We start from the raw sequence: 57,671 nt of genomic DNA on the forward strand, positions 1-57,671 counted from the left end.
GTGCCAGCGTAAGGCGTCTTGAAGTTTTCAACGGCCTTGTCGCTTTCAACTTCCAAAATATCATCGCCGGCAGCGAGAACGTCGTCGGTCATGATGGGGAGGTCAGCGAAACTGATGTCGCCAATTTGTTCGAGGGCATCGCTGGAAAGACCCATACGATAATGACCTTGATCGCGCATTTGTAACCAGACCCCATCCTTTACAGTGATTGCTGGTGTCGCGGGCTTACTGTCGTGATGAAACCAGCCTAACAGGCGTTGCCAAAATGATTGTGGGTGTTCGGTCATGATAAATTCCTCCCTAGTGTCGTTGGCGGCTGGTTGATTTGAATACCAGCCATCGTGTTTACCCTTTAGTATACCCTTTGCTTGCAACCGCTGACAATAAGACGCTTGTCACTTGCTTCACGAATCATAGTTGGTTGTTGCTGGTCGGCGTCTATGCTAAAATGTAAGCACTTAATCGGGGGAGAACGAAGGGAGAATTCAGCATGTTTTTAATTGATACAAATCGTCAAGGAAAGGTCGTTACGGATGCCGTTGTGAACCAGTCAATCGACAATTACTTGGTTAACGACCTGAAGCTTCCTGGGCATGGGTTAATGATGTATGTGAATCAACCGGCGGTCATTGTCGGCATTAACCAGACTGTGACGGCTGAGGTGGATTTTCACTACCTTGCCAAGCATGACGTTCAGCTCGTTCGGCGGACATCCGGTGGTGGTGCCGTCTATCATGACGAACGAAACCTGATTTTTGAGCACATCGTGAATGGTGATCCGCAAGATGGGTCCAAATTTGGCGACTATACCGTTTTTGCCGAACCAATTCTCCGGGCATTAGCGGCTATGGGGGTGGATTCACCCAGCATCAGTAACAAGAGTGCCTTAATCGTCGATGGGAAGAAATTTTCCGGGATGACCATGTTTAAGAATGGTGATGGTTATGCGGCCGGGGGAACAATCATGTACGATTTAAACGTTGATGCTGCTCACCAAGCCCTATTGCCTGCCAGCGACCGACCACACAGAGGGGTCGCCTCGAACCGGGTTCCCATTACCAATCTGCGTCAGTACCTCGCCCCTGAATATCAGAATTTGGACATTCAGGAGTTCAAGGAAGCCTTACTCTGCCATATCTTTGAGGTCGACCGGCTTGATCAGATTGAGACGTATCACCTGTCCGCGCATGATTGGTCGATCATTGACCAACGACTCAGTGAAAAGTACCGAACGGACGAGTGGAATTATGGTGCCAATCCTGGCTTTCGGGAGTACCGGGCGGTCTTGTTGCCAACCGGCCAGCTTCATTTAAACTTTACGGTGCATGCGGCTAAGTTCAAGGCCGTTGCGCTCTTCGGCACCGTGGCGACGCCGGATCAACTGCACACGGTCGCTGAAAAACTAACTGGTATCGATGCAACGCCGGCCGCAGTCACGGCGGTTCTCAGTCAACCAGAGGTGCTGGCCATTCTGGGTAACGCTGCGGTTAACCCAGTCGTCACGGCATTGACAGCGGAGGCACCGCATGAAGGCTAAGTATGACGTGAACCAATACATCGGCGTGCCAGTGGCAGCCAATGCTTCCGGTCAATATGAGATCAAGCGGGAGCCGGATGGTGACTTCAAGTTGCATTCCTGGCGAACTGGTCGGCACAGCAAGGGCAAGTACAAGGGCCTTGGCCAAATCTTTTTAACCGAGAACAACCTAAAAGTGGCAGTCGTCGCTGCTTATCCGGTGGCCTACAAGGATCGGCATGGGTTCACGCCGATGCAGCGGCTGACCAGTGAGTTTGTGGGGGAAGAGCTTGTACAGACTGCCGTTAAAAAATTACCATAAGCCGTTATAACTGAACGACCAAAACATACTAGGACATAACTCAAAAATCAGCTGTTTCAGAAGAATTATTCTCTTCTGAAACAGCTGATTTCACTTTTTGCCATTATCGTGTCGAAACGTGCACCATCAGGCATTTTGTTGCGCTTAACCCGAGAACAGGAATTATGCCAAGACCAGGCATAACCCCTGTTCTCACGTTAATGCTCGCAAACTAATCGCCTGATGGCCCACTCTTTTTGATGGCTATTTGACAAAGTAAGCTTCTTTAAAGTTTGACTGCGTGCCCACGGTGTTGTACTGCACCCCGTTAAGCTTGGGATTGATCAGGTAGGTGCTAGCGGGCTGTAACAGCGGCGTGACGCCCTGCTGGGTCATCAGGACACCATCGGCCTTCAAAAGCGTTTGCCAGCGGTGGACGTTAAATGAAGGGGCGTTGCTGGCTTCTGCAATCAGGCTGTCGTAAGTGGGATTTGACCAGTGACCCAGATTAGCGGTACTTGAACTGGTGTAGAGCGCCAGCATGGCCAGCGGATCGGCGTATTGTGCGCGTTGCGTGAGAATGGTCAGGTCAGTTTCCAGTGGTCCCGCTTGTTCTTCAACGGACCAGCCGCGTTGTTTCAATTTGATTGTTAGGCCGGGGAGGGTCGCTTCAAGTTGTTGCTGTAACTTCTTAGCGAGCTTTTTACTATTGATCGCATCCAGGTAGCTTACGGACAGTGTGACGTGTTTCGTGCCAATAGACTTGAGTGCTGACTGCCATTCCTTTTTGGCGAGCTTAGGCTGGTAGGCCATGGTTTTTTGGTTCGGTTGTGCTGCGGCAAAATCAGCGGTTCCCCGTTGACCGCGGCTGAGTCCGGCTGGAACGATGCCCTGTGCTGGCAGGGAGGTGCTACCATAGGAAGCCTGGGCCAGCTTTTTCCGGTTGACGGCATGGGAGATGGCCAGGCGGGCAACCCGTTGCTGGAGCAGTTGGTTGACCGTCATGTTCGCGCCATTTTGACGATAGGCGAGTGAGACCATTCTCGAATAAGGGCGTGCCGTGTAGGCAGCTTGTTTTTCATAGTATTTCATATTAGATTGCGACCAGAGGCGAACCTCATCTAGGTCACCATTTTGATAGGCGCGCCAAGCCTTTTTGGGATTACGGTAAACGTTAACGTTGATGCGACTGAGGTAGACGTGCTTGCGATCCCAGTAGTGTGGGTTGGGGACCATGTGCCAATGCGTCTGAGTATTGCCAGTCGTCGCGACCATGAATGGCCCGGCGTAGACTTGATATTGCGGCTTCGTGGCATAGCGCTTCCCGAATTTTTTGGCGATCCGCTCATTTTGGGGGCCAAATAGGGGATAGGTCAGTCGTTGCGGAAGCTCTGCCATGGGGTGGTCAAGGTGGACGATTAATGTAAACTTACTAGGCGCACTGACACCAAGCTGCGTCGCGGGCAAGCGGCCGTCGAGGATCTTTCGGGCGTTGTGAATGCCGACAAACAGATCGGCATCCGGTGCCTTGGTCTGCGGTGCGAGGGCGCGTTGCCAAGCGTACACGAAATCTTTCGCGGTGATGAGGTCGCCGTTACTCCAATAGGAATCCTTCCAGAGGTCAAAGGTGTAAGTCGTGCGCGCCTGATTGAGCGTGACCTTTTTAGCGAGGGCCAGTTCAGTTTGACCATCGCCAGTCGCCGAAAAGAGCCCCTCAATCGTATTATTGAGCCGGCCAAATTGACTCATCTTGTCGGTATCTAAGGTGGTTAAGGGCTGCGACGTGGAAAGGTTAAGCACCTGATTCTTTGTCATGACCCCTTTACTATCACTGGGCGACATCGTTTCTTGAACGACGGTGCACCCGGTCAGCCCAACACATAGTAGCAGGCCAATTAAAAAGATTCCCCAATGCTTCACTTTATTCACTCCGTTAGTTGTCATTCTTTCCTGATGATAGGGGAGTCAACCGGTCACGTCAAGACTTAGTTACGTGCTGAGGGGGCAGTAGCCATGACCGCGTTACGACTTGTGAGGAAAAGCGGTTATGATGACTGGCCGGGCACAATTTGCCCCATCACTTGTTCCAGCCGTAGAAATTAGCTAGAATAGGAACAATTAGCGATGCGAAGGGACGGAAAATGATGATGGAACACTGGTCAGCAACGACGATTAAGGCGTTTCGCAAGACCCTTTTGGCGTGGTATGATCGCGAGGGCCGCGACTTGCCATGGCGGCGAGATCAAGACCCGTATCACGTGTGGGTCAGCGAGGTTATGCTGCAACAGACACAAGTTAAGACGGTGATTCCGTATTACTTGAACTTTATGGCGATTTTTCCAACGGTTGAAGATTTAGCTGCAGCGGATCAAGAGACCTTATTGAAGGCTTGGCAGGGACTCGGCTACTACTCGCGGGCCCGTAATTTACAGCGGGCGGCGCAACAGGTGGTGCACGACTATCATGGCAAATGGCCGGAAACGGCAGCCGGGTTAGCTGATTTGACTGGCATCGGTCCTTACACGTCTTGTGCCATTGCCAGTATTGCGTTTGGCGAAGTCGTCCCGGCGGTTGATGGCAATGCTTTTCGTGTCTTTAGTCGGCTTTTGATGATTGAAGACGACATTGCCAAGCCCCAGACGCGTCAGTTATTTGAGCAAATTATTCAACCGATTGTTGACCCCGACCGACCAGGTGCATTCAACCAAGCCATCATGGATCTGGGGTCGAGCTACATGACCAGTAAAAATCCAGATACGGCACATTCACCAGTTAAGGCGTTTGATGCGTCATTTAAGGCGAACCGCGTGCTTGATTTTCCCGTGAAGACAAAAGCGCCACGTCCCAAGTTGATGCCCTACTATGCCGTCATCGTGCAATCGCCAACAGGGTATCTGCTCACGCAACGAACGACTCAAGAAATGTTGGCGGGGTACTGGACCTTCCCACTATTTCTGCAGGCCGACCTTCAAGACGAGGCTGCTACCGAACCAGCCGACCTAGCGACTGATATCGCCACCTTAGAGCAACGCTGGGCGACCGAGTACCAAGTACCAGTGAAGTTGTCTCCGGTGGGCGGCCAACCGGTTAGCCACACGTATACCCACCAACGTTGGCAGGTCAAGTTACTAATGGCCACCCTAACGACAACGCCCAAGCTGACCTTTTACCCCGGAAAATGGATTCCGGCTGAACAGATTGCGGCGTTACCGCTACCTAAGGTACAGGAAAAAATAATGGCGCGTTACGAAAAGCAAGGTTTTCCAGATGCATTTGGGAGGAATTAGTTTCCGTGGTCCCCAAATTGCAGTATCATCTAATTAATTAGGACAAACCGGTTTGATGAGGGAGTGACAAATCATGCAAACAGTTTTTGATGTGTTGAAATTTATTTCGGTCAATCACCAAGAAGTTGAGAGCCATCAGGTCGTAGTAACTGATCCAGTTGGGAAGCCCAACGGTTTATTAACGGATCTACTACATGATTTAATTAATAATGCACTGTTATTTGTAACCCTGAAAGATGTCAGTTCAGCAACTGAACTTATCGAACATTTACGGACGCACACCCCGATGCCAGCGGATGTGTTGGCAGAATACGCAAAGATTTTAACGGAAGAGTGTTACGGCTTGAACTTTGCTCCTCAAAAGGGGCAAATTGAATTGATCGTTCACCGCTAACTTGAGGAGGGCTGAGCGTGGCTGAATCAGACTTAATTGAGACGGCACCGGGAGCCAATACGGCACCCCCGTTGTTGTTGCTACAAGGTACGGGTGGCACGAATGAAGAGATGCTAACGTTTGGTCGCCGGCTAGCACCACAAAGTCCGCTGATTACGATTGCTGGTCGAATCGGTGTTGGTGCCCAGCGCCAATATTTCCAACAGACGGCTAGTCAAGCAGCGAACCCCAAACAGATTTCGCGAGAAGCGGCTTGGTTGGGGGCAACGGTCGAACAGATCTGTCAACGCCATCGTTGGTCACTTGATGATTTAGTGGTGGTCGGTTATTCGAATGGCGCTACAATGGCGGCCTATGGTGTGCAAATGGGACTGCTTCCTGGGCAAATCGCAATTTTATTTCATCCGCTACGTGTGGCCGTGCCCATGGCCATCAAGCGGCCAGGGTATCGGGTCTGGCTATCAGCCGGTCAACACGACCCATTGGTGCGGGTGGCAACGGTCCAACAAGTGGCGGCAGACTGCGAACGCGCGGGGATGACGACCACTGTAGAAGTGACGGGGGGAACCCACCAATTGACCCCGCAGGAAGTCATGGCTGCCCACAATTGGTTAGCAGAAAATTATTGACCGATATTTAAAAACTCATAGACTTTTTAGCACTTTCCATTTGCTATTATCGGAAATACCTGTTATCCTATGGTTAATGTATTTATGGTTCGGAAGTTTTAAAGGCTCGACGTTCTTTAAGAATGGCTCCTTTTTACCCCAGCTTTCAAATGCAAATATATTGCGCTATGCGCACGGAGGTTTCATTCTTATGGAACAAGGTACTGTTAAATGGTTCAACGCTGATAAAGGTTACGGCTTCATCACTTTGGAAAACGGCTCAGACGTTTTCGTTCACTTCTCTGCTATCAACAGTGAAGGCTTCAAGACTCTTGAAGAAGGCCAACACGTATCCCTTGATGTAGAACAAGGCGACCGTGGCCCACAAGCTGCTAACGTTTCGGTTGTTGACTAATTTATTAGCCTAATCGAGTCGAAAAAAGTCATCGACATTTTGTCGGTGGCTTTTTTGTTTCTAAAAAATAAAAAAGCGTTCGGTCGCATCCGAGCGCTGGGATAGAGATAGGGCTAACTTAACCGTCGATCAGAATTGTTGTGGAATTTGTCGTGATTGGCAAGGTGCTTGCTCTTTTGACGAAAAGCAGCCCGATCGTTCAGGTACAATTGACCTAGTGCGGCGATTACAATAATTAGTAAAATGGCAATAACAGCATGCATAGAAATTCCCCCCATCAACTTTAGGTTACAGTTATATTATCTTAATGTTACAGGAATATTGCAAGCCATTTGCCTAAAAAAATGATTTCTTCAGAGGATCGTAACTTCTGGAAACAATTGGTTGATGAGCTAAAGGGTGAGTACGCTTAATTATCAATTCCAGGTGGAACAAATCGTTGCTGCACTTGAGGTTAGGTAACTGAGCGTCTTTTGCGGGATAACCAGCACTGATAAGGTGGTCGCAATTGCGCGTTTACTTTGAGGTTGAGGAACTCTCTCGCTGTTTAGAAGCGTCTTTCTTCGCTGACTCTTGCTTCTCCTTGTGCTTTTTTTGCGCTTTCCGAACCTGATTGGAAATCTGGTTGGTGGGACTGACCGTTGCCTTGCCAGACAGGTTAGAGACAGGATAGGCAATGAAGAGGACAATGGCAGCGATAATTAGGTATTTAATATTTTGCTTTCGTTCACCCAGTGCCTGTGTAATTTGGAAGAAGTAGTAGATCAGCGTGATGGCTGCGAAAAAGACGACAACTTCGGCACCAATATGAATGTAGGTCATGAGGAACACCCCCGGGTAGTTTAGCCCAACTTTAGCCGAAAGCAGGGGGAGCGTCAACTAACCACTCCCTTAATATCTGGAATTGACACGGCGCATTGGCTTCTCTATAATTAAGAGGTTGTTGGTTATCAGACCACATTAGGTCGCAATAGCTCAGCTGGATAGAGCAACGGTCTTCTAAACCGTAGGTCGAGGGTTCGAATCTCTCTTGCGACATCAATTGAATGAGGTAAACGTGAAGAAGAGTGGAATATCAGACGGTTAGTTTGCGAGTTAAGCGCAACAATCTGTCTGGTGGCGCACGTTTCGACATGATCATGGCAAAAAAATCAGTTTTTTCAGAAGGAGCCTTCTGAAAAAGCTGATTTTTTGAGTTATGTCCCAGACTTTTGGATTAAAAATAGTGTTAAAAAAGACGATTCGGAAGCGATAGATGCACGGATTCCCAATCGTCAGTTAGCAAGTTACTTAACTTAATCTTCGTATTGGCCGACAACGGGCAGATTTTTTAAGACCTTCCGCCCATGAGGGGATTGACCGTCGATAACACTAGTCAGTTCCTGGCCAGCGAGATTGCCGTGGTGCTTGCCACCAGCCCAAGCATCAACGCCGGTGACATCGTAGACAACACCAGCAACCGCAACATAAGCCGGTTGACCGTCTTGACCGTTAAACTTCGCTAATTCAGTTTGATTAAATACTTTTTCACTCACAAGACTCACCACCTATTTGATTTACACCAATAGTAAACTGTCTTATCTAATAATACAAGCAATTTGGTTTTCAGGCGATAAGTGGAACTGCAAACTGGTAGGGTGGTTTTGAAAATCGTAGCTGATTAGCAGTCATAGGTGACGGATTGGGATTAGTTTACGCCGACGCAGCGTGACTTGCCCAATCGAAACGAGCCAGACTTTGCCGGCAAGCTTTCGTAGATTTTGTGATACAGTAAATGCAACAATAGGAAGCATAAAGGAGTTGAGGGGGCATGAAGACCCTAGTATTAGTTTCACATCCCCAATTGGCCGATTCGACCAGCCAGCAATTTTTAAAGGCCAGTTTACCGGTGAAAAATGTGACTTGGGAACATCTGGAGAGTCAGGGGACGTTCGATGTCGCACGGGAGCAAAGCCAGCTCCGGCAGGCTGACCGAATCATCTTGCAATTTCCGCTGTACTGGTATGCAGCGCCGGCTGGTCTAAAGCAGTGGGAGGATTCGGTGCTGACGCGAACGTTCGTGTATGGTGACCACCGTTTTCCTTTGACTGATAAGGAATTGGGTATTGTGGTGACAACGGGCATGCCAGAAAAAGCCTTCCAACGAGGCGGGGCAGAAGGCCTCACATTGGACGCGGCTTTGGCACCACTGGCTGCAGTCGCTGAACGCGCGCACATGCGGTGGTTACCGACCTTTCCCATTTATCAATTTAGCTATCTGGAGGAACCAGAAAAATTGCAATTGGTCGTGGACTATCAGCGCTACCTCACGCAGGAACAGCCGGATGGCCTAGAGCAGCGCCAAGCTTGGTTTGCCCATAGGCTACCCGCCATGATTGATCAGTTGCCGCCAGAACAACAGGCGACCGGTCGATTGATTCAGGCGGAATTTGAGCAGCAAAAAGACGATATTGAGGCATTGGCCGATACGCTGGCGATGATTAAGGAGCAGGAAGATGACTGAGCAAGCAGAATGGTTACACACGCAGATTAAGACGCTGGCCAGTCAACAGGCGCAATTCACTGACCGGGCATTTTGGGTAGCATTAGACAAGTTGATTGCGGAACAGGATCGGCGGCATGATCAATTGCAGGGAGAGGTCGATGGTCGGACTTGGCGACCGGATCGTTGGTGAGTAATCGTGCCGTTAAATTAGTCTAAATGGGCGCAGTACGGCTGTCAGGAATTCCGCCTGCTGTGGGGACGCTTCAGACTGGAAAAACACCAGTCTTCTCGCTCGCTTTGAAGCTTTCGACCCTTAGTCGGAGATGCTAAAAGAGCCATGACAACCGTCACAGCTCCTCTGATAGAAATTTTAATAGTCGCGATTTTGAGCGGCCCAGTGATTGACGGGGCCAAATTTGTGACCAACTTCAATGGGACTCCCGATGGCCGTATTAACAAACTGCTTGGCAATTTCGATGGCGCGCTTCATGGGTGTTCCCTTAGCTAGTTCAGCGGTGATACATGCTGAAAGCGAGTCGCCGGTACCGTTGACCCGGTCGGTTTGGTGGTAAGGTTCACTTAACCAGAACGCCTCACCGGACTCAAGCAAGACGAAGTCGCGGACCTCGGTTTGGTCAGTGTTGGCGTGACTGCCCTTAGCGATGATATTTTTGGCGCCCATTTGTTGCATCTTATGGGCTGCCTTGACCATATCGTCGGCGGACGTAATCGTCATTTCAGCGATCTTCTCGGACTCGTAAAAATTTGGCGTGAGAACCGTGGCTAATGGGAGGAGCGCGGTTCGTAATGTCTCGAAGGCACTTTCTTCCAATAGCTGATTGCCATGTTTGGTCATGATGACCGGATCGACGACCAGTGGGCCGAAATCGGCTTTTTGATAGTTTTTCACGACATCATTGATCAATTCTGAATCGGCGAGCATCCCAGTCTTGGCTGCCCGAATGTGGTAATCAGCGGCAAGGTCCGCAAATTCTTGGTCAATGAAGTCAGTGGGCATGGGAACACTGGCGTGAATGCCGTAAGAGTTGCCGGCTACGCAAGCGGTAATGACGGACGCCCCGTAAACTTGACGGGCGAAAAAGGTGTGTAAATCGGCCTGCATACCGGCACTGCCATCGCTATCGGACCCAGCAATGGTGAGGGCTTGTGGATAAGAATTAACAACCATGATTCATCGAACCTCCGCTTTAAATTTAGAACAGCCTCAGCATAGCATAAATGACTAGGCAAAGGCCAACGATATCGGGTATAAATTTCGTTATACTAACTTGTTCCCGCAAACCAGGTGGGCCAAGGGATTTACAACGTTGCGGAATAAGCCAATGGTTAGGTGATAGTTGCAAATATGCCAGATATTCCGGCGCCTGTAGGGACCACTCGTGACCTGAGAAACGGGTATCCAGTTGGGGTCGTTCAGCGGAAAGATTACAGGAATTGGGGGAAGTTGCCATGCGAACAGAAATTATCCGACCATTAAGCTGGTGTTTGGCCGGAATTGTTGCCAGTTGGGTTGCTATTATGGGGTCAGTGGGAACGTTGTATCGTTACTTTCCCAACGAACCACTGACTTTAACGTTCGGATTAGCACTAACTGTGATAAGCTTAATAGGGATTGTTCGTTCTGCACGCCGGGGGCCATGGTGGTGTCTGATACCAACAACGGTGGTTGCAATTGCCGCTACGATTGGAATAATCACTGATAGCACGCTGTTACTGCTGGGATTGACAATTTCTGGTTTTTATTGAAAATGTTCGTTAAATCGATCAGGAGGAAAGTACGCATGTTAATTCAACAAGGACGTATTGAAAACGCCAAGCAACCACAAGATATTCGAATCGAGGATGGCAAGTTTACAGCCATTGCCGACCATTTAACGCCCCAAGATAATGAAAAGGTGATTGATGCTCAGAACAAACTGATCATTCCACCATTCGTTGATCCACATGTTCATTTGGATAGTACCATGACGGCCGGGGATCCGGAATGGAACCAATCAGGAACGCTATTTGACGGCATTCGAATCTGGTCTGAACGGAAGAAGACGTTGAGTATCGAAGACGTCAAGACACGGGCCCGTATGGCTTTGGAACGGCAAGCAGCCAACGGAATCCAATTCGTTCGGTCCCACGTGGACGTCACTGATCCTAGCTTGACGGCCCTCAAGGCTTTGATTGAAGTTCGTGATGAAGTTAAGGACTTTATTGAACTGCAATTGGTTGCGTTCCCCCAAGAAGGGATTCTGTCCTTCCCACACGGTAAAGAATTAATGGAACAGGCTGCTAAGCTGGGAGTTGACGTTATCGGGGCCATTCCGCATTTCGAATTCACTCGTGAATACAGCGTGGAATCACTCCATTTCGCCGTTGAATTGGCACAAAAATATGGCAAGCTCGTTGACGCCCACTGTGACGAAATCGATGACCCGGCTTCTCGTGGACTGGAAACGCTAGCCACGTTGGCCTTGGAAACGGGCTTGGGCGACCAAGTAACAGCTAGCCACACCACGGCGATGGGTTCTTACAACAACGCTTACGCCTACAAGCTGATGCGCTTGTTGCAAATGTCCCACATCAACATGATTTCGAACCCCCTGATCAACACGCACTTGGGTGGCCGTTTCGATACGTATCCTAAGCGGCGGGGTTTAACGCGGGTCAAGGAATTAAATGCGGCCGGCGTTAACGTTGCGTTTGGTGAAGACGACATTAAGGATCCTTGGTACCCAATGGGTGACGGCAACATGTTGGATTCGCTTCACATGGGCATTCACGTGACCCAAATGATGGGCTACGATGACATTATGAACTCCTATCAATTTGTCACGACTCACGGGGCCAAGGCGATGCATGTGACCGACCACTATGGTATCGAAGTTGGTAAGCCAGCTAACTTGGTCGTTATGAACAATGACAACTTCTATGACGCATTGAATCAACGCTCAGAAGTGCTCTACTCCATTCACCACGGTAAAATTATCGTGCAAACTGACCCTAAGCAAGTTCACATGAACCTCTAATTAGGAACGTAACAGCTATTGTATTTTCAAATTTAAAGCAAATGAAAAGCGCCGCGGTAAACTTCTACCGCGGCGCTTATTTATGAAATTATCTTTTAGCATGTGCTTTCTTGACGGCGGCCACGGTTAACGGCTTAGACACAACGGGCTGTTTCTTGACCTTGTGTTGTGTGCGTAGCTGTTCCTTTAAGACCTCAATCTCGTCTGCATGTTCGCCCTTCCAATCTTGATAAGACTTGGCAGAGTCGGTGTCACCGGGCTTTAAGCCGGTATTTAACCAGAAGCACGCTTCGGACAAGCTGGGAAAATTGTGAATCCACAGCGTTTGACCGTTATCGGAGTCAAAGGCCACGTAAGAGCGAAAGTGACGTTTTAAAAAGGTATGTTTCCGAATTTTAAAAGCTTCACGCTTACGGGTTAGCCGGTAGTCTGGTAAGATGTATTGACCGGAGATGGCGAGTTGTGGAAAACGTTCGTCGCGTTGTTCGTGCTGGTCTTTCAACATAGCACGGGCTTGCTCGACGGAAATAATGGTTGCACGAATCGGATTCTTCATAAAAAACCCCCTCAAAAAATTGAAAAAATAAGTGAAAATGACAGTCTCCGGCCAGTATTCACACTTACTAGGTTAGCATAATCTAAAAGTTATGGAAACAATTTACCCTTTAAATTTTAGGCAAATTTGCGGTTCTGACGGTCAACTACCGAAAAAAATTTGTCTAGAGGGGATTAGGATGGTAACGGGTACACAAATGTGGTAATGGTGGATATGACCAGTGCCAGGATAAAGTATGGTAAACTAGCATACATCAGTTCGAAAGCGGGGATACATTTGGCACAGAAATACTACGCAGTTCGGCGGGGCCGGCAACCAGGGATTTATCGGACTTGGCCGGAAACACAAAAACAAGTTAGTGGCTTTTCAGGTGCACAGTACAAAAGTTTTACGACGGAAGTGGCTGCCAAGTCATTTATGACAGCCAAGGCGACTCCCCCGTCAACACCGACGGCAAAGAGGGCTGCGGGAACAACCACGCAGAGGGCAACGGGGACACCAACCATCACCGTTTATACGGATGGCGGCTCACGGAATACGGGTAACGTTGCCGGTGGTCACGTGCGGTCGGTCGATAAGGCTGCCTGGGCATACCGAATCGAATTACCCGATCGGGCCGTGACGGGGTCTGCTGGCGAGTTTGGTGCGACCAATAATCGTATGGAAATCATGGCGTTTCGTAACGCGTTGCAACGTTTGGTGGATTTAGGACAAACACAGACGGAAATTCAATTTGTTTTGGACTCACAATACGTCCTAAATGCCGTCACTAAAGGTTGGTTAGCGGGCTGGAAACGTCGGGGCTGGAAACGCAGTGCGGGACCGCTAGTTAACGCGGAACTGTGGCAAGATGTTGATCGGTTGTTACCACAGTTTAGCCACTTGACCTATCAGTGGACAAAAGGCCATGCGACCAATCAAGGAAACGTCTTCGTCGACCATTTACTGAATGAAACAATGGACGGCATGCACCAGCGACCTGCTGGGGCAGACAGAACGGTAAAAGCCGCGCCAACACAGCCTTTGTCTTCATCTAGTACGCCAACTACGCAACATCAGGCGGATACGGAACAATCGGTAGCTGATATCGCTCAGAGTCTGCGTAACCTACCGTTTAGCGATAATTAAGGGTATAATGAGACCTAGATTTTACCTGTGGGTCAGCTAATTGGGGGGACTAGTACCCGTCAGCTAGGGGCTAGCCAAACACATCTTAAAAAATAGTAAGTAAATGGGGTACCGAATCATGCAAGCAAAATTAATTCCATATCTGGAGTTTGAAAATGCCAAAGAGGCCATTGCCTATTATCAAAGTGTCTTTGGTGCGACCGATGTTTATCGAATCAGCCCAACGGCCACGGAGGTTGAACAATTTGGGTTGGAACCAACGGTGGATCTAGACCAGATGACCATGAATGGTGGCTTTCGTATCTTGGGCTTAAATGTTCAATGCGCAGATGCTTTAATGGGTCAGCCGACGTCATCGACGCTGATTTCGTTGATGCTTGCCGTGGATGAAGATGACAGTGCCAGTGTCAAGGCACTCGATGCGCTTTACCAACGACTGGTGAAGTCAGACGTTAAGGTCATCAGTCCCTTCTCCAAGGTAACTGGTGGCAAGATGGGCCAGATTGTTGATGCATATGGTATTACCTGGATTCTGCGGGAACAAGCCATGCCAGCCCAACCGGACACAGAAGACTAGTGAAGCATGATGAACCGTTACATTTGGAAATTCAAGCGAGGGTTGTGACTGAGAATAGTCGCAGCCTTTTTTAGTTGGAGAAGTGGGCTAATAGTTGTGGCGATATATCTCGAAGCGAGATCAGATATGAAGACTATTTTTATTTGGAACATGCAATGCATACACGCCTAGAAGGACGCTGAACAGTGATATAATTAAAACACAAAACACAAAACACAAAACACAAAACACAAAACACTTAAAGGTGGAGTACTAATGGCTTGGAGTTGGAGTGAGAAAGCAGCAGATGCATTAAACAACTGGTTTACGCCAAGTATGCCCGCTGTTAAAAATTATGTTGATCGAGGTAACTTGGACAGAACGATTATGCGTGAATTTGCCCAGCGAGGAAGACAAGTGTTGGTTTATGGGCCAACTGGTGCTGGAAAGACAAGCATGGTCTTGGACAATTTAAAGAAGTTAGAGAAGTCCCATGGTACTAAAAGTGTTCGCGTCACCATGAGCAATAAAACGACAATTGAAAGCTTTATTGCAGATGTTGCTGGTAGACTGCATTTGAGCAGAGTAGTTCAGAGAATTCAGACTAACGAAGACGGTGTTCAAGCAGAGGCAAAGGCTGGGCTGCGTTGGTTTTCCTTGCGGGCTGAAGTGCAGAGCCAAAGTACGAATCAAAATATTACTGAGCAATACATGGGAATTGATGATTTCGCGATTCTTGAGGAAGTCCTGTTTAAACGGAATACGGTTCTTATTGTTGATGATATGGAAAATCTATCCGTTGAAGCTGATGGTCTCAGAATTAGATTGGCAGAAATTGCGAAGAACATGTCTGATGATGCTGTTAACTACGAAGATTCTTATGCTAAGATTGTTTTTGTCGGAATTGCTGAAACGGCTAAGGAACTTTGGCATGATGTTCAGTCATTGAGGAGTCGCTTGGCAACGATAGCTGTCCCATACTTAAATGAAACTGAGAGCAAGCTGATTATTAAAACGGGTTGGGATAATGCCAAGTTAAAAAGTTCTGAACGGCAGATTGATAAGACAGTTTATATTTCCACCGGGATTGGCAAGGTGCTCCATGAACTGGGACGAAATGCGGGTTATGCAGCACTCGATGAAAATAGTCAAACTATGAAAGATAAGTATATTACTGACGCGATTCAAGAAGTGTTTGCGGTTAATGAACTGGAGTACCGTTCACGGCTAGACAAAGCAAAGAATAAAACCAGTACTAAAACAACAGTAAGAAACTATGTTTTGTATGCAATGGCTAATTCTGAAGAAAATACGATGACGACGCAAGGAATTCTGAGTGCTGTTAATGAGCTACGCAACGGTAAAGAGATGAGCTCTAGTTCGCTAAGCCCGGTTTTAACTAAGCTTAAAGGGCCAGCTTTGGAAATTTTAACTAGTGATGATCGTAATTATTGGCATTTTTCAGATCCAATGTTCAAAGCATATGTACGTGAACATAAGGATGAGCTCTTATTGAAAAAAGCAGAAGGTTAGCTGTCCTAAGACTAGAAGGAATTTCAAATAGTTCTTTATGTTAGCGAGTTCATTACGGAGCTCGCTTTTTTGTTTATGATTTAGCAGGGCTTATAAATATTAAATTCAGGGGTGTGGGCCAAACGGTGGTTAATGTTCGCTGACTGTCTTGGGTTCCACGTTTTGACCGGATACGTTCGGAGTGCAAAAGAGTCTGGGCGTGTTGTCTTAGACTCTAGGCACGAAATCTCTGATAATTACCGTAGGGTTGGCTTATACCGGTTCAATCAGTTTTTACCGATGTGGTATCATGAGGGCAAGAGGAGTGATTGATGATATGGCAACAGAACGGGAAAAAATGACGGCCGGTCAGCCCTACGAACAATTCGATAAGGAACTGATCGACCGCCGAGTGTTAGCACGGAAGCAACTTAAGGCAGCTAATCAGCTCGATGATAACCAGCAACGCAACACCGCTTATCAGGCGCTGCTTGCGGACACTGGTGATGATTTCTTCGTTGAGGCCAGCTTCATGTTTGACTATGGCTGGAATATTCATATCGGGAACCATTTCTATGGTAACTACGATATGACTTTCCTGGACACCTGCCCAATTACGATTGGCGAACACTGCTACTTTGGCCCGAACATTGGGCTGTACACGCCAGTTCATCCATTGAACGCCATGGCTCGGAACAACGATGTTGAAATGGGGGCGCCAATTACCATCGGTGATAATGCTTGGCTAGGTGGTCGGGTGACCATCTTGCCTGGCGTGACGCTGGGCAATAATGTGGTCGTTGGCGCGGGTTCTGTGGTAACCAAATCGTTTGGCGATAACGTTGTGATTGCCGGCAACCCAGCCCGGGTGATCAAGCAGATTGACAACAGTGCTGCCGGTGATCAGCGGGCGCGCGAACAATGGCCGGATAAGTTGAAAAAGTAACCACAATTGAGTTGAATTTCAAATTCTAATCATATTCTTAGATTACTATGGTTATCGGCTGTGTAACCGCTTTATTTGCGATAGAAAAAACTTATCCATCCGCAAGATTTTACTAATTATTTTGACCGCGTATAATGGACTTTGGATATCGTTTCAGAGAGATTGACAAAGGCAATTTGTATTTAACGTTTAAGCGCTGTACAGGTGGCTCGCATGACGACCCCAGTTACAGCGCTTTTTTCGTACAATCTCGCCGGACATCATCCGCTGGAAGCTTGGCTTTCAGGAAACAAATGAGGAGGATTATTTATTTTAGCGCGTAAAAATATTGATAAGTTAGTATTCGTGCCAACCATCGTTTTATTTATTCTCGCGTCATTGCTATTTATCTTAGGTGGGAATCAATTACAAACCACACTAAGTTCATTATTGAACTGGATTGATACTCGCATGTCATGGGCCTATATGATGGTGTACGTGGTCAACTTTTTATTTTTTATGTATTTGGCATTTGGTAAGTTTGGGAAAGTCAAATTGGGCGATCCTGACGACAAGCCTCACTACAGCAACTTTCAGTGGGGGAGCATGGTGTTTGCCACGGCGATCGATGCCAGCATTTTAATGCTGTCGATTGTCGATCCATTACGGTACTTACAGCATCCGGCGTTTGGTTTCAAGCCATTCTCCAGCAATGCGTACAGTGCCGCTCACATGTTGGGCCAATTCAACTGGGGGCCAATGGCGTGGATGATGTTTGCGCCGGCCACGATTGCGATTGCTTACGTCTTATACGTCAAGCATGGTAAGGTTCAACGGGTCAGTGCAGCCATTACGAGTCTGCAAGGCGATAGCACGGGAAAAGTCGTTGCCCGTCACGTGGTCGACTTCTTAGTCGTCTTCGGTATCATGGGTGGTATCGGTTCTTCCGTGGGGATGGAAATTCCAATTATCTCCAAAGTGCTCAGTCGGCTTACCGGTGTACAAGATAATTTAATGCTGAAAATTGAACTCTTTATCATTCTGTTTATCCTGTTTGCCGTCACGGTCTTCCATGGCCTGAACGGTGGGATCAACCGGTTAAGTTCCGCTCACATTTGGACGGCGCTAGGCTTATTGGCCATCATTTTAATTATCGGACCAACAATTTATATTTTAAACTCTGAAACCAACAGTATTGGCCTGATGGCCCAGAAATTCATCGCGATGTCGACGAATACCTTGCCTAACGGTGGGGACAGTACCGCACAGCAGGAAACTATTTTCTACTGGGGCTGGTGGTTGTCCTACATGCCAGTAATGGGGCTGTTCATTGCCCGGATTTCTAAGGGCCGGACGATTCGTCAGGTCTTAGTCGGGATGTTAACGTATGGGGCTTTAGGATGCATGAGTTTCTACGCCATCTTCGGGGGCTACTCGTTGTGGCTTCAACGGACCGGTGCCGTTAACTTGGTCCACATTTTAAATACGCAGGGACAAGCTGCCGTGGTTGCCACGGTGATTGCAACCTTGCCATTTAAGATGATTATCTTAGCTTTGTACTGTATCTCTTGTTTCATCTTCTTGGCAACGACGATTTCGTCTTCCGCCTTCATCGTGTCATCATTTACCAGTCTGAACTTGGATGATGGCGAAGAACCTAGTCGCTGGAACCGGATGGTCTGGGTCGTTGTGTTCATCATCTTCTCCTTTGGGATTGTGATGGTCGGTGGCTTTAAGACCGTTCAAACGGTTTCGACGATTGCCGGGTTCCCGTTGATGTTTGTCTGCATCTTGTTGCTACATTCTATCTGGCACATGCTGGCGGCCAAACCCAAGCCGGTACCCGTTGTGGTGCCACAGCCCGTGGTTATTCGGCGGATTACGGTCGAATTGCCGCGTGCCGTTCGTGGGCCAATGATCTTATCCCCAGATCACGCACGGTAATCATTTAATCAACTAAAATCAGTACCCGTAACCTGTAGCTTTTCCGGTTGCGGGTACTGTTGTCTAAAGAAACAGCTGTCAGCTGGTCGTATGCGGGTGGTCAATAATGCTGAGGTTGCTCCGCCGATTGGCAAGTTAGCCAAGCTTAGATGATCGAACCGGACATGAACGACAGTACGATTTTTAGTGTAGATATGATACAATGAAGCCGAATCATCCATTGGAGGGAATTATAGTTATGGCAGATGAAAGTACCAACGACGAAGCGACCAATCCGCTGTTCTTCCGGCGAATTTTGATTACCATCGATGAAGACGACCGGCCATCAACCAGTCGGGCGTTTCGCTTTGCCTTGACGATGGCGCGCGATTATCAGGCCCATCTGGGCATTGCGTCCGTCTTGGAAAGCGATGATATTAGCATCTATGAGTCTTTAATGCCTACGAAATTAAATGAAAAACGTGACCACCTGCGGACTATTGTGCAGGAGTATGCAGCGAAGGCCCAAGCCTTTGGTGTCAACGATGTTCGGTCCATTATTGCCGAAGGTGGCGATGTGGACGACGTGGTTTTACAGAAGATTATTCCAGATTTTCAACCGGACCTGGTCGTTTGTGGCGCCGACGTCGACTTTGCTAGTCATGGTCATCCCGGTGCTATCGGGTTGCGGCTAGCTAAGAAATCAGACGTTTCAGTTATTGTGATTCGCTAAACCAAAAGGGTTCTCGCAATTTAGGCGGGAACCCTTTTGGTGTATAATATACCTTACGAAAATGGTCACAGTAAGGGGGAGTTGACGATGCAAGATAGTCCAATTCGCGGCTTTTTATTTGATCTCCATGGGGTCATTGCGGACTCGTGGCAATATCATTTGGCATCTTGGCAGGCGATTGCAGCGGAACTGAAGGTTCCCTGGACGCCAAAATTAACGCGGCTACTGCCGGGAATGAGTCGGCGTGAGTCACTCATGACGATTCTGAAATCCGTGAACCGCCAAAGTGAGTTCAGTGAGGACCAGTTGCTCGCCATTACGGACCATGAAAATGCGCTCTATCGTCAGTTCGTGGCGCAGATGACGCCGGCAAACCGGCTACCCGGGATTACCGCTTTTCTCGATGAACTTTTGGCCGCTAACTATCCAATCGCACTCGCTTCAGCTTCGACGAATGCGCCAGCCGAAATTGACCGGTTGGGATTGGGTCACGTCTTCACGAAGATTGTTGCGGCAGCGGATCTTCGCGCCAGTAAACCGGCACCGGACGTGTACTTGGCTGCAGCACGACTGATCGATCAAGCGCCCCAACGGTGTGTCGCCCTGGAGGATACCGTGACCGGCGTGCAGGCGGCCAAAGCAGCCGGGTGTCTGACCATTGGGATCAATCCCCAGCCATTACCTGGTGCGGATGCGATGTTGCCGGCAACGAACGTACTTAGTCTTGCAGCCGTGCAGCGGGTACTCGGTCTGCCAACCGTTTAAGCAGAAAATCTTTGAGAACCACAGCCTGGTTGTGGGCCTCATCCTTAGCGCCGTAGAGTAGGATGACGTCTTGGTCGGGTAATTGACCCGCCAGGAGATCTAAAAAGTCTGAGAGCGCTGGATTAGCCTGTATTTCGGCTAAATAGCGTTGTTGAAATTCCGGAAATTTCTCAGGATCGTGATTAAACCATTTGCGCAGGTCGGTCGAGGGACCAATCTCTTTTTCCCACGTGGCGAGTTGCGCGTTGACTTTGGAAATTCCGCGGGGCCATAGGCGGTCGACTAAAACGCGATAACCGTCGAGATCAGCGGGCTTGGCGTAAATTCGTTCGCATTTAATTGCCATAAAAGATCATCTCCATGGGTTCATTTTAGCATAGGTGTTTCAGAGGGGGCATTTTTAATCATGCAGCAGACAATCGGCGACTTTTATACGGGGCGACCAACTGAACAAATTGCACGGGAGTTGTTGGGCCACGAGTTAGTTTACGAGACGCCAGCGGGAACCATGAGTGGTTGGATCGTTGAGGCCGAAGCCTATCTTGGTGAACAGGATACCGCAGCACACGCCTTCAATGGGCGTTATACGGCGGCCAATGCGGCGTTATATGACGCTCCGGGCACGATTTACATTTACATTTTACGGGGATACTATATGTTCGATGTGGCAACCCAATCTCAGGGAACACCGCAAGGAATCCTGATTCGTGGTATCGAACCGCATCACGGCTTAGCACTAATGCAGCAAAATCGTGACAAGCCAGTTCCGGACGTGACGAATGGACCGGGTAAACTGATGGCGGCATTGGGTATCCAATCTAAGGACTTAAATCGAACCATGTTGGGTGCGCATAACTTGACGATTACCCCCAACGCGACGCGGCACCCCCAACGCATTGCGGCGACGTCACGGGTCGGTGTCAGTGCTGGTAGTTGGCAAGACCGACCCCTACGTTACACGGTCGCTGGCAACCCGTTTGTCTCCGGCAGTCGGAAGCGTGATTGGGACCGCGAAAATCATGGCTGGCAGGACTAGTCGGCGGGCGTTTGGATTGTTATAATAAGCGCATAATGTTTAAGGGATGGCTAATTTAAATGAATGTTGATATCTTTATCGAAACGCGAAAGCGACTCCATTTGTCGCAAGACCAGCTGGCTCGGGGAATCTGTACACAGGCGACTTTAAGCAAATTCGAACGAAACGGCAAAGTACCGTCATTAAAAATCTTACTACAACTCTGTGACCGGTTGGAACTGACCTTAAACGATCTCTTTCCATTGAATCACGATGAGGATTCTGTACGCTCTAAAGCACTGGAACAAGCAGAATTTCAACTCTTACAAGGGGAATACGACCAAGTCAGAGATAGCTTACAACAGTTGGGGGACCCGGCAAATGGGACCGTCAACTTTCAAATGCGCTTTTACTTTATCCGCGGCTATCTGACGGCCCTCAATGGTGGAACGATTGCAGATGCCCTCTATGACTTTTCCCAGATCCTCAATCGGTTTGATGAAGGCCACCACTCCATGTACGCAACGCTAGCCTACACGGGAATGGGAATCGCTTATAGCAATCACGGGGATAATGACCGCGCAGCGTTTTACTTCAACAAGGTTGCTGGTGAAGCCCGCGAGTTGAACTTTAAGAATCGGCACAATGTTTGGCGGGCACTGAATGTGGTCTACTACACCGGCTGTTTCTACGGTAAAATCAACGACTTGACGACCAGTAATGATCTGCTCACGTATGGCGTTAAAATTTGTGCCCAGTATCACGTGACCTACTATCTCGCGCGAATCCTCTACCAGCGCGCCATTAACCGACAGAATCAGCATGCTGATCCCGCCGCCATTCGCCAGGATCTACAAGACGCGGCGGCCTTTGCCCGGTTAAATGATAACCAAAAGTTATTGCAACGAATTGCGGCTTTTTCTTTGGCCTAATAGCAATCCCCGTGAACGGTTTGCGGGATGTTTAAGTTAGTCTAAATTGGGGTCAGGATGGCTACCGGGGATGACGTCTGCTGGCTGAGAAATGGCTAGCTGGTTCAGCTTGAAATTATTTCTTGGGAATAAAGAAAAGGGAGGTCCTACCTCACAACTGATGACGTTGCGAGGCAGGACCTCCTTTTAATGTTTAAACAGACCTGAATTACCGCTGAAAATTCTAGTAAGGCTTGGTGCCAAAGTGCACGGCCGCCGCCCCTAGATTAAACTGCTGGTAATGAACGTTGACGAAACCAGCAGCTCGAAACATGGTTGCCAGTTCGTCGACCGACACAAAGCGGTGCGTGGACTGCTGCAGGTAGTTGTAAGCCTGATAGTGATGTGCGACTACCCGTCCCATCAACGGCACCAAGTGGCCAAAGTATAGTTGCCAACCGGCATGAACGATAGGGTTCGCGGGCTGCGACGTTTCCAAGCAGACGACTTGGCCGCCCGGCTTGACGACGCGCGCCATTTCCCGTAGGACTTGGTTGGCATCGGGAACATTCCGTAAGCCAAAGCCAATTGTAACCACGTTAAAGCTATTGTCTGGATAGGGCAGTTGCATGGCATCTCCCTGACGCAGTGTAATGCGGTCTTCAAGTTTAGCCGTGCGGACCTTAGCAGTAGCCTGTGTTAACATGACGCCACTAAAGTCCAGTCCGACCACATGACCCGCGGGACCAACGGCCTTGGCCAGTGCCAACGTCCAGTCGCCCGTACCACAACACAAATCCAGGGCAAAGTCACCGCGTTTGATGGTCATCGACCGCATCACGTTTTGCCGCCAGATACGGTGTGTCCCCAAACTGATGACGCTGTTCATGTGGTCATATTGCGGCGCGATGTGGTCAAAAATCTGTTGCACCTTGTCCTCTGGGGTATGATTCGTCAGTGCCATGCGCAAGTCCTCCTAGATTAGAGCAAATATTTAGCGTCGATGTCAGGATCTTGTGACGTTAAGATCTTAGGACCGTCATCGGTGATCACCAGGGTGTGTTCGTATTGTGCGGACAATGACCCGTCAGCCGTGACGTAGTATTCCCAAGACTTGTCGTCGGTCTCACGTGATGCAATCTCCCAAGTCCCCAAGTTGATCATGGGTTCGATGGTAATGGTCATGCCGGCACGTAAACGTAGGCCGCGACCCGCTTCACCGTAGTTAGGAACGTTGGGTTGTTCGTGCATCGTTGGCTGAATCCCATGGCCGATCAATTCACGAACGTCACCCATGTGTTCTTGACCTTCCGTGTAGGCTTGGATAGCGTGACCAATGTCACCGATCCGGTTACCAACAACGGCTTGGTCGATTCCCAAGTAGAGGGACTTCTTAGTGACATCCATTAAGTGTTGGGCTTCTGGACTGATTTTACCAACGGCGTAAGTCCAGCAAGAATCACTTTCAAAGCCGTCCAAGTTGACGGTCATGTCGACAGCGACAATGTCGCCTTCCTTAAGTAATAATTCTTTACGTGGAATGGCGTGGGCCACTTCATCGTTAACACTGACACAGGTGGCGTATTTGTATCCTTCGAATCCCTTTTCGGATGGGGTAGCGCCGTGTTCAGCAATGTATTTGTTGGCAAAGCGTTCGATTTCCCAAGTTGAGATACCAGGCTTGATGATGTCCCGTAAGCCAACGTGGACTCCGGCCAGAACGGCACCGGATGCGGCCATTTTTTCAATTTCACGATCTGATTTAAGTGTAATCAACGTGTTGCCTCCTCTAAAATTATCGTACTCTTCTAATTTACACCAATTCTGCCATTTCGGCGACTTGTGCCGGGAAAAATGTTTGGTGCGGTCGTCTGCGGCTGGTGAAGACTTCATCAGGTGAGGCAGACTTGACGACATAACGCTTTTTCCTACAGGTTATCGACCTGTTGGGGGATTGGTAAATGTTAGGAGTCCTTCTTGGATAGTGAACTGGTGTTGGTTGAATGAAATAGAATAGGCCCCGTAGATTTACTCCACAGCGCCCGAGTTGTTAAGCCTTTAGACTGGTGATTTTACCGTCGTTGACTTGATCTAAGATTCGTTTGGCTTCGGTGATGCGTGCGTCACACAAGAAATGCATGGCGTTGTCCTTTTCTTCCTCGGCCCGATCCATTTGTTCCTTTAGAAATTTGATTTCATCCGTTAAATATGCGACTAAATCCATGTTTTACCCTCAATTCCTTGCGTAGTCCGCTGGGGTTGGTAAGGTTACCAACTGCCAATTAATACCATTGTAACAGAGATTTACGGAGAAGTAACTTGATTGCATAAGGCGATAACGGTCCAATCATTTTACAGGACTTCCGAAAAGGACTAGAATAGATTCCAGTTAATAATGTTTCTAAAGTAGGACTAAGGGAGTGGGAGTTACATGCAGGAAGCAATTGATTTAAACGGGCGGCCTTACAGTCACCTTGCCTTTATTTGGACGTTACTTGCCGGGACCTTTACCATGTCGATCAGCCAATCAGCGCTGTCGACGGCGTACCCGACCTTGATGCACTACTTCAACATCCCCGCGTCGACCGTTCAATGGTTGACGACGGGCTTCATGCTGGTCATGGTGGTCATGATGCCAGTCAGTCCGTGGTTGTTGAATAACATTCGCTTTCCGGTATTATTTATCAGTATGCTTGCGTTATTTGACGTCGGGACCTTTATTATTTACTTAGCGACTAGCTTTCCCCTGATGATGTTGGGGCGGGTCATGGAAGCCATGGCGGTTGGAATTATGTTTCCTTCATATCAAACGGTCATGCTGCGAATCACGCCAGAAGCACAACGGGGGAGTGTGATGGGGTTTGCTGGCTTGGTCATGGGGTCGGCGTTAGCAGTTGGCCCGATTATTTCTGGAATTGTTCTAAAATACACCACGTGGCAGGGCCTGTTTGTGGTCTTCATGCTGATCATTACGGTCGTCTTTGTTGTTTCACTGAAAACAATCAAAGACGTGATGCCGCAACACAAGGCACACTTGGACTATTGGTCTGTTCTGAGTAGTTTAGGTTTCATTGGCATCTTGTACGTCGTCAATCAGATTGGTAAGGCCGCAGTCAACTGGGGTGCGATGGGTGGCTTGCTTGCAGTCAGCCTGTTAGCGGTGGCCTTCTTTGTTTGGCGGCAGTTCCAGGTGGACACGCCGTTACTGGATCTACGGGTTTTAAAGACGTTTAACTTTGATTTAGCTGTACTGCTGACCGGGACGTCGTACATCGCCTTGATCGTGGTCACGATTGTTTTCCCACTGTACTACCAAGAGGTACTGGGAATTTCACCGTTTGCTTCCGGTATGGCGTTGGTTCCCGGTGCGGTAGTTTTGAGCTTGCTGAATCCGTTGACTGGTAAATTAGCCGACAAAATTGGGTTCAAAGCCACCATGCTGACCGGGATGTCGATGATTGTGCTGGGGTGGTTATGGTTGACGCTGGTTAGTGGCAAGCAATCGCTACTGGCGATGATTCTGATTGCCGCTCTGATTGAAGGGGGCAATGCCTTCGTCATGATGCCCGCTGTTACGTTGGGGGCCAACTCGCTGCCCGACCAGTTGATTTCTCATGGAACGGCGGTCATTACGACCGTGCGGCAAATTCTGGGATCGACCGGGGTGGCAGTTGCCACTTTAATCTTAGCCGCCGTCACGGCCAGCCATGTCAAAGTGGAATCGACGATGTTGGCCAACTTAGCTGGCTATCGAGCAGTCTTCGCAACGTTCCTAGTCGTTGCTGTGGTGGGGTGGATCTTTGCCGCTCTTCTCCGCGACGGCCGCAAGACCAAGGCTTAATTAATAAACGATGGGTAAGCGGTCGCACCGTTAAATTGGGCTAAATTCGCGGTTCATCTGGTGATAAAAGGACTTGAAAACCCGGCGGTGTACGTCTCGCCAGTAGGCAAGGGTGCGGTCGCCTTCACCTTCATGGTAGGCGTGCTCGGCGGAAACTTGGTCGAAGGGGATGGTCTCCACGACTTTGGTTTGCGTCACGCAGACGGGCCGTCCCTGACCATCTAAAACGATATTGTATTCGCCAACCTGTGGCCGGGCATCGCTGGCATCATAGAGCTCCAGAGCGGAAGTGGTCGCGGTCTTACGACCAATTTTAACCAAGTGGGCGAGGGCATCGGCATCAAAGAAAGCGTAGGCGTCATAGTCGTTGGTTGTCACTTCTGGGTGTGCCGCCTTAAATTGCTGCCAAAATTCTTCAACTGTCATGGGAAATGGCCTCCTTAGGCTAGGTTTAATTGAGATTAAGTTTAGGCTAGTCGGTCCTGGAAAACAAGCGGCTAAATGAACGGAAAATCATAATGGCAAAATAAAATCGGCTTTTCAGAACTTTTGCGCGCTGAAAAAACCGATTTTGAATGAGGTACCAGTGTTATTCGATGACTTGTCGTTGGATTTTTTTAATTAGTGAGTTTCCGCAAAACCACGACGGCCGCCCGGCTTAGGAATCTGGTTCTGCATCATGACGCTGAAGCCGCCGTCAATGGCGATGCCGGCCGCGTTGATGTAGCTGGAACGGTCGCTGGCCAGAAAGAGAATGGCGTTGGCAATGTCATCGGTCCTCCCAATGCGCTTGCTGGCCGTCAGTTGTTTGCGGCCATCCTCGACCTTGGGATCGGCATAGAAGGCCGCTGACATCGGTGTCTTGACCAGGCAGGGTTCGAGAACATTACTGCGAATGCCAAACATGCCCCATTCTGCGGCCACCTGCTTGGATAGCATATTGACACCGGCCTTACTGGTGCTGTACGCGCCACTATAAGTCTCAGGAATGTCACTGGCTACCGTGGAGATGTGAACGAAGGTGCCATGTTTCTGTTTGATCATGAGCTTGCCAAATTCGTGGGTGACCAAGTAGTAACCGTTTAAGTTCACGTCCAGCACTTGCTTCCAAGTGGCGTAGTCGAGGTCTTCCAAGGGATCAAATTTCAAAATGCCGGCGGTGTTAATGACCACGTCAACGTGACCAAAGGTGTCCTTCACTTGATCAACGGCCCGTTGAACGCTGGTTTCCTTGGTAACGTCGCAGTTAACAGCGAGCCCAGCAATGTGGTCGTCATTGATCAACTTGGTGACCAATTCGGCCGTCTTGGCTTGGTCCATATCGAGGGCCACCACGGTTGCCTTTTGTTCGGCCAATGCCTCACAGATCTTGGTTCCCATGCCGCCAACCGCACCGGTGACGACGCAAACCTTATCTTCTAATCCTAACCATTCGGTCATAATAAGTTCCTCCTAAAGATTTAATTGCTTGAGGGGCATGTCTTTTCCAGTCCACAGCTTGAAGGCCGCGGCCCCTTGATTCAGTAGCATCCCTTGACCATTGATGACGTGGGCAACGTTGGCCCGTTGCGCAACGCCCATGAGCTTGGTGACACTCGGTGCGTAAACCGTATCGAAAACGGTCATGTTGGCATGGAACCAGGTGGGGTCGTCGACCAAAGTCTTATCGACTAATTTGCCCATGCCGAGCCCGGTAGCATCGGTGTAAATGTCACTTTCACTGATGGCTTGTTTAAACTGATCGCGGTCTTCGAGGGGATAGAAGGTCGCGTGGCAGTCAGTCTGTTCATTGATGACCTGGACGATGTGTTTGGCATTCTTGACGGACGGATCGTTGATGTTAAAGACGTTGAGGGTCTTCAGTCCGGCAAGGGCGGTCTGAATGGCAATCGGCGTGCCCGCGCCACCAACGCCTGCCAGTGTCATAGTTTGTCCAGCCAAGCTGACGCCATCATCACGCAAGGCCGCAACGAAGCCAATCCCGTCGGTGGTATAACCGGTCAACTCGCCATCGTGATTGACCACGGTGTTGACGGCACCCACGAGCTCGGCCGTCTTGTCGAGGTGGTCGAGTAGGGGAATCACGGCCTGTTTAAAGGGCATCGAGATGCTGGCGCCCAGCATCTTGAAGGCCCGCACGGCATTGAGTGCATCCGATAGTTGATCGGGTTCGACATCAAAAGCTAAGAACCGGGCGTTGATGTCGGTCTGCGCAAATGCAGCGTTGTGCATGGCAGGCGACTTAGAGTGGCCGGCAGGGTGTGCAATCAAGCCAACTAAACGCGTGTGTCCATCGATTTTCATAAAAATGACCTCCAAATTAATTTTTTAGTGAAAAACTTGTCGTGCTGGTTCTTTTTAGGGTGCAAGTTGCGGCTGGGGGAAGACATCTTAGTTGGCATCGGTAGCCGTTGCATGCTTGCCAATTCCTTGGTGAATCAGATATAAGTCGATCAGAATACCGATAACGGCGACCCCGATGGCGACTAAGTAAGACCCGTAGTATGCATGGGTCCCAGCAGACTGACTCATGGATAACGTGGCAATCTGTGGTCCAATCAGCGCACCGATCGCGTAGCCAAAGAACATGATGCCGTAGTTGGTTCCGGAGAACTTCTGGCCAAATGTCTTGCCCGTTAAGGTTGGGAAGACGACCAGGACACCACCGAATGAGGCACCGAGAATAATCAAGAAGATGGTAAAGACGGCGATGTTTTCGGCAAAGCGGAGACCCGCCAGGCCAAGAATGGTGAGGCAAAGAATGATCAGTAACGTCCGAGTCTCACCTAATTTGTCAACGGCACGGCCCGTGATCATCCGGCCGAAGAAATTAGCGAGGGTGTTGACCACGACAAAGTTAGCGGCCACGATGGGCGTCAATTGGAGCTGGACTTGCGCAATGGAAGACAGTGAGCCAATCAGCATGATTCCGGCCGTGCAGGCAATTGCGAAGAGCAGCAGTAGTAGCCAAAAGTTGAGAGAACCCATCATTTCTTTAGGTGACTTTCCAGTCGTTGCGGGTGCTGGGTGATCTTGGGTTTCCGCTGGTGTTTCCGGTGAGGCCATCAACCAGCCGACCAACCAAATAAGTGCTAAGTAGGCAATACCAATCGGCATCAGACCATTGGCCCCCATCGTGTCACACAGCCAAGCACCGGCCTTAGCCAAGACCAGCGGCCCGAGTGATGCGGCCCCGAGGAGCAAGCCGGAAATCGTTCCGCGCTTTTCGGGGAACCATTTCAACGTGGTCAGGAGGGCCGGGTTATACAGGAGACCGTTGCCACTACCGGCTAAAATCCCAATGGAGAAGTACAGGAACCAGATGTTGTGCGCGAAGGCCCCTAAGAACCAGCCGAGGCCGAAGATAAAGCCGCCAACGTACATCAACTTTTTCGGTGAAGAGTGGTCAATGATTCGACCGGAGATGATGCCGAACGCGGCCATGAAAAATTGGTAGATGGTCAGGGTCAAGGCTACTTGCGAAGCCGTGGCACTGGTGGCTTTGACTAAGGTATCAGCAAAAACGGAGAAGGCTGCCGAGGCTGAGCAACAGAAAATAATGATGAAGGCGGCGGTGAAGATGAGCCGCCGATGACCGGAAACGGGAGTTGTTTGCGTCGTATCCATAATAAAGCACCGCCTTAACTAGAATTTAGGAATAAGTGAATGATTGAGCTTAAATTTAGAAGCGCTTCCTTACGCCTTTTATGGTAGGCTGGAAGCAAGCAAAATACCAATACCGATTGGAAAGCAATCCATAGCCTGAGACTATTAGTTGTGACATGAAGAACAGAGGGATGCGAATGAATTTAAATCAACTACGCTACTTTGAATGCATTGGTCGCTTGGAAAACTATACGCAGGCCGCGCGGGAGTTACATGTGAGTCAGCCCAGCTTGACTAACGCCATTCATCGGTTAGAAGCAGAACTCCAGTTGACATTATTTGCCAAGCAAGGCCGCAACATTGTGCTGACCGACACAGGCCATGACCTGCTAAAGGTGGTTCAACAAAGCTTGCAGACTTTAGACGATGGGGTGGCCGCGGTGATTGCGGCGAATGCGCACCAGCCAATTACGATTCGGGTCGGGTGTATTCCGACCGTTATTGGGACGTATCTACCGAAGGTTCTGCACGAATTCGAGCAGGAACACACGCAACAAGTGCGCTTTGAACTCCACAGCGTGACGACCGAGCAGATTCAACAGGGGTTAGCAGCCAAGACCTTGGATTTGGGAATTGCGGCCGTTGATGGGCGGGAACCGGGTTATTTATACCATCCGTTGCTCAAACAACCGTTCATCGTCATCGCGGCCCCCAACCATCCGTTAGCGCAGCGACGGCAGTTACAGTTGACGGATCTCGTGGACGAGCACGTCTTGACTTATACACCAGAGCTATTGATCGGGCAAAAGGTGCAGCGAACGTTGAAGCGCCAGGGCGTAGCCGACCGCCTTCATTTAACGGCGGCTTATCCGGATGAAATCTCAATTGCGGGGATGGTCCAAGCGTCCACTGCGGTTGGGTTAGTCGCGGATACGCTGTATTTGGAAGCCTTCAATGTGGTCAAGATTCCGGTGGCGGTGCCGGAGGACTTACGGGTCATTTACGCGATGTATCAGGCAGACAATCCGCAGCATGAGTATCTTCGGCAGTTATTTCACCTCTTTAGTCAGCAAGACAAGTAAGAAGTTGCTTCCCTCAGCGTCTTAAGTACGCTAAAATAGCGGATAAGTCTAAGATGGTCTAAAAATTTAGGGCGGAACTGAAACGTTGTGATGACAACGAAAATTGAGACGACCGTACATACCCTAGGGGTTCTAACCCAGTTACCAACTTATGGAGATCATCTTAGCGTCAGAACCGTAGCAAACAAATTTGAAAGGGGTTTTCCCATGCAAACACCAGCACCGATTGATTTGGCTTCTTTTTACGCCAATCCAGACCGTAGCGTTGCCGTTTTAAACTATAACGAACACTTCATGACCAGTATTTTTGACTTGGTGAATAGCGATGAGTTGGCTAAGTTCGTGCAACTGTTCTTGACGGAACAGCGCGCCAAGATGCCGGCTGATGCCAATCCCGCAACGACTTTTAATCTGGTGTCGGCGCCAGAGTACCTCACGACGATTAAGGCTGTGTTGACGGATCGGACGGACGCCTACGAGCAGTTTCAGCCAGCGGAGATTTTAGCCAGCATTGAAGATCTCTACTCTTATTACCGGACCTACCTGCGGGTCGCCACGATGACCATCAAACATAATGACGTGATGGCTAGCGAATTTATGACGATTGATCAACAATTTAACGACTTAGTCATTCGCTTGTATCGGACGATTGAAGAAAAATTACAAGGTCACGCCAACCACGTTTACCGGCAAGTCAATGCTGGTTCGACGGCCTGCGTTTTGCTGCAAAAGGTCGATTGGCCGGTGCCAGCGGGGTACGAGGCGCTGAAAAATATTCGCTTCATGAGCCGGCTGATGTTACGACCACCGATGATGCTCCACACCAAGAGCAACAAGCGGAAGGGCCATTTCACGGCTACGGCGGTCAACCCAATTGAAAACTTTACGGGGACCAATGACGACTGGTACTGCTACCCCGCTTTGATTGGGGAAAGTTTGGCCTACATCTACTTCCACCGCGACTATCTGGCGTCTGGCCTGGCACTAGCGAACTTATTCCAATTGGCCGACCGCGACCAAATTGTGGGGAAGAAGCCTGACCTGGTACTGTTGTTTGGAACGCCTGGGGCAGCGGGGGATGACCAACCCGAAAACGGCCACTATTTCTACGATGCGCAGAACCAACTGTACGTTGGCCAAGTCCCTTACAACGACCAGACCACTTACTTTGGCTACATGAAAAAGATGTGTCTGACGTTGCATAATCTGCATATGATCGCCGAAAAGCGCCTACCGATCCACGGCTCGATGGTCAAGATTACCTTTACCAATGGGCAGACCAAGACCGTCGTGTTCTTCGGCGATTCCGGTGCCGGTAAGTCCGAGTCGATTGAAGCCTTACAGACGGTGGCCGACGAACAGATTGCCAACATCGAAACCATCTTCGATGACATGGGCAGCTTTACGCTGGCTGATGGCAAATTGTACGCGCAGGGAACCGAGACGGGAGCCTTTGTTCGGCTGGACGACCTGAGCAGCGAAGTGGCCTTTAATAACATGGACCGCGGTATCTATATGAATCCGGAACAGAAAAATGCGCGGGTCATTATCCCGGCCAACACCTGGCCCCGGGTCGTCGCGCATCACGAAATTGACATGTGGGTCTACGCGAACAACTACGATGATGCGGTCGGTGTGCACCGGTTTGCGGATCAACAGTCGGCAGAAGCCACCTTCGTTGCAGGAAAACGGAAAGCCTTGGGCACCACGGATGAAGTGGGGATGAGCACCACATTCTTTGCTAACCCATTTGGTCCCGTTCAGGAACAGGCTGCAACGCAACCGATCATCGATGCCGTCTTCGACCAATTGTTTAAGGATGACATTTATGTCGGCGAAATCTACACCCACCTGGGTAACGACAAGTCCCAAGAGAAGCTGAATGAGTCAGCTCGAGAATTGTTGGCAGAGCTACTGGCGTTGTAGACCCGTTTGAGGTGGACTGGCATCATTTCTGACCCACACTGGGATGAGACTTGAACTTCGGCTTTCGACCTTTAGCAGCGAGTTGGTTGTCAGGCCAAGCGTAATGATAGCAAATGTGCAAACGAAAAACGTAGACACCATCTGATTTTCGAGATAGTGTCTACGTTTTTTTATGCAATCACCTGAAGATTAAAAGTTCCAAAGTACCGGCTAGGCTTATTCTAATAATATAACTAGGCAACATAGTGGTTGATTCGCCTTACCGGCCGGCAGATATGGGCTGGAACGGTGCGAACGCAACTTGAAGCCTCGAAAGAACCGAGTCTACAAGCTTGGTTTTCTACTAAAGCCAGTAAGCAGATCACTTACTGACTAAGTAGAACGACGCGCCTGAGCCCATATCTGCCGACCTCTCGGCTTACATTGTGTTTTCAGACGAAATTGAGATTAACTATAACCGGCGTTATCAATGGCGACCTAAAATATTGGGTAACCGTGTTTGACAGCCATTTTTATGCTAAAACACAATCCGCGCCGGAGAATGCCAGGGATGGAGCCAGCCGTGAATAGGGATTGTGGGAAAAGTAGGGACGTTTAGCCAGCATATCTCTAATGCAATGGCTTTCTGCACCATAATTGTTAACTATTCAAGTAGCCGGGAGTGAGCCAAATTTGGACTCAGCCGTGGGATTTTTCAAGTGTATTGCTTGAAAAATGGCGACTTTGAGACGGTGAATTTTCCGGCTCAAAGCGAGGTCAAAGACCGCTCCACAGGCTTTGGCCGTCCTACCCACCGCGTTCCGGTCCAAATTTGGCGAACGGTAAGGCGGCAGGCTAATTGAATTGTGCAAGCAAGGCGGACATGAAGGCTTGGGCATCCCCCACGTAGCCGTAATCTGCGACATCAAAGATGGGGGCCTGCGCATCAGCGTTGACGGCCACGATGGTCTGTGAGTCCTGCATGCCGACTAAGTACTGAACGGCACCGCTGATTCCGAAGTTTAGGATCAGTTCGGGGTGAATCGTGTTACCACTCTGGCCGATTTGGTCGTCGTGCGTAAAGCGGTCCTGGTCGGTCAGTGGCCGAGAGACCCCGATGCGTCCACCGAGCTTTTCGGCTAATTTAGTGGCAGTGTCAATCGTAGCTGCACTAGCAGCACCGCGGCCTAGCGCCACTACGCGGTTAGCATCGCCGACCGTAGTGGCCGTGTTAACGACTGGCCGGGCAGTTGTCAGGTTGAGCCGGTCGACTGGATGGACCGTGACCGTGGCCGTGGTAATCTTGGCATCACCTGGTGCTGGGGTGGCGACGAAGGTGTTGGGCCGCACGCTTGCCATTTGTGGCCGGTGGTCTGGGCAGATAATCTCACACATGATGTTGTCCCCGTAGGAAGGTTTAGTGGCGACCAGGGTGTCGTCATCGAAGCGCAGGTCAAGGCAATCAGCAGTCAGACCGGTTTGTAGCTTGGCCTGTAGCCGCGGGGCGATGGAACGGCCAGTGATGGTCGCCCCAAATAGAATCGAGTTGGGTTGGTAGTCATCGACGAGTTGCTTCAGGGCGTCAGCGTGTTCAGCGTCAGTGGCGGTGGGAAAACGGTCGTCGCGAACGATTCGAATTTCATCGGGACCGTAAGCTGTGAGTTCATTTTCCAAATGGTCGGCGGTGGCTTCCAACAGGATCGTGATGACTTTGAAATGATCGCCGGCTAAATGTTTAGCTTTAGTGATTAATTGTTGGGTCGTGGGTTCGACGTGGTCTAAGCGGCGTTCCGCAATGACCCAAAGTTCTGGTTTTGACATGGCAGATTCCTCCTTAGATGAGTTGACGGTTCTTAAGGGCCGTAATGAGTTGGTTGGCAGCTTCCGTTGGCGTCCCGGTCAGCGGCGTCAGTTCCCGTTTTACGGGTTCTGGTGCGTAGACCTTGGTCACGATGGTTGGCGAGCCGGCCTGACCTAAACGCGAATCGTCTAAGTCGAGGTCGTCGTGGTGCCAAACGGTCAATGGTTTTGCGAAACTCAATTGAATATTGCGTGGCGTTGGGTAACGTGGCGTGTTTAATTCACTCCGGACGCTGACCACGGCGGGGAGGGTGGCAACCAGTGTTTGCTTGGTATCCTCTAAGAGCCGTTCAGCTGTGACCTCGTTGGTGCCGCTTAACCGTAAGCTGGCGGCGTAGGTGATCTGTGGTTGGTGTAAGAATTCAGCAACGATGGGGCCGACCTGGCCCGTATCGGCGTCGACGGCTTGCCGGCCAAATAAGACGAGGTCGACGTTGCCAATTTGCTTGATGGCTTGTGCAATCACGTAGCCAGTCGCTAAGGTGTCGGCACCAGCAAAGGCGCGGTCAGATAGGAGCACGCCAGCATCGGCACCCATGGCCATGCCTTCACGCAAGGATTCGGCGTAGTCGTCGGGGCCCATACTGAGGAGCACGACTTCGGCATCCTTGTCGGCGTCCTTCAGTTGGAGTGCCTGCTCAACGGCATTCTTATCAAAGGGATTCATGACGCCAGCTAACCCGCGTCGGTCCAAGTTATGGGTGACCGGGTCAATGGTGACGTCGTTGGTTTCGGGAACTTGTTTGATACAAACCACAATTTTCATGGGGAACCTCCTATTTATTGAATTCGGCATTAGCAATGGCGGACCGCATTTTTTCGACGGTCCCTTCAGCGATTTCCATGGCGCGTGCGTCGCGAATCAAGTGTTCAACGGGATACTCACGGCTGTAACCGTAGCCGGCTAAGATTTGTAAGGTGTCATCGCCGGCACTTACAGCAGCGCGTGAACCGTGGGCCTTGGCCATAGCAGCTTCCTCGCTATAAGGACGACCGGCAGCCTTGAGCTGGGCGGCTCGTTGGTACAAGAGCTTAGTCGTTTCTTTGCGCATGGCAATATCAGCGACTTTGCGGTGAGTGACTTGCAGCTTAGTCAGGGGTTTGTCACCGGCTTTGCGCTCTTTGGCGTAATCCGTGGCAATCTTCAATTCATGTTCCATGATGCCAGTTAGCACAGCGCCCATTAGGATGCGGGCGTCGTCGTGAGCACTGTCACCGATCATTCCGCCATCGCCGAGTTTTCCCAGTAAGTGGTCATCGTCAACGATAATGTGATCCATAACGATTTCACCAACGGGGGTGCCGCGTAGACCGATGAAGTCTTCACGCTTGCCAAATGAAAAGCCGGGCATGTCCTGGTCCACAACGAAGACGGAGAGCTCTTGCGGCGCAGTCTTGACTAGCACACAGTAGACTTGTGCGAGGCCACCGTTCGTAATCATGATCTTATCGCCGGTGATGACCCAGTGATCACCCTCGCGTGTCGCGGTCGAGCTGATGCCCATGGGGTTCGACCCACCGCTGGCTTCGGTCATGGAAAAGGCGAAGATCCGGTCGTTAGCGGATGGCAATAATTGTTGCTGAAGGGCGGGGGTCCCGAATTTTAAAATTTGATCGATGGTCTTGAAATGGCCTTCAAGGGTGACGGCCGTGCTGGCGTTCCCCCGAGCGATGTGATTCAAGGCCGTGGCCGTGACTTCGGGACCGAAGCCGGCACCGCCGAATTCTTGGGGTAACATGAGGCCTAAGAAGCCAGTCGTGGTCAACTGTTGCACAAAACCGGCGGGAAAGTCCCCGGCGGCGTCCATTGGCATGTCCTGAGGGGCAATCTCCCGGGCAGTATAATCATCAACCATTTGTAACAAAAGCTTCTCTGCGGCAGCTGTTGTGGATGGCATAGTGAAGTTCCTCCTTATCAAGTCTAAGATTGTGAGTAGCCGCTTAGCGCTGGTAGACACTTTACTTGGTGCTTACTAAAGCGGTAGAGCAGCAACGGATTTTGTTATCATGTTTGAGTGCCAGTCTTTACCTTAAGGTGACAAGCTGACCCTCATTTCATTGTTCATAACTGAACGATGTGGCGTAAGTATAGCTAATAATCGCTTGATAAGTCCAGAGATTATGCGTCTTTTTAGAATATTCGTTATTCCTAATAAGAATAAACATGATTCCAAATGTATGTAGCAGTCGTTTTTTTTGAAGGAATCAAAATTAATGACTTCAGGGCTTTTCATGTTGATATAACAGGGATTTCAGGCGATGGCCAGCGATAGCTATGTGTCGTTAAAATTAGCGTTAATGGTCAGTCAAATTTACGGATGAATAACGGGCAACTTATTCGCGATTTTTGACTGTCACCGGTGACTTAACCCAGAATAGTTTGTGCAGCGTTAGGTAATTGTGGACGCGACTTACTGGATTCGACACTGGTGTGGGGGGCTACAGAGACGGGGACGTCCGGTTAAATTTGGACAATCAGGAAAATTTTAGTAAAAAATTGGTACTTACCAGCGGAGTATTATACAATGAAACCGGATTCTTTTAATTGGAGGTGCTATTTTTTATGGAAATTACCACAAGTGCTGCTGGCATGTTGCACCAGCAAGAAGTTACCAAGTACTTATTGACCAACCGACAGGGAACGCGGGTCGCAATTCTGACCTGGGGGGCAACGCTACAAGAATTTAGCGTTGATGAAGATGGTCAACGTCACCAACTGATTGTGAACTTACCCAATTTAGCTGACTATGACCACAACCCTTATTACTTATGCCAAACGTTAGGTCGGGTCGCTGGCCGAATTGCCGGCGCCCAATTTGACCTCGATGGCCAGACGATTCACTTGGACGCCAACGAGAAACCCAACGCCAGCCACGGTGGCCCCCACGGCTTTACCTTCGTTAACTGGGACGCGACGACGACACAAACTGCGGATACCGCTAGTGTTGTGCTGACCCATACGGCCACCCCCGCTGACGACAAGTATCCGGGCAACCTCAAGACGACGGTCACCTATACACTGACTGAGGAGAATCGTTTGGACATTACGTTTGATGCCCAAAGTGATGCTGCTACGTTGTTTAACCCGACGGTCCACACCTACTTCAACGTCACTGATGACCAGCACAGTCTGAATGAGCAATGGTTGAAGTTGAGCGGTACCAAGCGGCTCGTCTTAGACCAGGCGAAGATTCCAACTGGCGAGATGGCCACGACTGCCAATACTGGTTACGACTTCAGTCAACCGCGGACCATCAAAGACGGCTTAGACCAATTACATCAAACAGGTCAGGTCGAATATGACGATGCTTTTGTTGTGGAACCGAGCAAGGACACACCAATCGCCACGGTGGGGGACACCACGGGTCACCGGGAGGTCCAAGTGTACTCTGATCGTAATGGACTGGTCGTCTTCACGGCTAATCCAACGGACGAGAAACGTGCCGATCAACGCGATTACAATGCATTAGCCATGGAAGCCCAAACCTTACCGGACGCGATTCATCACGCGGACTTTGGCGACGTGATCTTACCGGCGAACCAGCCCGTTACCCATTTAATTAGTTATCAATACATCAGAAAGTAAGAGGAGAGATTACAATGAGTTGGCAAGAAAATTACCAAGTTTGGCAACAACAACCAACGATGATTCCGTACATCAAGGCTGAATTGACGGCAATCGCCGATGACGATGCTGCGAAGAAGGCTGCCTTTACTGCCCCAATGAGCTTTGGGACGGCCGGCATGCGGGGCGTTATGGGACCTGGAATTGGTCAAATGAACGTCTACACGGTGCGGCAAGCAACTGAAGGGGTCGCCCGTTACCTGGACACCCTGGATGAGGCCACGAAGCAACGGGGGGTCGCCATCAGTTTTGATTCCCGTTACCATTCCAACGAATTTGCACACGAAGCAGCCCACGTTTTGGGGGCACACCACATTCCCAGCTACGTTTTCGATGATATGCGGCCAACACCGGAATTATCCTTTGCTGTGCGGCATTTGAACACGGCCATGGGAATCATGATCACGGCCAGCCACAATCCCAAGCAGTACAACGGGTTTAAGATCTACGGTCCAGATGGTGGGCAAATGCCACCTAAGGCGTCCGACATGATCACTGATTTTGTCCGTTCTGCCAAAGATGTCTTTGGAATCGCGGTCGCTGACGAACAACAACTGCGTGCCGACAAGACACTGCAGATCATCGGTGAAAATGTTGATCAACCATACTTGAAGAATGTTGAGAGTGTTACCATCAACGCCGACCTGGTTCACAGCGTGGGGAAGACGATGAAACTGATCTATACGCCACTTCATGGGACGGGGAAAGTTATCGGCGAACGCGCGTTGCGTGGTGCCGGATTTGAAAACTTTACGATGGTTCCTGAACAAGCGATTGCTGATCCTGAGTTCCCAACCGTGCCATTCCCGAACCCTGAGTTCGCACAAGCCTTTGACATGGCGATTGCGTTAGGTAAAAAGGAAGGGGCCGACTTGTTGGTCGCAACCGATCCCGATGCCGACCGCTTGGGTGCCGCCGTTCGTCAACCGAACGGGGACTATCAATTGTTGACGGGAAACCAAATTGCGTCCATTCTGTTGGCGTACATTTTAAAGGCCCGGAAGCAGGCTGGACAACTGCCAGCCAATGGTCGCGTGGTGAAGTCCATTGTTTCAACTGAATTAGCCACCAAGATTGCGGCAGCTTACGGTGTTGAAATGAAGAACGTCCTGACCGGATTCAAGTTCATTGCGGAACAGATTCATCAGTACGAAACGACGCATGAGCACACATTCCTGTTTGGCTTTGAAGAAAGCTACGGCTACTTGATCAAACCATTCGTACGGGATAAGGATGCCATTCAATCGACCGTGCTGTTGGCGGAAGTCGCCGCTGATTACAAGCAGCGGGGAATGACCCTTTACGATGGCATCGAAGAACTTTACGCAACGTATGGCTACTTTGCCGAAAAGACCACATTTGAAGAGTTCCCTGGCGTTGATGGGGCTGATCAGATGGCCCACTTGATGAGTGAGTTCAGAGAAAATGCACCGAAGTCATTTGCGGATGTCACGATCGATGCCGTTGAAGACTTCTCGACTGGTGTGAAGACGGCCGCCGATGGCACGACGAGTAAGATCGATCTGCCACAGTCAAACGTCTTGAAGTACTGGTTGAACGATGGCACTTGGATCTGCATTCGGCCTTCAGGGACCGAACCTAAGGTCAAGTTCTACATTGGGACCAGCGACAAGACGGATGCGGCTGCTCATGCGCGTTTAGACCGGTTCGAACAGGCCTTGAAGGACTACGTGGGGTCAATTAAGTAAAAATGAAGGTTTAACTGACAAGCAGTAGGGATGCGTTGTCGTTCCTAAGCACAGCCAGTTAGCGAATATATGCGTGGAGACACTAAAGGAGCTATGACAATTGTCATAGCTCCTTTAGTGTCTCCGGGCTTAACTAGCAATCACCGTCTGAGGAGTTGAACAACACCATCTTAAACGATAAATCATTCAGACCAGAAATAGATTTAGTAAATTTTTAGTCAATTAAATACAACCGGTTGCAATATTATTAAATCAGCTTACCGTGCAATAGTTAGTAAATCATTACACAATGAAAAAGGTTGCATAATCTGCATGAGACTCTTATGATAGCAACTGTGAAGCGCTTACATTTAAGTAAAATGTTAAGCCGAGTTTTACTTCGTTAGTTAACTTTTGATACGATAGTTGCTAGGTCCTGACCCAAATGGGATGGGCTACCGAACAACTGACCGTAAGTTTGATCAATTTAAGGAGTGTTTTCAAATGGCTAAGAAAGACGAGAAGATAACGCTGGACCCAAAGGAGTTTGCTGCGGCCGTTTTAGGTGGAAATGCGCAGTATCCTGATGAAGAAAACAAGTTGTACATTAAGCGTCAACTGACACTCTATTTGGAAGCCACGTTGTTAGCTCAGGACTTTAATCGACTGGAAGAATCACAATTCGATATGGCGAAGGCCAAACAACGTGAAGATGTTCTCTCTAAGATCATCGAACGGCGTTATCACTAGAATGTGTGTCGGGTTGCCCTGTCAGTTGCGGTTTATCGTTGAAAGGTGTGGAAGAAACAATGATTAAGCAATATTTCTCATATGCTCTTGGGGCGTTTGGACATGACGCCTTCTACGCAACACTGAATACTTATTTTGCAATGTTCGTTACCAGTGCCCTCTTTGTTGGGAAGGGAGCTGCGGCCGAAGCCGGAATCGTTACGACGATGGTGGTGGTTATTCGGTTGATTGAAATTGCCTTTGATCCCATGATTGGGGGAATGGTTGATAACACTGATACCAAGATGGGGAAGTTCAAACCGTGGTTGCTTGCCGGAGCCATTGTCAGTTCCGTTGGGTTGATTCTCATGTTCTCTAGCCTATTCGGGTTAGCGGACTCTAACCGGACGATGTACTACTTGCTCTTCGGAATCGTCTTCGTAATTATGGATATCTTCTATTCCTTTAAAGACATTTCATTTTGGTCCATGTTACCTGCCTTAAGTGTTGACACGAAGGTGCGCAACAAGTTCGGGACGGTTGGTCGTTTTGGCTCAACTTTAGGTTCCCAAGGGGTCATCATTGTGGTTGTGCCATTGGTTACCTACTTCTCAATGAAGTTCTCAGGCGCCCGTGGTGGTGCTGAGACTCGTGCCGGTTGGTTAGGGTTTGCCATTGTTATTGGGGCTGTTTCTCTGTTAGGGGCCTTAGCAACCTTCTTCGGTACCAAAGAAACGAAGAGTTTGATTCGAGAAAACACTGAAAAGACGCGTTTCCGTGACGTCTTTAAGGTCATTGGTGAAAATGATCAGTTGATGTGGTTAGGGTTGTCCTACCTGTTGTTTGCCTTAAGCTACGTGGTCACCAATTCACTCTTGATCTATTACTTCCAGTACGTAATCGGTAACGGTAAAGCCTATAGTGTTATCGGTGGTGTTACCGCACTCTTAGGTGTTATCTCCGTGCCACTGTTCCCATTCATCGTTTCTAAGATTACTCGGCGGGGCGTGTACGTCGGTGGTATCTGCATGATGCTGGTCGGTTACATTCTATTTAATCTTGCTGGCACCAACATCATTATGATGTACATTGCCGATGCCGTCTTCTTCTTCCCATACCCAATGATCTTCTTGGCCGCACTGATGACCATCACGGACAGTGTGGAATATGGGCAGTACAAGAACGGGACGCGGAATGAATCCGTAACGTTGTCCGTACGGCCACTGATTGATAAATTAGCGGGAGCCTTCTCAACTGGAATCGTGGTTATCGCGGCCGTTCAAGCCGGGATGACGGGGAATGCCAAGCCAAGCGACATCACGGCCCACGGGATGTTTATCTTCCATTCCTTCATTTTCTACATGCCAATGATTTTATTGATCATTTCAGCATTGATCTACCAATTCAAGGTGACCTTGTCAGAAAAGAAGCACGCTGAGATTGTCCGTGAACTAGAAAAGAAGTTGGAAACTGAAGAGGCTGAAGAAGATAGCCAAGCCACTAAGTAACGGCTTTGCTTGACTGAACCGTAAATTAAAAATGGAATTACTGGAAGGGGCTGTGGCGGATGTGTCACAGCCCCTTCGTGAAAAGAATAGATTACAGTTTACCAGGTAATAAGAGTCTAGCGCCAAGGAAAGCGCTTTATAAATCGTTGACATTGCCGCTGAAAGCGGTTATGATGACTGTAGTAAAACTTTACTAAAAACTTTATTAAGGAGTTAATTGCCATGGATTTCGCCAGCTTAGCAACTGAATACCAAGAAAAATTTGATGTCGCCCCACAACGGGTGTTCTTCTCTCCCGGCCGCATCAACTTGATCGGTGAATACACCGACTTCAACGGTGGGCACGTCTTTCCGTCTGCAATCAGTATGGGCACCTACGCCGCATTTTCGGCGCGTGATGACCGTCAGTTCCGGGTCTATTCCGCTAACGTGCCAGGTGCTGGGACGTTAGCGTTCTCACTGGACAACTTGGCCTTTGACAAGGCTGACAACTGGGCCAACTACCTCAAGGGAATGTTGTTCGAGCTGGCGAAGCAGGACCTAACCATCGACCATGGTTTTGACCTCTTCGTTCATGGGAATTTACCCGACGCTTCCGGATTGTCCTCATCGGCTTCAATGGAAATGTTGATGGGTGAGATTCTCCACGCAGCTTACGGGATGAAACTCGATGAAGTTGAAATGGTGAAGGTCGGCCAGCAAGTTGAAAATGATTACTTTGGGTTGAACACGGGAATCATGGATCAATTTGCAATCGGCATGGGGAAGAAAGATCAAGCCATGCTGCTGGATACGAACACCTTGGACTTCCAATACGCGCCACTAGAATTAGGCGAGTACGTCGTGGTGATTATGAACACGAAGAAGCGGCGTGAGTTGACGGATTCCAAGTACAACGAACGGCGCGCTCAGTGTGAAGAAGCGCTTCGTCGGCTTCAAACGAAACTGGATATCAAGACATTAGGCGATCTCAGCGAAGATGAATTCGATGAGAATGCTTACCTGATCAACGATGATATTTTGATCAAGCGGGCCCGTCACGCCGTTTTTGAAAATCAACGGACGTTGAAGGCTTACGAAGCATTGAAGGATAACGACTTAGAACGCTTTGGCCATTTGATCAATGCCTCGCACATTTCTTTACATTACGACTTTGCCGTGACGGGTAAGGAACTGGATACGTTAGTTGAGACGGCTTGGGAACAGCCTGGCGTCTTGGGTGCACGGATGACCGGTGCCGGTTTTGGTGGCTGTGCCATTGCCTTAGTTAAGAAGAGCAATGTTGATGCCTTCGAAAGTGCCGTTGGTAAGGTCTACGAAGACACGATTGGCCACCCTGCAGAATTCTACGTTGCCGAAATTGCGGACGGTCCTAAGGAAATTAAGGATTAATCAATTAAAGTCTGAAAGATGAAATTCAAGTCTTATCCCAGTATTGGCAAACATTCGCGCCGTTAAATTGATCTAAATTAGGCGCACTCCGGTTGCCAGGGATTGTGTTTTAGCACGACAACAGTTGGAAAGCGAGGCTGCTTAGTGATTTCGTCCAATTGAAACCGATTGTGGTAGTCATTATCACAAATTGGTTGAGAGCACAATGTAAGCCGTGAGGTCGGCAGATATGGGCTCAGGCGCGTCGTTCTACTTAGTCAGTAAGCGAACTTCTTACTGGCTTAGTAGAAAACCAAGCTTGTAGACTCGGTTCTTTCGAGGCTTCAAGTTGTGTTCGCACCGATCCAGCCCATATCTGCCGACCGGTAAGGCGACTCAGTCACTATGTGGTATAGCTTTGATTCTAATAGGTTAATCAATTATGGTAAGGATCTTGGCGTTGCACGAAAACGCCTAGTAAAATAGAAATTGTAAATGCGTCAGCAAACATTAATTTGAGGAGGAATTGATCAATGACAGTTTTAGTCTTAGGTGGTGCCGGTTATATCGGCTCGCACGCCGTCGATCGTTTAGTTGAAAAAGGTTACGATGTTGCCGTCGTCGACAACTTGGTAACGGGACATCGGGCCGCAGTGAACAAGAAGGCACGGTTCTATGAAGGAGACGTGCGTGATCAAGACTTCTTGAACGGTGTTTTTGACAAAGAAGATATCGAAGGGGTCATTCACTTCGCTGCCTTCTCCGTGGTGCCAGAATCCATGAAGAAACCGCTGAAGTACTTTGATAACAACACGGCAGGTATGGTCTCCTTGTTGGAAGTCATGAACAAGCACAACGTGAAGCGCATCGTCTTCTCATCAACGGCGGCGACTTATGGTGAACCTAAGCAGATTCCAATCAAGGAAACTGACCCCCAGATTCCAACTAACCCCTATGGTGAAAGCAAGTTGATGATGGAAAAGATCATGCGGTGGTCTGACGAAGCTTACGGCATTAAATTTATCGCCTTACGTTACTTTAACGTTGCCGGTGCCAAGGAAGACGGCAGCATTGGTGAAGACCACCATCCAGAAACCCACTTGGTCCCAATCATCTTACAAGTAGCTGCTGGTGAACGGAAAGAATTGTCCATCTTTGGGAGCGACTACCCAACGAAGGATGGGACTAACGTGCGGGATTACGTCCACGTCGTTGATTTAGCCGACGCGCACATTTTAGCGCTGGAATACCTGAAGGCCGGTCACGACAGCGATGCCTTTAACCTGGGGTCTTCAACTGGGTTCTCCAACAAAGAAATGCTGGAAGCCGCGCGTAAAGTTACCGGGAAAGAGATTCCTGCAACGATGGCCCCACGGCGTGCTGGTGACCCAAGTACCTTGATTGCGGCTAGTGACAAGGCACGGAAAGTGTTGAACTGGAAGCCACGTTTTGACAACGTTGAAGACATTATCCGGACGGCTTGGAACTGGAAACAAACGCATCCACAAGGCTACAACGACCGGACTGAGGAGAAGTAAGCCATGGCTGAAGATACAATTCAAAAATTTATTGATTACATCGTGTCTTCACCGGCACCTTACACGGAACTCGATCGGCAGTACGTCACGAACCGGATCTTCGCTTTGATTGGCGATGGTGAGGCCAAGGCTGCCACGGCAGATACGCCCATCGACTTGGTCAATGCATTGATTGCAACGGCGATTGCTCACGGCAAGATTGAAGATTCCCCGAGTCCTAAAGAAATTTTGGAAGCACAACTGATGGATTTGATGACGCCGCTACCTTCTGCCGTTAATCGCGGTTTCTGGGATCGGTATCAGGAGAGTCCAACTAAGGCGACCGACTGGTTCTATCAGTTAAGTCAAGACAACAATTACATTAAAACGCGAAATATTGCGAAAAACGTGGTCTTCCCGGCCAAGACACCGGCGGGTGAGCTAGAAATCACCATCAATCTGTCCAAACCAGAGAAGGACCCCAAGGCCATTGCGGCAGCCCAGACGCAGAAGCAGACGAGCTACCCCTTGGATCAACTGTGTATGACTAACGAAGGGTACTTGGGCCGACTGGGTTATCCCGCACGTAGCAATCACCGAATCATTCGGTTGATGTTGGGCGGCGAAACCTGGGGATTCCAGTACTCGCCATATGCCTATTTCTCAGAACACGCGATCTTTCTCGCCAAGGAACACCGGCCAATGGTCATCAACCAGCACACCTTTACCAACCTTTTGGAAATCGTGCGGACGTTGCCGACCTACTTTGTCGGGAGTAATGCTGATCTGCCAATCGTTGGCGGGTCCATGCTGACCCATGATCATTATCAAGGGGGGAAGCACACCTTTCCAATGATGAAGGCACCGATCGACCGACCAGTCGACTTGGGTGTGGCTGGTGTTACAGCGGGCATCGTGCAGTGGCCAATGACCGACATTCGGTTGACCGGGAGTCAGCCCGAAGCGTTGATCAACGCCGCTACAAAGGTGCTGAATAGCTGGATCGGTTACTCTGATGAGTCCGTTGACGTGCGGGCCTACACGGATAACGTCCGGCACCACACGATTACACCGATTGCGTACCGTGATGGTGATGACTATGTTCTGGACCTCGTGTTACGGGACAACCAGACGTCTGCACAGTATCCAGATGGCATTTTCCATCCACATCAAGATATGCAACACATTAAGAAGGAAAATATTGGGTTGATCGAAGTCATGGGCCGGGCAATTTTGCCAGCCCGACTCAAGACGGAAATGGCTGAAGTCACCAAGTACCTGCTGGACCAGCCGAACCAGATGGCTGACATGCATCAGGCATGGGCTGATCGTATCAAGCAGAACCACACGTTGACGGCAGAGAACGTCACGGCGGTCTTGCACCAAGCCATTGGTGACGTCTTTGCTCAAGTCCTTGCTGACGCAGGGGTCTTCAAGCGTGACGCTAAGGGTCAAGCCGCGTTAGACAAGTTTATCGCACAGATTTAGATGTTCCAATAACAGCTGTCGGGAAAGCCGCATCGTGGTGGACTCCCCGACAGCCGTAGTGCGGATCAGTCAGCTTAATTTAAAGGAGGTGATGGCAATCGCAGCTACGCTAAAAGATATTGCGAAGTCGGTCGGTGTTTCGCTGGCCACGGTATCGCGCGTTTTGAATTATGATCGAACGCTGTCGGTCAGTGAATCGACCCGTAAGCAGATTTTTGAGGTCGCCGAAGAGCTGAACTACAGTAAGCTCAAGCACCGAGCGGCCGCACCAGCTAAGCAGCTTAAGATTGCCATCGTTCAGTGGTATTCCAAAACCAAGGAACTCGATGACTTGTACTATATGTCGATTCGTTTGGGCCTGGAGAAGCGGAGCGATGAGCGCCATTTCTTAGCGACCAGAACGTTTCAAAATGATTTGCAGGCCATTGAACCTGACGTTGACGCGATTATTGCCATCGGTAAATTTAGTGATAAACAGGTTGCAGCGATGGCGCAGTTAACACCGAATCTGGTATTTGTGGATCAGAATCAACTTTGTCACGGCTACGATAGTGTCGTCACTGACTTTCAGTTTGCCGTTCGTCAAGTTGTCGACTTCTACTGGCAACGTCATCAACGAAAAATTGGTTTGTTGTATGGAACGGAGTGGACGACGGACGGGCAACTGGAAGTGGTTGATCCCCGTTACAAGGCCTTTAAGCAAGAGATGAGGGCCCGGGATGCCTTTGATGAGCGCCTGGTCTTTGCGGGCGACTACACGAACCATTCCGGCTATCAGGAGATGCAAACGGCGATTGCGGAGTTGGGCGATCAGTTGCCTGCGGCGTTCTTCGTGACCAATGATCCAATGGCAGCTGGCGCACTGAAGGCCCTGCACGAGAACAATATTGACGTGCCGGGTAGGGTTAGTTTGTTTAGCTTCAATGACACCACGATCGCCAAGTATGTCTTTCCCGAATTAAGTAGTGTCCACGTGAATACCGAGCTCCTAGGGGCAACGGCCGTCGACTTAGTGGAGAATCGTCTCCAGACGGGGCGGACGACGCCACAACTCGTCACGATTGGGACGACGCTCGTTCCGCGCGAAAGCACACAGCCGGCAGCAAATGAAAAATAAATAGGAAATGATAAAGGACGTTGTTCACAACAGACTAACCAGTCTGCAGGTGGCAACGTTTTTTTATTTTGGATAATTGGCCAATACGGGCTGGAAACTAACGCGCCTATTTAGCAGTTCACTTTAGTCAGTTGGGGATTGAAACGAAAGGTCTCAAAAAAATAAAAAAATTTTTTTGAACCGGCAAAATTGTGACCGGTTTAATTGTATCCAAGGTAGGTCGTTTACTACTTAGGGAAATTAGCGTTTGGAATGGCATGGGCTGACCGGTTAAACGGATTTATCAATTTTTACCCACTTACAATTAACTGCTAGGGAAGAAAACTTGTGTCGCACCCGTTAATTATGTTACATAGCGACTCAAGTCGAAATGTCTAGGGAAAATCCAACTTTTTCTATATATTGTATTCACATCTCATTTTTGATACCATATATGGTGCATTCTTATGGACGGGAGAGATTGATATGATGAATACAACAACGACCGCAGCAGTTACGTTGACGGCTGATTTTATTGAAAAAACGGAGCAGGAGGTGACGCCACATTGGGGTGAACTGGGCTGGGTCACTTATAAACGGACCTATGCACGGTGGCTACCTGATCAGCAACGCAGCGAAGAGTGGCCCGAGACGGTCAAACGAGTGGTTGAAGGCAACATCAATCTGGACCCCCGACTACATACGGATAACGTCGATGCCCAAGTGGTAGCTGACTTAACAGAAGAAGCACAACGGCTCTTTAAGCTGATCTATGGCCTAGCCGCCACACCTTCTGGCCGGAACCTCTGGATCTCCGGGACCGACTACCAACACCGCAATGGAGATGCCTTAAACAACTGTTGGTTCGTCGCGATTCGGCCACAAGCCTATGGCGACAGTCACATTGTGCCGAGTTATTTAAAGCCCGACCAGATTGCGGCATCCATGCCATTTTCCTTTATGTTCGATCAACTGATGAAGGGTGGCGGTGTCGGGTTTTCCGTCACACCGGCTAACGTCAAGCAGATGCCGCAAGTCGATCAATCGGTTGATTTGACCATTGTGATCGATGCCGCCAGTGCCTCTTACGATGCTTCTGTGGCCTTGGGCGCTGTGGATCGGTCAACCTGGATGCACAGCCATTCCTTGGCTGACGCACGCTATTACCGGCTGCCAGACACCCGTGAAGGCTGGGTCCTGGCAAATGCTAACATGATCGATGCCCACTTCAATGGCAGCAATCCTGACCATAAGACGCAGGTCGTCCTAGACATCAGCGATATTCGGCCAAAGGATGCGCCCATTCATGGATTTGGTGGAACGGCTTCTGGCCCGATGCCCTTGGTCGAGATGTTGTTTGATAGCAACCAAATTTTAAACGATGCGGTGGGGCGGAAATTGACCGCCGTCGACTGTACGGACTTGGGCAATATGATTGGCAAGACCGTCGTTGCCGGCAACGTGCGGCGTTCAGCGGAACTCGCCTTAGGTGGTGCCGAAGATGATGACTTTATCACCATGAAGCAAGATAAGGACAAGCTCTACCATCACCGGTGGGCCTCCAACAACAGTGTTGCGGTTGATAGCCAATTTAACGACTACCAGCCCATTGCCGATTCCATCCAACACAATGGGGAACCCGGAATCGTCAACCTGGAGTTGTCAAAGAATTACGGTCGGTTAGCCGATGGTCGCCAAGAAGGCATTGACGGCGCCGTTGAGGGAACCAATCCGTGTGGCGAAATTTCGTTGAGTAACGGGGAGCCCTGCAACTTGTTTGAAGTCTTTCCTAGTGTTGCTGAAGAACAAGGGTGGGACTTGGAAGCCGCCTTTGGTCTGGGCGCACGGTATACTAAACGGGTCACGTTTAGCCACTACGACTGGGAAGTCTCCCGTAAGGCCATCCAGAAGAACCGGCGGATTGGGGTCTCCATGTCAGGAATTCAGGATTGGATCTTAAAGACCTTCAAGCAACGGGTGGTCACCGGTTTTGAGGCCAAGAAGGACGCCGTAACGGGCAAAACGATCATGCAACCAATTTACAATCAGGCAGCGGTTAAACGCGTCAACGACTTGTATCAGGCCGTCGTTCAAGCTGATAAAGACTACTCGAAAACGTTGGGCTGCCAGCCATCCATCAAACACACCACGGTCAAGCCGTCTGGAACGGTGGCGAAGCTGGCTGGGGTCTCCGAGGGGATGCATTTCCACTACGCTCGTTATCTGATTCAACGGATTCGGTTCCAAGACAGTGATCCCTTGTTGCCAGCCTTAAAGGCCTGTGGCTACAAGGTCGAACCCGATGTGTACAGTCAAAATACGATGTGCGTGGAGTTCCCGGTGAAGGCGGCCCATGCTGACGAGGCTGCATTTGCGTCTGCCGGTGAGGTGCCAATGGCGGAGCAATTTGCAACGCAAGCCTTTCTGCAAACGTACTGGTCCGACAACGCCGTGAGTTGCACGGTGACCTTCCAACCCGAAGAGGGCCAGGACATCAGCAGTCTCTTGACGCAGTACCGCAACACAATCAAGTCCACGTCTTTACTCCCATACAGTGGGGCGGACTTCAAGCAAGCACCGAAGGAACCCATCGACGAAGCAACGTATCGGCAACATCGCGCTCAGATTACGGGTGATGTGGCCACGACCTTTGCCAAAATGACGGGCCATCACGATCAGAAGGATATTGAGCTGGTCGACCAGTCCGACTGTGCAAGCGGCGCCTGCCCGATTCGGTAAGTTTTTTGAAAATATAGCCACGAACTTGTAGAAGCATTGATCGTAACTAGGTCAATGCTTCTTGTGCTATCCGGGGAAGTCGCCTTACCGGCCGGCAGATATGGGCAGGATCGGTGCGAATGCTGACCACTACTGGCCTGAGAATTTAAGCTTCAATCTTTAAGTGGTAAGTTTAAGCTGGACTATTTCCGCCAGGTGGGTCAGAATGCAGGCAGAGAGATAATGGTTAAGTGACACACACATAATTGTAAGCAATGAAGGGATGGTAAACATGAAGATTTATACGCGGGTCGGGGATCAAGGGATGACGAAACAGGTCAGTGGCAAGATGGTTTCTAAGACAGACGCCCAGATTGTGACCCTGGGGGATATCGACGAACTCCAGTCTTACCTGGGGGTCGTGGTCGCGAGTCTGAAGCCGGACCAAACCGATTTGATTGATGAGCTAAGTGAAGTTCAACGGAAACTCTACGTGGTGGAGGCCGACATCAGTGTAAAGCGCCATCAAGAAATGACGCCAGCCGATACGACGCATTTGGAAGCACGGATTGATGACTTTATCGCCAACGCGCCTGAGCTGAAAGAGTTCATCTTACCTGGTGGCTCACCAGCAGGCGCCAACATCCATTACGCCCGGACGGTGGCTCGACGTGCGGAACGCTCAGCCGTTGCGCTCAACGCAGAACAGCCTTTAGAGCCCGCTATCCTGACCTACCTCAACCGGCTGTCAGACTATTTCTTCGCCATGGCCCGGTACGTCAATCATCAGGACGGCTACGAAGAAATCCTGAGCAATAAGGAAAAGGCAGACCGCAAGGCAGCTCGGGATGTTAAGCGTCAAGCCAAGAAATTCTAGCGACTGCCTGGTGGCGCACGTTTCGACACGATAATGGCAAAAAATAAATCAGCATTTTCAGAGAGGCAAGGAGAGGAGCCTTCTGAAAATGCTGATTCTTGAGTGATGTCCCAGACGCGCACAGTCAATCTCTTGTGCGCGTGTAGACAGCACGTTTGTTAAGATATACGGAATTGCTAGGGACGTCTTTGTTCACCAAGGTTGTGGCTCCAATAACGGCCCCTGAACCGATGGTCACGCCATCAAGAATGGTGACGTCTGCGCCGATCCAGACATTATCCGCAATGCAGATGCCTTGCTGGGTAACACCTTGCGCTTTAATCGCGGTCGCTTGACTACGGAAATTGTGGTTTTCAGCAATGATCGTTACACGGGGGCCGATCATCACGTTCTCGCCAATTGAAATTGACCCAGCGCACCCAATGTATCCGCCTGGTCCTATGGAACTATTTTTTCCCATCTTTAAGCCGAAACCAATATCACCTACGCCATAATAACTGCTAGGTCTGATTTCTACATTTCTTCCAATCGTCACGTCGTCAGCAAAAGAGATGCCATGCGTTGACAAACCTTGGATCTCAGAAAAGTCTTCAAATTTCACTCTGCTTCCCACGCTGATAGATCGCTTATTAAGCAGGGTGACGTGTTTGCCAACGAATAGCAGGCCCTTTCTCTTTTTGAAGAAAAAGCCTCTGAAAAAACCTCTAACACATTTTCGTAGAGCCGCCATATAGATACACAATTTATCCAATTTTGACAACTGATTATTCAACAATTTACAGGACCTCCAAGCCATCACAGGTTTTCGGGCGTCAAGCCGATACGTTAACGCGCGGTGCTAGTCGTCTAAGGGGGAGCTTTAGCCCCAATCGTCGCTAGTTGTTAACTGACGATAGTGCTGTTAAAAGCGGACCGTTTTTGACAGAACGCGCTAGACTGGGGCGACGCGTGGAAATTTGGGCTATCTTGTTACGCTACTTTAGAAGTTACCGCAAACGCGGAATTTTTGCTGGCTTTTTGATTCAATTCGGTAATTATGACGAAACGGGACTGATGCACACTACGCAAATGGTAGATGCGCCTTCAGAAAACGTCAACCGTTCGTAAAAAATGATTATTTTCAAATGCAGTCACCTTGATTGACTTCTCAGACCGGCATGGGATTAACAAATTTATACTTCCAATCAGGCGCTAAATAACTAGCCCCGGTTAGTCAGCGACAAGATTTTCAACATAAATAGGCTAGTTCGAATCGAAAAATTACGATTCGGACTAGCCTATTTGACTGACAATAAAATATTAATGGAATTGTGTTGCGAGCAGAGTTTCTAGTTAAGATGCGTTTGCAAGACAGGTTTCCTCAAAATCCTAATTATGAAAATGAGAGTGACTGCATTACCAGATCTTAACTCGGTCGGCAGGGGCAAGATACATGCCATCCCCGGGCTTAACGTCAAACGTCCGGTAGAAGTCGTCGAGGTTCTTGACCTGAACGTTGGCCCGGAGCTTAGCGGGGGCGTGCACGTCAATCGACAACAGCAATTGCATGTATTCCGTCGTAGCCTTCATCCGCCAAACGTTGCCCCAGTTGATGAAGAAGGCGCGGAGGTCGACATCGGGTTCGGACTTAGCGGCTTCAAGCGCACAGCTCAGGCCACCACCATCAGCGATGTTTTCGGAAACGGTTAACTTCCCATTGACCTTTTGACCAGCAAACTCGATGCCATCGAATTCTTTGATCATGGCTTGGGCGAGGTCCTTGAAGTGGGCGAGGTCAGCGTCTGTCCACCAGTTGTTCAGGTTCCCAAATTCGTCGAACTGCGAGCCATTGTTGTCAAAGGCATGCGAGATTTCGTGGGCGATAACGGCCCCAATCCCGCCATAATTAGCACTGCTGGATTGTTCCAGACTGTAGAAGGGTGCTTGTAAAATAGCAGCGGGGAAGACGATTTCGTTGTTCGATGGGGAGTAATAAGCGTTGACGGTGTCAGCACTCATGTCCCACCGGTCGCGGTCGACGGGGTGACCCCAACGACTGAAGTGGTTGTTGATGATGATTTCGGTAATCGCTTGTAAGTTGTCAAAGAGGGACTTGCTTTCGTCGATCTTAAACTTACTGAAGAGAGCGTCGATCTTGTCAGGGTAGCCTACCTTGATGGTCAGCTTCTGTAGCTTGACGATCGCCTTCTCACGGGTCGCGGTACTCAACCAATCGTTGGTCTTAAGCCGTTGTTGGTAAACGTTGGCCATCTTCAGTACCATTTGGCGAACATCAGCCTTGGCCTTTTCACCGAAGTATTTGCGACCGTAGTAGTCACCCACGACCTGACTGAAGGTACCAGTCGCGAGGTAGAAGGCGGCCTTTTCACGGGACTTGGCCTGCTTTTGACCGGATAAGGCGCGGCTGTAAGTCCCACCAACTTGGCGGAATTCTTCAGTCAAGGCACCACTGGCACCCATTGCCGTCTTGACCAGCATCCAACTCTTGATCAAATCGAAGTTAGCTGGCGACAAGATGTCGTTAGCGGCGTCAAAGAAGCGAGGCTGTGGCAAGATGACTTGGTCGGGCGTGTCGTTGATGAGGCCCTTAACGACAGCAGTCAGATCAATGTGGTCGAGTTTAGCATCGACATCGGCCAGCGGGAATGGGTTGTACATCTTCACGTAGTCGGCGGCTTCTTCGGACGACTTCACGTGAGGGGCAATCTGCGCATCGAACTGTTTCGCTTGTTCGACAATGGTGGTTGCCCGGTCTGCAGGGTAACCGGTGAGCTCAAGCAGTTTAACAGCCGTTTGGGTGAAGATTGGCAAGAGCTGTTTAGCGGCCGGATTATCCTTGGCATAGTAAGTCTTGTCGGGCAGGAAGAGACTCGGCGCGTCCACGTAAAGCGCGTACTGACTCGTATTCTTCATGTCGGCATCGATGCCTAAATCAATAGGCGTTGGCAGGTCCGTCTTGAACCATTCAACTAAGTGCGCGTTGAGGTCGGCGAAATCTTTGAGCGCTTCGATCTTAGCGAGCACGGGTTTGAGGGGCGCAGTGCCCACCTTTTCCCGTTCGTCGGCATCGCTGGTGAGGGTGTAGAGCTTCTTAAACTCTGCCATCTCAGAGTTGGCTGGTTCAAGCTTGCCGGCAAGTAGGTCGGCGAAGTCATGCATCAGTGTCTTTTCGATAGTGTCGGCTAGGTCACGGAAGCCCCCAGTCGTTGCGTGGTCACCAGGAATCGTTGCCTGTTCAGCCCACTTGCCGTTAACGGCCTCATAGAAATCTTGGGTAACTAGAGACTCGTCAACTGGAAACTGATCAGCGCCACCAGCTGGTGAAACAGTCATTAAATGGTTAAGTCGCATACGGAATCCTCCTTAAAATAATCGTTACAAACAGAGTAACCCTTTTAACGGCAAAAGGGAACTTTTTTATCATCAAAATCTAATGAAAGTGGGCCGCGCCTTACTGGCTGACTAAAAAATGGGTCCGGGACAGTATCCCAGGCCCATAGGGTCGAAACATAGACCAACCAGGAGTTTAGTTGACTGAGTTCTAGCAGGTTAATGCGTTCCCACCAGATCACGGCAACTCACTCCCAGCGGTTGACTTATTCTTCACCGAGAACCTTCTTCTTGGCATGCAGAACGGGGCGCCGGAACTTCGGCCGCGTCCGATCCCAGATGGCGATATTTTGTTGGTACTGGGTAAAGAAGTCGTTGATGTTTTCGGTGGTCAGATTAGTTGGAATCTGGTCCCAGGCTTCGGCACTCTGTAGAAAGGCTTGGCGAATATCGTGTTCAACGTTAGTCCCCTTGGTCGTAAGCCGCAGATACTTCACGCGGCGATCATCCAGCTTAGCCTCTTGCTCAACGAATCCATCAAGTAGTAGTGCCCGTAACTTACGGGCCGCAGCGGAACGGGTCGTGTGGGTCGCGTCTGCCAACTCACTCAGCGTAATGTTGCGTTGCTCATGAATTTGTTTCAGCAGTAAATACTGTTCGAAGCTTACCGAGTACTGCCCCGTAATTTGTTCGGCGGCGTTGATCAACACCCGAAAAATTTCTCTGTACTGGCGCAAGAACGCTTCAAACACTCTCTCTTCATGTTGCATGGTAACTCCCCCCTAGGAAAAACATGGTCTGCTGGTTTGGTGAAGTTTGCTAATCAAATGACGGCTACTATTCACTACCTCAGCATACCGTTATTATGCCGCCTGATTGGTGGGGATAAAAATGATTGCGCTTGGAGACGGTGGCTAAGATAAGTCACCTTGTATTCTAAGGAGTAAAGGTAAGCACTTATTGTGCAGGTTGAAGGAAGGCGAGGGTGTCGGTTGGCTGCCAGATGTAGCGGTCGTCACACCGGTAACCGCGCAGCCAAAGGGTATCGTTGATGCGCCGCAGGTAAAAGCCTTTCGGTAGGTCCGGGTCGTCATCTTCAATCGGTGACATCACCGTTATTGCCCCCTGAGGCGCTTCATGCTTGCTTAAAATGGAATTGGTGCTCTTAACTTGCGTTTGCCACTGTAGCCGCAAGTCAACGGCTAAGGCCAACGGGCAGGGCTGGAGACCAAGGACCTGGGCACGTTGAAAAATGGCGGGGAGTGTAGCGGGGACGATCAGCCCCAGTTCGCCAATGGTGACGATTCGCAAGTGGGACGTTTGCCCAGCAGGCATGGCGTGAAAGCGGGGATCCTTAAATAAAGTCAGTGCGTGTGAATTTAACGAGATCTGTTGCGCGGCAAGTTCGGTTTGCAATTGCGCGGCAGAAAGCCCGCTGGTCGTTAAAGTGACGGTGTAAGCCATGGTCATCCCTCCTGAGGGTGAAAGAAAGGACCTAACGCCCAATGGAAACGGGCGATGAGGTCCTAAACGATTTAGATGCAGACGACGTGGTAGGGTGAAAAGCAAGCCTACTTCGTCATGTAGATGTAGAGGTGGTCGGTGGAAAAACCAGTGTTGAAGCGAATGCCATTTGAATGGATCGTCTTGGTAGTCGTCGAGGAGCTGTTCTTCTTGGCGTCCTTCAAGACTTTTTCAAACTTATTGATGACGATCTTCGGCTTAGCGCCTAAAGTTGTTCCCAGTAAGGCAAAGGTGGTCCCAAACTTCTTTTGGCCGGACTTGGTCTTCATTTGCTTAGTTGGGACGATCATGGCTAAGCCCATCAGCTTGCCGTCTTGAACGTTGCCCCGTACCGTGACATCCTTGGTGTCGATGAGATTCTTGACACCAGCAGTCGTGGTGGTGGGCAAGAGGTCATCTTTGGCCTTCTTTTTGGCCGTAGCCATCTGGGCCTGGAGTTGCTTAGCAGCAGCTTGTTGTTGCTGCATAGCGGCGGCAGCGGCAGTCGGATTGGTCTTAGCCAAAGCCGTTAATTTCTTCTTCGTGGCGGCTTGATTCTTTTGGGCCGCTTGGAGTTGTTTTTGGACCTTAGTGGGTAGGTAACTGCCGATCACCATTTGGTTGTATTTGGCGGCAATCTGCTTGTAGTTGCCTAAGGCCTTGACCTTTTTCACGGTGACGGTCTTGGTGGTGTTGCCGGCCGTAATGGCGACCTTCTGATCAGTGGTTGCGGCGGGAACTTGGAAGAAATAGGTGCCACCGTTAACCTTCGTACTGTGCTTCGGCCCATTTGCAATCTGGTAGCTGACCGTCTTGGCCTTGGCACTACCCTTGATGACTGCAGTCAAAGCAGTTGGGCGGTAGCTGGTCTTGTTCGTGGTGAGTGCATTATTCGAGCAACCGGCAAGGGTCAAAGCTAACAGACCCAGGGCGCCCAACAAAAACTTCTTCAATTATATCCATCCCTTTAGTGATTAATTTACTTGATTCATCTTACCACAATCTACCAAAGAAGCCAGAATGAGAATTGCCTAACATTTTGTGGGGAAGCCTAAAAATCTCGTGAAAAATGACGCAATTGGCTTTCCCTGGCGCACTAGAATTGTTATCATGAAGTTGTTGAAAGCGATACCACATTGATGGTTTACTATGGGAAGGACGGGATATTATGTATGAACGGATCTTAGTACCGATGGATGGCAGCAAGAATGCCCACGCAGCGTTGGTGGAGGCCACCAAATTAGCCCAAAAGTTAGGCTCAAAACTGTTCATCGTTTCCGTCGCTAGTGATCAGACCTATGCCCACTACGGCGCGGAATTCGGTAGCGAAATCATTACCCACTTCAAGGATTCAGCGACGAAGTTTCTTGAAAGTGCCGTTGAAGAAGTTAAACAACAGGGTGTCCCCGTTGAGACGAGCTTCAAAGTGGGACTTCCTAAACCAACCATTGCCAAGACTTTACCGGCGGAATTGAACACGACGTTGACCGTCATTGGTCGTTCCGGTGTCCACGGTTTAGGCAAGGCAATTATGGGATCCACCACCAATTATGTTGTTCAAAATTCAGAGACGAGTGTTTTGGTGGTTGATTAGGTTAATTTAGCAATTATTGAGAGGCGCAGTCCGGGTGACTGGGTCTCTTTTCGTGTTGGCCAGAAATTCGCGACCTTGGCCGCCTTACCGTTCGCCAAATTTGGACCGGAGCGCGGTGGGGAGGACGGCCAAAGCCTGAGAAGCGGTCTTTGGCCTCGCTTTGAGCCAGAAGATCACTGTCTCAAAGTCGCCATTTTTCAAGCAGAACACTTGAAAAATCCCACGGCTGGGTCCAAATTTGGCGCACTCACGGCTACTGAGCGTA

56 protein-coding genes and 1 tRNA gene (1 of these 57 running past the window's edge) are annotated in these 57,671 nt (G+C 49.6%); 34 read left to right on the forward strand and 23 right to left on the reverse strand.

What is annotated here, in order from left to right; translation table 11 throughout:
* A protein-coding gene (locus FAY32_RS00775; protein ID WP_143461424.1) for a glycine cleavage system protein H crosses the window boundary here: on the reverse strand, positions 1-287 show its 5' portion. It extends 97 nt beyond the left edge of the window; only the first 287 of its 384 coding nucleotides appear in the window; it begins with the start codon at positions 285-287; its stop codon lies off the left edge, out of view.
* Between the two features lie 203 nt (positions 288-490).
* Between FAY32_RS00775 and FAY32_RS00780 the strand changes: the two genes are divergently transcribed.
* Both FAY32_RS00780 and FAY32_RS00785 read left to right on the forward strand, forming a co-directional pair.
* Complete coding sequence (locus FAY32_RS00780; RefSeq protein WP_143461425.1) at positions 491-1,537, forward strand: lipoate--protein ligase; 1,047 nt, start codon at positions 491-493, stop codon at positions 1,535-1,537.
* A complete protein-coding gene (locus tag FAY32_RS00785) occupies positions 1,527-1,838 on the forward strand; it encodes a DUF7671 family protein (protein WP_143461426.1) in 312 nt (103 codons plus the stop codon). The genes FAY32_RS00780 and FAY32_RS00785 overlap by 11 nt, the downstream gene beginning before the upstream one ends.
* Positions 1,839-2,081: 243 nt before the next feature.
* On the opposite strand, the gene FAY32_RS00790 is transcribed toward FAY32_RS00785, so the two are convergent.
* Entirely contained in the window at positions 2,082-3,737 is a 1,656-nt protein-coding gene (locus FAY32_RS00790) for a peptide ABC transporter substrate-binding protein (RefSeq protein ID WP_225428256.1), read from the reverse strand.
* 227 nt (positions 3,738-3,964) lie between these two features.
* On the opposite strand from FAY32_RS00790, the gene mutY reads away from it, so the two are divergent.
* The 4 genes from mutY to FAY32_RS00810 all read left to right on the forward strand — a co-directional run bounded on the left by mutY (position 3,965) and on the right by FAY32_RS00810 (position 6,521).
* A complete protein-coding gene (gene mutY, locus FAY32_RS00795; RefSeq protein WP_143461897.1) occupies positions 3,965-5,104 on the forward strand; it encodes an A/G-specific adenine glycosylase in 1,140 nt (379 codons plus the stop codon).
* A gap of 73 nt (positions 5,105-5,177) precedes the next feature.
* Positions 5,178-5,498 (forward strand): hypothetical protein, encoded by a 321-nt coding sequence (locus tag FAY32_RS00800; protein ID WP_143461428.1) that lies wholly within the window; start codon positions 5,178-5,180, stop codon positions 5,496-5,498.
* A 17-nt stretch (positions 5,499-5,515) separates the two neighbouring features.
* The gene (locus FAY32_RS00805; RefSeq protein ID WP_143461429.1) at positions 5,516-6,127 is read left to right on the forward strand and encodes an alpha/beta hydrolase; all 612 of its coding nucleotides are present in this window, start codon (positions 5,516-5,518) and stop codon (positions 6,125-6,127) included.
* Between the two features lie 190 nt (positions 6,128-6,317).
* Positions 6,318-6,521 carry a cold-shock protein gene (locus tag FAY32_RS00810; RefSeq protein ID WP_011668621.1) on the forward strand — a complete coding sequence of 68 codons (204 nt, stop codon included), beginning with the start codon at positions 6,318-6,320 and terminating at the stop codon, positions 6,519-6,521.
* 113 nt (positions 6,522-6,634) lie between these two features.
* On the opposite strand, the gene FAY32_RS14770 is transcribed toward FAY32_RS00810, so the two are convergent.
* Positions 6,635-6,784, reverse strand: a complete 150-nt coding sequence (locus FAY32_RS14770) for a hypothetical protein (protein ID WP_191988121.1) — start codon at positions 6,782-6,784, stop codon at positions 6,635-6,637.
* 253 nt (positions 6,785-7,037) lie between these two features.
* Positions 7,038-7,343 carry a hypothetical protein gene (locus FAY32_RS00815; protein ID WP_143461430.1) on the reverse strand — a complete coding sequence of 102 codons (306 nt, stop codon included), beginning with the start codon at positions 7,341-7,343 and terminating at the stop codon, positions 7,038-7,040.
* Between the two features lie 142 nt (positions 7,344-7,485).
* Here FAY32_RS00815 and FAY32_RS00820 point away from each other — a divergent pair.
* Positions 7,486-7,559: transfer RNA gene (locus FAY32_RS00820), tRNA-Arg, on the forward strand.
* A gap of 257 nt (positions 7,560-7,816) precedes the next feature.
* Here the strand turns inward: FAY32_RS00820 and FAY32_RS00825 are convergent.
* Entirely contained in the window at positions 7,817-8,056 is a 240-nt protein-coding gene (locus FAY32_RS00825; protein WP_143461431.1) for a cytochrome b5 domain-containing protein, read from the reverse strand.
* A 275-nt stretch (positions 8,057-8,331) separates the two neighbouring features.
* Between FAY32_RS00825 and FAY32_RS00830 the strand changes: the two genes are divergently transcribed.
* Entirely contained in the window at positions 8,332-9,024 is a 693-nt protein-coding gene (locus tag FAY32_RS00830; protein WP_143461432.1) for an NAD(P)H-dependent oxidoreductase, read from the forward strand.
* On the forward strand, positions 9,017-9,196 hold the full coding sequence (locus tag FAY32_RS00835) for a hypothetical protein (protein ID WP_143461433.1): 180 nt from the start codon (positions 9,017-9,019) through the stop codon (positions 9,194-9,196). The genes FAY32_RS00830 and FAY32_RS00835 overlap by 8 nt, the downstream gene beginning before the upstream one ends.
* 180 nt (positions 9,197-9,376) lie before the next feature.
* On the opposite strand, the gene thiD is transcribed toward FAY32_RS00835, so the two are convergent.
* Positions 9,377-10,195 (reverse strand): bifunctional hydroxymethylpyrimidine kinase/phosphomethylpyrimidine kinase, encoded by an 819-nt coding sequence (thiD, locus tag FAY32_RS00840; protein ID WP_143461434.1) that lies wholly within the window; start codon positions 10,193-10,195, stop codon positions 9,377-9,379.
* Between the two features lie 281 nt (positions 10,196-10,476).
* Here thiD and FAY32_RS00845 point away from each other — a divergent pair, with 281 nt between their 5' ends.
* Entirely contained in the window at positions 10,477-10,773 is a 297-nt protein-coding gene (locus FAY32_RS00845) for a hypothetical protein (protein ID WP_143461435.1), read from the forward strand.
* Between the two features lie 35 nt (positions 10,774-10,808).
* Positions 10,809-12,044: a cytosine deaminase gene (codA, locus tag FAY32_RS00850; RefSeq protein WP_143461436.1), complete on the forward strand. Its 1,236-nt coding sequence runs from the start codon at positions 10,809-10,811 to the stop codon at positions 12,042-12,044.
* A gap of 88 nt (positions 12,045-12,132) precedes the next feature.
* On the opposite strand, the gene FAY32_RS00855 is transcribed toward codA, so the two are convergent.
* Positions 12,133-12,600 carry a hypothetical protein gene (locus FAY32_RS00855; protein ID WP_143461437.1) on the reverse strand — a complete coding sequence of 156 codons (468 nt, stop codon included), beginning with the start codon at positions 12,598-12,600 and terminating at the stop codon, positions 12,133-12,135.
* Between the two features lie 276 nt (positions 12,601-12,876).
* On the opposite strand from FAY32_RS00855, the gene FAY32_RS00860 reads away from it, so the two are divergent.
* From FAY32_RS00860 to FAY32_RS00890, 7 genes are all read left to right on the forward strand, one after another.
* Entirely contained in the window at positions 12,877-13,728 is an 852-nt protein-coding gene (locus FAY32_RS00860; protein ID WP_143461438.1) for a ribonuclease H family protein, read from the forward strand.
* A gap of 118 nt (positions 13,729-13,846) precedes the next feature.
* Positions 13,847-14,305 (forward strand): VOC family protein, encoded by a 459-nt coding sequence (locus tag FAY32_RS00865; protein ID WP_143461439.1) that lies wholly within the window; start codon positions 13,847-13,849, stop codon positions 14,303-14,305.
* 255 nt (positions 14,306-14,560) lie between these two features.
* A complete protein-coding gene (locus FAY32_RS00870; RefSeq protein ID WP_143461440.1) occupies positions 14,561-15,817 on the forward strand; it encodes an ATP-binding protein in 1,257 nt (418 codons plus the stop codon).
* A gap of 316 nt (positions 15,818-16,133) precedes the next feature.
* Positions 16,134-16,742 carry a sugar O-acetyltransferase gene (locus tag FAY32_RS00875; RefSeq protein ID WP_143461441.1) on the forward strand — a complete coding sequence of 203 codons (609 nt, stop codon included), beginning with the start codon at positions 16,134-16,136 and terminating at the stop codon, positions 16,740-16,742.
* A 345-nt stretch (positions 16,743-17,087) separates the two neighbouring features.
* Complete coding sequence (locus FAY32_RS00880; protein ID WP_143461442.1) at positions 17,088-18,665, forward strand: BCCT family transporter; 1,578 nt, start codon at positions 17,088-17,090, stop codon at positions 18,663-18,665.
* Positions 18,666-18,903: 238 nt separating this feature from the next.
* Positions 18,904-19,377, forward strand: a complete 474-nt coding sequence (locus FAY32_RS00885) for a universal stress protein (protein ID WP_143461443.1) — start codon at positions 18,904-18,906, stop codon at positions 19,375-19,377.
* Positions 19,378-19,464: 87 nt separating this feature from the next.
* Positions 19,465-20,142 carry an HAD-IA family hydrolase gene (locus tag FAY32_RS00890; RefSeq protein WP_143461444.1) on the forward strand — a complete coding sequence of 226 codons (678 nt, stop codon included), beginning with the start codon at positions 19,465-19,467 and terminating at the stop codon, positions 20,140-20,142.
* On the opposite strand, the gene FAY32_RS00895 is transcribed toward FAY32_RS00890, so the two are convergent.
* Positions 20,096-20,488 carry a DUF488 domain-containing protein gene (locus tag FAY32_RS00895; RefSeq protein ID WP_143461445.1) on the reverse strand — a complete coding sequence of 131 codons (393 nt, stop codon included), beginning with the start codon at positions 20,486-20,488 and terminating at the stop codon, positions 20,096-20,098. The two genes, FAY32_RS00890 and FAY32_RS00895, sit on opposite strands and share 47 nt — an antisense overlap.
* A 60-nt stretch (positions 20,489-20,548) precedes the next feature.
* On the opposite strand from FAY32_RS00895, the gene FAY32_RS00900 reads away from it, so the two are divergent.
* Both FAY32_RS00900 and FAY32_RS00905 read left to right on the forward strand, forming a co-directional pair.
* Positions 20,549-21,178 carry a DNA-3-methyladenine glycosylase gene (locus FAY32_RS00900; protein WP_143461446.1) on the forward strand — a complete coding sequence of 210 codons (630 nt, stop codon included), beginning with the start codon at positions 20,549-20,551 and terminating at the stop codon, positions 21,176-21,178.
* Positions 21,179-21,237: 59 nt separating this feature from the next.
* Positions 21,238-22,089, forward strand: coding sequence for a helix-turn-helix transcriptional regulator (locus tag FAY32_RS00905; RefSeq protein ID WP_143461447.1), 852 nt, complete (start codon positions 21,238-21,240; stop codon positions 22,087-22,089).
* Between the two features lie 223 nt (positions 22,090-22,312).
* Here the strand turns inward: FAY32_RS00905 and FAY32_RS00910 are convergent, their stop codons facing one another.
* From FAY32_RS00910 to FAY32_RS14775, 3 genes are all read right to left on the reverse strand, one after another.
* On the reverse strand, positions 22,313-23,032 hold the full coding sequence (locus tag FAY32_RS00910; protein WP_143461448.1) for a demethylmenaquinone methyltransferase: 720 nt from the start codon (positions 23,030-23,032) through the stop codon (positions 22,313-22,315).
* A gap of 17 nt (positions 23,033-23,049) precedes the next feature.
* Positions 23,050-23,844 carry a type I methionyl aminopeptidase gene (map, locus tag FAY32_RS00915; protein WP_143461449.1) on the reverse strand — a complete coding sequence of 265 codons (795 nt, stop codon included), beginning with the start codon at positions 23,842-23,844 and terminating at the stop codon, positions 23,050-23,052.
* 274 nt (positions 23,845-24,118) lie between these two features.
* Positions 24,119-24,292 carry a hypothetical protein gene (locus FAY32_RS14775; RefSeq protein WP_191988122.1) on the reverse strand — a complete coding sequence of 58 codons (174 nt, stop codon included), beginning with the start codon at positions 24,290-24,292 and terminating at the stop codon, positions 24,119-24,121.
* A gap of 207 nt (positions 24,293-24,499) precedes the next feature.
* On the opposite strand from FAY32_RS14775, the gene FAY32_RS00920 reads away from it, so the two are divergent.
* Positions 24,500-25,909, forward strand: coding sequence for an MFS transporter (locus FAY32_RS00920; protein WP_143461450.1), 1,410 nt, complete (start codon positions 24,500-24,502; stop codon positions 25,907-25,909).
* A gap of 30 nt (positions 25,910-25,939) precedes the next feature.
* Here the strand turns inward: FAY32_RS00920 and FAY32_RS00925 are convergent, their stop codons facing one another.
* The 4 genes from FAY32_RS00925 to FAY32_RS00940 form a co-directional block, all read right to left on the reverse strand.
* Positions 25,940-26,335 (reverse strand): ASCH domain-containing protein, encoded by a 396-nt coding sequence (locus FAY32_RS00925; protein WP_143461451.1) that lies wholly within the window; start codon positions 26,333-26,335, stop codon positions 25,940-25,942.
* Positions 26,336-26,530: 195 nt separating this feature from the next.
* Entirely contained in the window at positions 26,531-27,349 is an 819-nt protein-coding gene (locus FAY32_RS00930; RefSeq protein ID WP_191988123.1) for an SDR family NAD(P)-dependent oxidoreductase, read from the reverse strand.
* Between the two features lie 12 nt (positions 27,350-27,361).
* A complete protein-coding gene (locus FAY32_RS00935) occupies positions 27,362-28,213 on the reverse strand; it encodes a quinate/shikimate dehydrogenase (protein WP_143461453.1) in 852 nt (283 codons plus the stop codon).
* An 87-nt stretch (positions 28,214-28,300) separates the two neighbouring features.
* Positions 28,301-29,536 (reverse strand): MFS transporter, encoded by a 1,236-nt coding sequence (locus FAY32_RS00940; RefSeq protein ID WP_143461454.1) that lies wholly within the window; start codon positions 29,534-29,536, stop codon positions 28,301-28,303.
* 176 nt (positions 29,537-29,712) lie between these two features.
* On the opposite strand from FAY32_RS00940, the gene FAY32_RS00945 reads away from it, so the two are divergent.
* Together FAY32_RS00945 and FAY32_RS00950 are read left to right on the forward strand one after the other, a co-directional pair.
* Positions 29,713-30,597 carry a LysR family transcriptional regulator gene (locus FAY32_RS00945; RefSeq protein ID WP_158727523.1) on the forward strand — a complete coding sequence of 295 codons (885 nt, stop codon included), beginning with the start codon at positions 29,713-29,715 and terminating at the stop codon, positions 30,595-30,597.
* Between the two features lie 207 nt (positions 30,598-30,804).
* The gene (locus tag FAY32_RS00950) at positions 30,805-32,523 is read left to right on the forward strand and encodes a phosphoenolpyruvate carboxykinase (ATP) (RefSeq protein WP_143461456.1); all 1,719 of its coding nucleotides are present in this window, start codon (positions 30,805-30,807) and stop codon (positions 32,521-32,523) included.
* Between the two features lie 834 nt (positions 32,524-33,357).
* Here the strand turns inward: FAY32_RS00950 and FAY32_RS00955 are convergent.
* From FAY32_RS00955 to FAY32_RS00965, 3 genes are read right to left on the reverse strand one after another with little or no spacing between them, the layout of a single operon-like run.
* Complete coding sequence (locus tag FAY32_RS00955; RefSeq protein ID WP_143461457.1) at positions 33,358-34,323, reverse strand: electron transfer flavoprotein subunit alpha/FixB family protein; 966 nt, start codon at positions 34,321-34,323, stop codon at positions 33,358-33,360.
* A gap of 13 nt (positions 34,324-34,336) precedes the next feature.
* The gene (locus FAY32_RS00960; RefSeq protein ID WP_143461458.1) at positions 34,337-35,128 is read right to left on the reverse strand and encodes an electron transfer flavoprotein subunit beta/FixA family protein; all 792 of its coding nucleotides are present in this window, start codon (positions 35,126-35,128) and stop codon (positions 34,337-34,339) included.
* Positions 35,129-35,138: 10 nt separating this feature from the next.
* A complete protein-coding gene (locus tag FAY32_RS00965) occupies positions 35,139-36,260 on the reverse strand; it encodes an acyl-CoA dehydrogenase family protein (RefSeq protein WP_143461459.1) in 1,122 nt (373 codons plus the stop codon).
* 665 nt (positions 36,261-36,925) lie between these two features.
* Between FAY32_RS00965 and FAY32_RS00970 the strand changes: the two genes are divergently transcribed.
* The 10 genes from FAY32_RS00970 (at position 36,926) to FAY32_RS01015 (ending at position 50,979) form a co-directional block, all read left to right on the forward strand.
* The gene (locus FAY32_RS00970; protein WP_143461460.1) at positions 36,926-37,948 is read left to right on the forward strand and encodes an aldose epimerase family protein; all 1,023 of its coding nucleotides are present in this window, start codon (positions 36,926-36,928) and stop codon (positions 37,946-37,948) included.
* A 14-nt stretch (positions 37,949-37,962) separates the two neighbouring features.
* Positions 37,963-39,696: a phospho-sugar mutase gene (locus FAY32_RS00975; protein ID WP_143461461.1), complete on the forward strand. Its 1,734-nt coding sequence runs from the start codon at positions 37,963-37,965 to the stop codon at positions 39,694-39,696.
* A gap of 483 nt (positions 39,697-40,179) precedes the next feature.
* Positions 40,180-40,425 (forward strand): hypothetical protein, encoded by a 246-nt coding sequence (locus FAY32_RS00980; protein WP_143461462.1) that lies wholly within the window; start codon positions 40,180-40,182, stop codon positions 40,423-40,425.
* A gap of 59 nt (positions 40,426-40,484) precedes the next feature.
* On the forward strand, positions 40,485-41,912 hold the full coding sequence (locus FAY32_RS00985) for a glycoside-pentoside-hexuronide (GPH):cation symporter (RefSeq protein ID WP_143461463.1): 1,428 nt from the start codon (positions 40,485-40,487) through the stop codon (positions 41,910-41,912).
* 222 nt (positions 41,913-42,134) lie between these two features.
* A complete protein-coding gene (locus FAY32_RS00990) occupies positions 42,135-43,304 on the forward strand; it encodes a galactokinase (RefSeq protein WP_143461464.1) in 1,170 nt (389 codons plus the stop codon).
* A gap of 512 nt (positions 43,305-43,816) precedes the next feature.
* Positions 43,817-44,821 (forward strand): UDP-glucose 4-epimerase GalE, encoded by a 1,005-nt coding sequence (galE, locus tag FAY32_RS00995; protein ID WP_143461465.1) that lies wholly within the window; start codon positions 43,817-43,819, stop codon positions 44,819-44,821.
* 3 nt (positions 44,822-44,824) lie between these two features.
* A complete protein-coding gene (locus FAY32_RS01000) occupies positions 44,825-46,288 on the forward strand; it encodes a UDP-glucose--hexose-1-phosphate uridylyltransferase (RefSeq protein ID WP_143461466.1) in 1,464 nt (487 codons plus the stop codon).
* Between the two features lie 91 nt (positions 46,289-46,379).
* The gene (locus FAY32_RS01005; protein ID WP_143461467.1) at positions 46,380-47,405 is read left to right on the forward strand and encodes a LacI family DNA-binding transcriptional regulator; all 1,026 of its coding nucleotides are present in this window, start codon (positions 46,380-46,382) and stop codon (positions 47,403-47,405) included.
* A 468-nt stretch (positions 47,406-47,873) separates the two neighbouring features.
* Positions 47,874-50,123, forward strand: coding sequence for a ribonucleoside-triphosphate reductase, adenosylcobalamin-dependent (gene nrdJ, locus FAY32_RS01010; protein WP_143461898.1), 2,250 nt, complete (start codon positions 47,874-47,876; stop codon positions 50,121-50,123).
* Between the two features lie 271 nt (positions 50,124-50,394).
* Complete coding sequence (locus tag FAY32_RS01015; protein ID WP_143461468.1) at positions 50,395-50,979, forward strand: cob(I)yrinic acid a,c-diamide adenosyltransferase; 585 nt, start codon at positions 50,395-50,397, stop codon at positions 50,977-50,979.
* Positions 50,980-51,103: 124 nt separating this feature from the next.
* Here the strand turns inward: FAY32_RS01015 and FAY32_RS01020 are convergent, their stop codons facing one another.
* The 5 genes from FAY32_RS01020 to FAY32_RS01040 all read right to left on the reverse strand — a co-directional run bounded on the left by FAY32_RS01020 (position 51,104) and on the right by FAY32_RS01040 (position 56,765).
* Positions 51,104-51,775, reverse strand: coding sequence for an acyltransferase (locus tag FAY32_RS01020; RefSeq protein ID WP_143461469.1), 672 nt, complete (start codon positions 51,773-51,775; stop codon positions 51,104-51,106).
* A 599-nt stretch (positions 51,776-52,374) separates the two neighbouring features.
* Entirely contained in the window at positions 52,375-54,330 is a 1,956-nt protein-coding gene (locus tag FAY32_RS01025) for a M13 family metallopeptidase (protein ID WP_143461470.1), read from the reverse strand.
* Between the two features lie 245 nt (positions 54,331-54,575).
* Positions 54,576-55,079, reverse strand: a complete 504-nt coding sequence (locus FAY32_RS01030; protein ID WP_048734987.1) for a MarR family transcriptional regulator — start codon at positions 55,077-55,079, stop codon at positions 54,576-54,578.
* A gap of 187 nt (positions 55,080-55,266) precedes the next feature.
* Positions 55,267-55,773 carry a hypothetical protein gene (locus tag FAY32_RS14835; protein ID WP_225428261.1) on the reverse strand — a complete coding sequence of 169 codons (507 nt, stop codon included), beginning with the start codon at positions 55,771-55,773 and terminating at the stop codon, positions 55,267-55,269.
* A 107-nt stretch (positions 55,774-55,880) separates the two neighbouring features.
* Positions 55,881-56,765, reverse strand: coding sequence for a hypothetical protein (locus tag FAY32_RS01040; protein ID WP_143461471.1), 885 nt, complete (start codon positions 56,763-56,765; stop codon positions 55,881-55,883).
* Between the two features lie 215 nt (positions 56,766-56,980).
* On the opposite strand from FAY32_RS01040, the gene FAY32_RS01045 reads away from it, so the two are divergent.
* Entirely contained in the window at positions 56,981-57,406 is a 426-nt protein-coding gene (locus tag FAY32_RS01045) for a universal stress protein (RefSeq protein WP_143461472.1), read from the forward strand.
* Positions 57,407-57,671 lie beyond the last annotated feature (265 nt).

Origin of the sequence: Levilactobacillus enshiensis, assembly GCF_007115095.1 — a bacterium.
Lineage (GTDB): Bacteria > Bacillota > Bacilli > Lactobacillales > Lactobacillaceae > Levilactobacillus > Levilactobacillus enshiensis.

Bases quoted from the DNA above. Each gene is read 5' to 3' on its own strand.
- FAY32_RS00900 (WP_143461446.1), top strand. From the start codon at position 20,549: ATGCAGCAGACAATCGGCGACTTTTATACGGGGCGACCAACTGAACAA.
- FAY32_RS01030 (WP_048734987.1), bottom strand. From the start codon at position 55,079: ATGCAACATGAAGAGAGAGTGTTTGAAGCGTTCTTGCGCCAGTACAGA.
- FAY32_RS01020 (WP_143461469.1), bottom strand. From the start codon at position 51,775: ATGGCTTGGAGGTCCTGTAAATTGTTGAATAATCAGTTGTCAAAATTG.
- FAY32_RS00990 (WP_143461464.1), top strand. From the start codon at position 42,135: ATGGATTTCGCCAGCTTAGCAACTGAATACCAAGAAAAATTTGATGTC.
- FAY32_RS00930 (WP_191988123.1), bottom strand. From the start codon at position 27,349: ATGACCGAATGGTTAGGATTAGAAGATAAGGTTTGCGTCGTCACCGGT.
- FAY32_RS00865 (WP_143461439.1), top strand. From the start codon at position 13,847: ATGCAAGCAAAATTAATTCCATATCTGGAGTTTGAAAATGCCAAAGAG.
- FAY32_RS00870 (WP_143461440.1), top strand. From the start codon at position 14,561: ATGGCTTGGAGTTGGAGTGAGAAAGCAGCAGATGCATTAAACAACTGG.
- FAY32_RS00835 (WP_143461433.1), top strand. From the start codon at position 9,017: ATGACTGAGCAAGCAGAATGGTTACACACGCAGATTAAGACGCTGGCC.
- FAY32_RS00885 (WP_143461443.1), top strand. From the start codon at position 18,904: ATGGCAGATGAAAGTACCAACGACGAAGCGACCAATCCGCTGTTCTTC.
- mutY (WP_143461897.1), top strand. From the start codon at position 3,965: ATGGAACACTGGTCAGCAACGACGATTAAGGCGTTTCGCAAGACCCTT.
- FAY32_RS01025 (WP_143461470.1), bottom strand. From the start codon at position 54,330: ATGCGACTTAACCATTTAATGACTGTTTCACCAGCTGGTGGCGCTGAT.
- thiD (WP_143461434.1), bottom strand. From the start codon at position 10,195: ATGGTTGTTAATTCTTATCCACAAGCCCTCACCATTGCTGGGTCCGAT.
- codA (WP_143461436.1), top strand. From the start codon at position 10,809: ATGTTAATTCAACAAGGACGTATTGAAAACGCCAAGCAACCACAAGAT.
- FAY32_RS00985 (WP_143461463.1), top strand. From the start codon at position 40,485: ATGATTAAGCAATATTTCTCATATGCTCTTGGGGCGTTTGGACATGAC.
- galE (WP_143461465.1), top strand. From the start codon at position 43,817: ATGACAGTTTTAGTCTTAGGTGGTGCCGGTTATATCGGCTCGCACGCC.
- FAY32_RS14835 (WP_225428261.1), bottom strand. From the start codon at position 55,773: ATGGCTTACACCGTCACTTTAACGACCAGCGGGCTTTCTGCCGCGCAA.
- FAY32_RS00810 (WP_011668621.1), top strand. From the start codon at position 6,318: ATGGAACAAGGTACTGTTAAATGGTTCAACGCTGATAAAGGTTACGGC.
- FAY32_RS00800 (WP_143461428.1), top strand. From the start codon at position 5,178: ATGCAAACAGTTTTTGATGTGTTGAAATTTATTTCGGTCAATCACCAA.
- FAY32_RS00950 (WP_143461456.1), top strand. From the start codon at position 30,805: ATGCAAACACCAGCACCGATTGATTTGGCTTCTTTTTACGCCAATCCA.
- FAY32_RS14775 (WP_191988122.1), bottom strand. From the start codon at position 24,292: ATGGATTTAGTCGCATATTTAACGGATGAAATCAAATTTCTAAAGGAA.
- FAY32_RS00845 (WP_143461435.1), top strand. From the start codon at position 10,477: ATGCGAACAGAAATTATCCGACCATTAAGCTGGTGTTTGGCCGGAATT.
- FAY32_RS00940 (WP_143461454.1), bottom strand. From the start codon at position 29,536: ATGGATACGACGCAAACAACTCCCGTTTCCGGTCATCGGCGGCTCATC.
- FAY32_RS00945 (WP_158727523.1), top strand. From the start codon at position 29,713: ATGAATTTAAATCAACTACGCTACTTTGAATGCATTGGTCGCTTGGAA.
- FAY32_RS00910 (WP_143461448.1), bottom strand. From the start codon at position 23,032: ATGGCACTGACGAATCATACCCCAGAGGACAAGGTGCAACAGATTTTT.
- FAY32_RS01015 (WP_143461468.1), top strand. From the start codon at position 50,395: ATGAAGATTTATACGCGGGTCGGGGATCAAGGGATGACGAAACAGGTC.
- FAY32_RS00970 (WP_143461460.1), top strand. From the start codon at position 36,926: ATGGAAATTACCACAAGTGCTGCTGGCATGTTGCACCAGCAAGAAGTT.
- FAY32_RS00890 (WP_143461444.1), top strand. From the start codon at position 19,465: ATGCAAGATAGTCCAATTCGCGGCTTTTTATTTGATCTCCATGGGGTC.
- FAY32_RS00855 (WP_143461437.1), bottom strand. From the start codon at position 12,600: ATGAAGAATCCGATTCGTGCAACCATTATTTCCGTCGAGCAAGCCCGT.
- FAY32_RS14770 (WP_191988121.1), bottom strand. From the start codon at position 6,784: ATGCATGCTGTTATTGCCATTTTACTAATTATTGTAATCGCCGCACTA.
- FAY32_RS00965 (WP_143461459.1), bottom strand. From the start codon at position 36,260: ATGCCATCCACAACAGCTGCCGCAGAGAAGCTTTTGTTACAAATGGTT.
- FAY32_RS00815 (WP_143461430.1), bottom strand. From the start codon at position 7,343: ATGACCTACATTCATATTGGTGCCGAAGTTGTCGTCTTTTTCGCAGCC.
- FAY32_RS00785 (WP_143461426.1), top strand. From the start codon at position 1,527: ATGAAGGCTAAGTATGACGTGAACCAATACATCGGCGTGCCAGTGGCA.
- FAY32_RS01000 (WP_143461466.1), top strand. From the start codon at position 44,825: ATGGCTGAAGATACAATTCAAAAATTTATTGATTACATCGTGTCTTCA.
- FAY32_RS00920 (WP_143461450.1), top strand. From the start codon at position 24,500: ATGCAGGAAGCAATTGATTTAAACGGGCGGCCTTACAGTCACCTTGCC.
- FAY32_RS00980 (WP_143461462.1), top strand. From the start codon at position 40,180: ATGGCTAAGAAAGACGAGAAGATAACGCTGGACCCAAAGGAGTTTGCT.
- FAY32_RS01005 (WP_143461467.1), top strand. From the start codon at position 46,380: ATGGCAATCGCAGCTACGCTAAAAGATATTGCGAAGTCGGTCGGTGTT.
- nrdJ (WP_143461898.1), top strand. From the start codon at position 47,874: ATGAATACAACAACGACCGCAGCAGTTACGTTGACGGCTGATTTTATT.
- FAY32_RS00905 (WP_143461447.1), top strand. From the start codon at position 21,238: ATGAATGTTGATATCTTTATCGAAACGCGAAAGCGACTCCATTTGTCG.
- FAY32_RS00780 (WP_143461425.1), top strand. From the start codon at position 491: ATGTTTTTAATTGATACAAATCGTCAAGGAAAGGTCGTTACGGATGCC.
- FAY32_RS00955 (WP_143461457.1), bottom strand. From the start codon at position 34,323: ATGTCAAAACCAGAACTTTGGGTCATTGCGGAACGCCGCTTAGACCAC.
- FAY32_RS00975 (WP_143461461.1), top strand. From the start codon at position 37,963: ATGAGTTGGCAAGAAAATTACCAAGTTTGGCAACAACAACCAACGATG.
- FAY32_RS01045 (WP_143461472.1), top strand. From the start codon at position 56,981: ATGTATGAACGGATCTTAGTACCGATGGATGGCAGCAAGAATGCCCAC.
- FAY32_RS00830 (WP_143461432.1), top strand. From the start codon at position 8,332: ATGAAGACCCTAGTATTAGTTTCACATCCCCAATTGGCCGATTCGACC.
- FAY32_RS00925 (WP_143461451.1), bottom strand. From the start codon at position 26,335: ATGACAGTTGAAGAATTTTGGCAGCAATTTAAGGCGGCACACCCAGAA.
- FAY32_RS00935 (WP_143461453.1), bottom strand. From the start codon at position 28,213: ATGAAAATCGATGGACACACGCGTTTAGTTGGCTTGATTGCACACCCT.
- FAY32_RS00875 (WP_143461441.1), top strand. From the start codon at position 16,134: ATGGCAACAGAACGGGAAAAAATGACGGCCGGTCAGCCCTACGAACAA.
- FAY32_RS00895 (WP_143461445.1), bottom strand. From the start codon at position 20,488: ATGGCAATTAAATGCGAACGAATTTACGCCAAGCCCGCTGATCTCGAC.
- FAY32_RS00960 (WP_143461458.1), bottom strand. From the start codon at position 35,128: ATGAAAATTGTGGTTTGTATCAAACAAGTTCCCGAAACCAACGACGTC.